The sequence below is a fragment of the Mycolicibacter sinensis genome (assembly GCF_001667375.1).
Taxonomy (GTDB): domain Bacteria; phylum Actinomycetota; class Actinomycetes; order Mycobacteriales; family Mycobacteriaceae; genus Mycobacterium; species Mycobacterium sinense_A.
This window is the reverse complement of the sequence record NZ_LZIN01000075.1, coordinates 1-57,507: the sequence shown is the minus strand read 5'-3', so window position 1 is coordinate 57,507 and position 57,507 is coordinate 1. Positions and strand designations below refer to the sequence as shown.

The 57,507-nt window shown below is 68.5% G+C and carries 55 protein-coding genes, 1 tRNA gene and 3 pseudogenes (1 of these 59 only partly in view); 29 read left to right on the top strand and 30 right to left on the bottom strand.

From position 1 onward, the window contains the following. The 3 genes from topA to A5771_RS15210 all read right to left on the bottom strand — a co-directional run. Positions 1-1,291, bottom strand: the start of a protein-coding gene (topA, locus tag A5771_RS15220) for a type I DNA topoisomerase (protein WP_234783063.1). The gene continues 1,463 nt to the left of window position 1, outside the view; the window shows 1,291 of its 2,754 coding nt (coding positions 1-1,291); its start codon is at positions 1,289-1,291; its stop codon lies beyond the left edge, outside the window. A 165-nt stretch (positions 1,292-1,456) separates the two neighbouring features. Next, entirely contained in the window at positions 1,457-2,068 is a 612-nt protein-coding gene (locus tag A5771_RS15215) for a hypothetical protein (RefSeq protein ID WP_064856033.1), read from the bottom strand. Between the two features lie 135 nt (positions 2,069-2,203). Beyond that, positions 2,204-2,407, bottom strand: coding sequence for a cold-shock protein (locus tag A5771_RS15210; protein ID WP_005138711.1), 204 nt, complete (start codon positions 2,405-2,407; stop codon positions 2,204-2,206). A gap of 323 nt (positions 2,408-2,730) precedes the next feature. Between A5771_RS15210 and A5771_RS15205 the strand changes: the two genes are divergently transcribed. Beyond that, complete coding sequence (locus A5771_RS15205; protein ID WP_064856032.1) at positions 2,731-5,088, top strand: DEAD/DEAH box helicase; 2,358 nt, start codon at positions 2,731-2,733, stop codon at positions 5,086-5,088. Positions 5,089-5,422: 334 nt separating this feature from the next. Further along, positions 5,423-6,457: a PAS domain-containing protein gene (locus A5771_RS15200; RefSeq protein ID WP_064856031.1), complete on the top strand. Its 1,035-nt coding sequence runs from the start codon at positions 5,423-5,425 to the stop codon at positions 6,455-6,457. Between the two features lie 14 nt (positions 6,458-6,471). Here A5771_RS15200 and A5771_RS22735 read toward each other — a convergent pair whose 3' ends face one another. The 6 genes from A5771_RS22735 to A5771_RS22725 form a co-directional block, all read right to left on the bottom strand. After that, the gene (locus A5771_RS22735) at positions 6,472-6,789 is read right to left on the bottom strand and encodes an Rv3654c family TadE-like protein (protein ID WP_109401154.1); all 318 of its coding nucleotides are present in this window, start codon (positions 6,787-6,789) and stop codon (positions 6,472-6,474) included. Between the two features lie 16 nt (positions 6,790-6,805). Next, complete coding sequence (locus tag A5771_RS22730; RefSeq protein WP_064856030.1) at positions 6,806-7,108, bottom strand: TadE family type IV pilus minor pilin; 303 nt, start codon at positions 7,106-7,108, stop codon at positions 6,806-6,808. A gap of 51 nt (positions 7,109-7,159) precedes the next feature. After that, entirely contained in the window at positions 7,160-7,366 is a 207-nt protein-coding gene (locus A5771_RS15185) for a DUF4244 domain-containing protein (protein WP_109401167.1), read from the bottom strand. Positions 7,367-7,444: 78 nt separating this feature from the next. Further along, positions 7,445-8,020 carry a type II secretion system F family protein gene (locus A5771_RS15180; protein ID WP_064856029.1) on the bottom strand — a complete coding sequence of 192 codons (576 nt, stop codon included), beginning with the start codon at positions 8,018-8,020 and terminating at the stop codon, positions 7,445-7,447. Next, a complete protein-coding gene (locus A5771_RS15175; RefSeq protein ID WP_064856028.1) occupies positions 8,017-8,802 on the bottom strand; it encodes a type II secretion system F family protein in 786 nt (261 codons plus the stop codon). Before A5771_RS15175 ends, A5771_RS15180 begins: the two co-directional genes overlap by 4 nt. After that, a complete protein-coding gene (locus A5771_RS22725) occupies positions 8,799-8,975 on the bottom strand; it encodes a hypothetical protein (RefSeq protein ID WP_207545457.1) in 177 nt (58 codons plus the stop codon). The genes A5771_RS15175 and A5771_RS22725 overlap by 4 nt, the downstream gene beginning before the upstream one ends. 96 nt (positions 8,976-9,071) lie before the next feature. Between A5771_RS22725 and A5771_RS15170 the strand changes: the two genes are divergently transcribed. The 5 genes from A5771_RS15170 to A5771_RS15150 all read left to right on the top strand — a co-directional run bounded on the left by A5771_RS15170 (position 9,072) and on the right by A5771_RS15150 (position 15,016). Then, the gene (locus A5771_RS15170; protein ID WP_131808918.1) at positions 9,072-9,848 is read left to right on the top strand and encodes a hypothetical protein; all 777 of its coding nucleotides are present in this window, start codon (positions 9,072-9,074) and stop codon (positions 9,846-9,848) included. Between the two features lie 64 nt (positions 9,849-9,912). Then, on the top strand, positions 9,913-11,166 hold the full coding sequence (locus A5771_RS15165) for an ImmA/IrrE family metallo-endopeptidase (protein ID WP_052741218.1): 1,254 nt from the start codon (positions 9,913-9,915) through the stop codon (positions 11,164-11,166). Between the two features lie 22 nt (positions 11,167-11,188). Next, positions 11,189-12,394, top strand: coding sequence for a tyrosine-type recombinase/integrase (locus A5771_RS15160; protein WP_109401152.1), 1,206 nt, complete (start codon positions 11,189-11,191; stop codon positions 12,392-12,394). Further along, positions 12,378-14,606, top strand: coding sequence for a tyrosine-type recombinase/integrase (locus A5771_RS15155; protein ID WP_046284844.1), 2,229 nt, complete (start codon positions 12,378-12,380; stop codon positions 14,604-14,606). The genes A5771_RS15160 and A5771_RS15155 overlap by 17 nt, the downstream gene beginning before the upstream one ends. Further along, positions 14,603-15,016, top strand: coding sequence for a hypothetical protein (locus A5771_RS15150; RefSeq protein ID WP_046284845.1), 414 nt, complete (start codon positions 14,603-14,605; stop codon positions 15,014-15,016). The genes A5771_RS15155 and A5771_RS15150 overlap by 4 nt, the downstream gene beginning before the upstream one ends. Positions 15,017-15,128: 112 nt before the next feature. Here A5771_RS15150 and A5771_RS15145 read toward each other — a convergent pair whose 3' ends face one another. From A5771_RS15145 to A5771_RS15135, 3 genes are all read right to left on the bottom strand, one after another. After that, a complete protein-coding gene (locus A5771_RS15145; RefSeq protein ID WP_082108291.1) occupies positions 15,129-18,245 on the bottom strand; it encodes an RND family transporter in 3,117 nt (1,038 codons plus the stop codon). A 69-nt stretch (positions 18,246-18,314) separates the two neighbouring features. Further along, a complete protein-coding gene (locus tag A5771_RS15140) occupies positions 18,315-18,749 on the bottom strand; it encodes a DUF6188 family protein (RefSeq protein WP_046284846.1) in 435 nt (144 codons plus the stop codon). Between the two features lie 90 nt (positions 18,750-18,839). Continuing rightward, positions 18,840-19,298: a PaaI family thioesterase gene (locus A5771_RS15135; RefSeq protein ID WP_046284847.1), complete on the bottom strand. Its 459-nt coding sequence runs from the start codon at positions 19,296-19,298 to the stop codon at positions 18,840-18,842. Positions 19,299-19,504: 206 nt separating this feature from the next. Here A5771_RS15135 and A5771_RS15130 point away from each other — a divergent pair, with 206 nt between their 5' ends. After that, on the top strand, positions 19,505-20,194 hold the full coding sequence (locus A5771_RS15130) for a TetR/AcrR family transcriptional regulator (RefSeq protein ID WP_046284848.1): 690 nt from the start codon (positions 19,505-19,507) through the stop codon (positions 20,192-20,194). Positions 20,195-20,375: 181 nt separating this feature from the next. Here A5771_RS15130 and A5771_RS15125 read toward each other — a convergent pair. Both A5771_RS15125 and ssd read right to left on the bottom strand, forming a co-directional pair. Beyond that, positions 20,376-21,362 (bottom strand): annotated as a pseudogene (locus A5771_RS15125) (TadA family conjugal transfer-associated ATPase); the annotation flags it as partial. Further along, entirely contained in the window at positions 21,359-22,432 is a 1,074-nt protein-coding gene (gene ssd / locus A5771_RS15120) for a septum site-determining protein Ssd (RefSeq protein WP_275084984.1), read from the bottom strand. The pseudogene A5771_RS15125 and the gene ssd, both read right to left, overlap by 4 nt. A 457-nt stretch (positions 22,433-22,889) precedes the next feature. Between ssd and A5771_RS15115 the strand changes: the two genes are divergently transcribed. Further along, positions 22,890-23,708 (top strand): HAD-IB family hydrolase, encoded by an 819-nt coding sequence (locus tag A5771_RS15115; RefSeq protein ID WP_064856216.1) that lies wholly within the window; start codon positions 22,890-22,892, stop codon positions 23,706-23,708. Positions 23,709-24,178: 470 nt separating this feature from the next. Here the strand turns inward: A5771_RS15115 and A5771_RS15110 are convergent, their stop codons facing one another. Continuing rightward, positions 24,179-24,925, bottom strand: a complete 747-nt coding sequence (locus A5771_RS15110) for a hypothetical protein (RefSeq protein WP_064856026.1) — start codon at positions 24,923-24,925, stop codon at positions 24,179-24,181. A 21-nt stretch (positions 24,926-24,946) separates the two neighbouring features. On the opposite strand from A5771_RS15110, the gene acs reads away from it, so the two are divergent. Next, positions 24,947-26,929 (top strand): acetate--CoA ligase, encoded by a 1,983-nt coding sequence (acs, locus tag A5771_RS15105; protein ID WP_064856025.1) that lies wholly within the window; start codon positions 24,947-24,949, stop codon positions 26,927-26,929. 2 nt (positions 26,930-26,931) lie between these two features. Here acs and A5771_RS15100 read toward each other — a convergent pair whose 3' ends face one another. Further along, positions 26,932-27,648 (bottom strand): hypothetical protein, encoded by a 717-nt coding sequence (locus tag A5771_RS15100; protein WP_064856024.1) that lies wholly within the window; start codon positions 27,646-27,648, stop codon positions 26,932-26,934. 265 nt (positions 27,649-27,913) lie between these two features. Here A5771_RS15100 and A5771_RS15095 point away from each other — a divergent pair, with 265 nt between their 5' ends. Continuing rightward, positions 27,914-28,480, top strand: a complete 567-nt coding sequence (locus tag A5771_RS15095; RefSeq protein WP_064856023.1) for a phage holin family protein — start codon at positions 27,914-27,916, stop codon at positions 28,478-28,480. Then, positions 28,480-29,430 (top strand): alpha/beta fold hydrolase, encoded by a 951-nt coding sequence (locus tag A5771_RS15090; protein ID WP_064856022.1) that lies wholly within the window; start codon positions 28,480-28,482, stop codon positions 29,428-29,430. The genes A5771_RS15095 and A5771_RS15090 overlap by 1 nt, the downstream gene beginning before the upstream one ends. Before the next feature lies 1 nt (position 29,431). On the opposite strand, the gene marP is transcribed toward A5771_RS15090, so the two are convergent. The 4 genes from marP to nth all read right to left on the bottom strand — a co-directional run bounded on the left by marP (position 29,432) and on the right by nth (position 32,812). Next, positions 29,432-30,625, bottom strand: coding sequence for an acid resistance serine protease MarP (gene marP / locus A5771_RS15085; protein ID WP_064856021.1), 1,194 nt, complete (start codon positions 30,623-30,625; stop codon positions 29,432-29,434). Continuing rightward, entirely contained in the window at positions 30,622-31,344 is a 723-nt protein-coding gene (locus A5771_RS15080; RefSeq protein WP_064856020.1) for an NUDIX hydrolase, read from the bottom strand. The genes marP and A5771_RS15080 overlap by 4 nt, the downstream gene beginning before the upstream one ends. Positions 31,345-31,422: 78 nt before the next feature. Beyond that, entirely contained in the window at positions 31,423-32,052 is a 630-nt protein-coding gene (locus A5771_RS15075; RefSeq protein ID WP_165606146.1) for a TlpA disulfide reductase family protein, read from the bottom strand. A gap of 13 nt (positions 32,053-32,065) precedes the next feature. Further along, the gene (gene nth, locus A5771_RS15070) at positions 32,066-32,812 is read right to left on the bottom strand and encodes an endonuclease III (RefSeq protein ID WP_082947270.1); all 747 of its coding nucleotides are present in this window, start codon (positions 32,810-32,812) and stop codon (positions 32,066-32,068) included. Between the two features lie 66 nt (positions 32,813-32,878). On the opposite strand from nth, the gene A5771_RS23415 reads away from it, so the two are divergent. Together A5771_RS23415 and crp are read left to right on the top strand one after the other, a co-directional pair. Then, positions 32,879-33,019 carry a hypothetical protein gene (locus A5771_RS23415; protein WP_165606145.1) on the top strand — a complete coding sequence of 47 codons (141 nt, stop codon included), beginning with the start codon at positions 32,879-32,881 and terminating at the stop codon, positions 33,017-33,019. A 105-nt stretch (positions 33,020-33,124) separates the two neighbouring features. Further along, the gene (gene crp / locus A5771_RS15065; RefSeq protein WP_013830875.1) at positions 33,125-33,799 is read left to right on the top strand and encodes a cAMP-activated global transcriptional regulator CRP; all 675 of its coding nucleotides are present in this window, start codon (positions 33,125-33,127) and stop codon (positions 33,797-33,799) included. Between the two features lie 80 nt (positions 33,800-33,879). On the opposite strand, the gene A5771_RS15060 is transcribed toward crp, so the two are convergent. From A5771_RS15060 to A5771_RS22720, 3 genes are read right to left on the bottom strand one after another with little or no spacing between them, the layout of a single operon-like run. Next, complete coding sequence (locus A5771_RS15060) at positions 33,880-34,656, bottom strand: MBL fold metallo-hydrolase (protein WP_064856017.1); 777 nt, start codon at positions 34,654-34,656, stop codon at positions 33,880-33,882. A gap of 2 nt (positions 34,657-34,658) precedes the next feature. Further along, entirely contained in the window at positions 34,659-35,114 is a 456-nt protein-coding gene (locus A5771_RS15055; protein ID WP_064856016.1) for a RidA family protein, read from the bottom strand. Then, positions 35,111-35,272, bottom strand: a complete 162-nt coding sequence (locus tag A5771_RS22720) for a hypothetical protein (protein WP_019737648.1) — start codon at positions 35,270-35,272, stop codon at positions 35,111-35,113. Before A5771_RS22720 ends, A5771_RS15055 begins: the two co-directional genes overlap by 4 nt. 50 nt (positions 35,273-35,322) lie before the next feature. On the opposite strand from A5771_RS22720, the gene A5771_RS15050 reads away from it, so the two are divergent. Both A5771_RS15050 and A5771_RS15045 read left to right on the top strand, forming a co-directional pair. Beyond that, positions 35,323-36,366 (top strand): ArsA family ATPase, encoded by a 1,044-nt coding sequence (locus A5771_RS15050; protein ID WP_082947269.1) that lies wholly within the window; start codon positions 35,323-35,325, stop codon positions 36,364-36,366. Beyond that, positions 36,363-37,517, top strand: coding sequence for an ArsA family ATPase (locus A5771_RS15045; RefSeq protein ID WP_064856014.1), 1,155 nt, complete (start codon positions 36,363-36,365; stop codon positions 37,515-37,517). Before A5771_RS15050 ends, A5771_RS15045 begins: the two co-directional genes overlap by 4 nt. 10 nt (positions 37,518-37,527) lie before the next feature. Here A5771_RS15045 and A5771_RS15040 read toward each other — a convergent pair whose 3' ends face one another. Continuing rightward, positions 37,528-37,899, bottom strand: a complete 372-nt coding sequence (locus A5771_RS15040; protein ID WP_064856013.1) for a WhiB family transcriptional regulator — start codon at positions 37,897-37,899, stop codon at positions 37,528-37,530. A 332-nt stretch (positions 37,900-38,231) separates the two neighbouring features. Here A5771_RS15040 and ponA2 point away from each other — a divergent pair, with 332 nt between their 5' ends. The 5 genes from ponA2 (at position 38,232) to A5771_RS15015 (ending at position 43,578) form a co-directional block, all read left to right on the top strand. Beyond that, positions 38,232-40,646, top strand: a complete 2,415-nt coding sequence (gene ponA2 / locus A5771_RS15035) for a transglycosylase/D,D-transpeptidase PonA2 (RefSeq protein WP_064856012.1) — start codon at positions 38,232-38,234, stop codon at positions 40,644-40,646. A 38-nt stretch (positions 40,647-40,684) separates the two neighbouring features. Beyond that, positions 40,685-41,650 (top strand): metallophosphoesterase, encoded by a 966-nt coding sequence (locus tag A5771_RS15030; RefSeq protein ID WP_064856011.1) that lies wholly within the window; start codon positions 40,685-40,687, stop codon positions 41,648-41,650. Beyond that, positions 41,647-42,753 (top strand): PLP-dependent cysteine synthase family protein, encoded by a 1,107-nt coding sequence (locus A5771_RS15025; protein ID WP_064856010.1) that lies wholly within the window; start codon positions 41,647-41,649, stop codon positions 42,751-42,753. Before A5771_RS15030 ends, A5771_RS15025 begins: the two co-directional genes overlap by 4 nt. Before the next feature lie 314 nt (positions 42,754-43,067). Then, a tRNA-Pro gene (locus A5771_RS15020) sits at positions 43,068-43,141 on the top strand. A gap of 179 nt (positions 43,142-43,320) precedes the next feature. Continuing rightward, complete coding sequence (locus A5771_RS15015) at positions 43,321-43,578, top strand: DUF3297 family protein (RefSeq protein WP_064856009.1); 258 nt, start codon at positions 43,321-43,323, stop codon at positions 43,576-43,578. 91 nt (positions 43,579-43,669) lie between these two features. On the opposite strand, the pseudogene A5771_RS24660 reads toward A5771_RS15015, so the two are convergent. The 3 genes and pseudogenes from A5771_RS24660 to A5771_RS15005 form a co-directional block, all read right to left on the bottom strand. Next, positions 43,670-43,819, bottom strand: a pseudogene (locus tag A5771_RS24660) (DUF3039 domain-containing protein); the annotation flags it as partial. Between the two features lie 188 nt (positions 43,820-44,007). Beyond that, positions 44,008-45,810 (bottom strand): glycoside hydrolase family 15 protein, encoded by a 1,803-nt coding sequence (locus A5771_RS15010; protein ID WP_064856008.1) that lies wholly within the window; start codon positions 45,808-45,810, stop codon positions 44,008-44,010. A 6-nt stretch (positions 45,811-45,816) separates the two neighbouring features. After that, entirely contained in the window at positions 45,817-46,281 is a 465-nt protein-coding gene (locus A5771_RS15005; protein ID WP_064856007.1) for a GatB/YqeY domain-containing protein, read from the bottom strand. A gap of 25 nt (positions 46,282-46,306) precedes the next feature. Between A5771_RS15005 and A5771_RS15000 the strand changes: the two genes are divergently transcribed. From A5771_RS15000 to A5771_RS14980, 5 genes are read left to right on the top strand one after another with little or no spacing between them, the layout of a single operon-like run. After that, a complete protein-coding gene (locus A5771_RS15000) occupies positions 46,307-47,512 on the top strand; it encodes a hypothetical protein (RefSeq protein WP_064856006.1) in 1,206 nt (401 codons plus the stop codon). A 10-nt stretch (positions 47,513-47,522) separates the two neighbouring features. Further along, positions 47,523-48,131, top strand: coding sequence for a DUF4129 domain-containing protein (locus A5771_RS14995; protein ID WP_064856005.1), 609 nt, complete (start codon positions 47,523-47,525; stop codon positions 48,129-48,131). Further along, entirely contained in the window at positions 48,128-49,237 is a 1,110-nt protein-coding gene (locus A5771_RS14990; RefSeq protein WP_064856004.1) for a DUF4350 domain-containing protein, read from the top strand. The genes A5771_RS14995 and A5771_RS14990 overlap by 4 nt, the downstream gene beginning before the upstream one ends. After that, complete coding sequence (locus tag A5771_RS14985; protein WP_109401150.1) at positions 49,231-50,211, top strand: AAA family ATPase; 981 nt, start codon at positions 49,231-49,233, stop codon at positions 50,209-50,211. Before A5771_RS14990 ends, A5771_RS14985 begins: the two co-directional genes overlap by 7 nt. Further along, a complete protein-coding gene (locus A5771_RS14980) occupies positions 50,208-51,524 on the top strand; it encodes a DUF58 domain-containing protein (protein ID WP_064856002.1) in 1,317 nt (438 codons plus the stop codon). Before A5771_RS14985 ends, A5771_RS14980 begins: the two co-directional genes overlap by 4 nt. Positions 51,525-51,601: 77 nt before the next feature. Here the strand turns inward: A5771_RS14980 and A5771_RS14975 are convergent, their stop codons facing one another. Beyond that, positions 51,602-52,594 carry a stage II sporulation protein M gene (locus tag A5771_RS14975; protein WP_064856001.1) on the bottom strand — a complete coding sequence of 331 codons (993 nt, stop codon included), beginning with the start codon at positions 52,592-52,594 and terminating at the stop codon, positions 51,602-51,604. A 32-nt stretch (positions 52,595-52,626) separates the two neighbouring features. On the opposite strand from A5771_RS14975, the gene A5771_RS14970 reads away from it, so the two are divergent. Further along, on the top strand, positions 52,627-53,457 hold the full coding sequence (locus A5771_RS14970; RefSeq protein WP_064856000.1) for an RDD family protein: 831 nt from the start codon (positions 52,627-52,629) through the stop codon (positions 53,455-53,457). Positions 53,458-53,483: 26 nt separating this feature from the next. Here A5771_RS14970 and A5771_RS14965 read toward each other — a convergent pair whose 3' ends face one another. Then, positions 53,484-53,906: a PIN domain-containing protein gene (locus A5771_RS14965; RefSeq protein ID WP_064855999.1), complete on the bottom strand. Its 423-nt coding sequence runs from the start codon at positions 53,904-53,906 to the stop codon at positions 53,484-53,486. A gap of 118 nt (positions 53,907-54,024) precedes the next feature. Here A5771_RS14965 and A5771_RS14960 point away from each other — a divergent pair, with 118 nt between their 5' ends. After that, complete coding sequence (locus tag A5771_RS14960; RefSeq protein WP_064855998.1) at positions 54,025-54,816, top strand: PadR family transcriptional regulator; 792 nt, start codon at positions 54,025-54,027, stop codon at positions 54,814-54,816. A 66-nt stretch (positions 54,817-54,882) separates the two neighbouring features. Here the strand turns inward: A5771_RS14960 and glpK are convergent, their stop codons facing one another. Further along, complete coding sequence (gene glpK, locus A5771_RS14955; RefSeq protein WP_064855997.1) at positions 54,883-56,400, bottom strand: glycerol kinase GlpK; 1,518 nt, start codon at positions 56,398-56,400, stop codon at positions 54,883-54,885. A 302-nt stretch (positions 56,401-56,702) separates the two neighbouring features. On the opposite strand from glpK, the pseudogene A5771_RS14950 reads away from it, so the two are divergent. After that, a pseudogene (locus A5771_RS14950) lies at positions 56,703-57,507 on the top strand (DUF7159 family protein); the annotation flags it as partial.

The following is a 57,507-nucleotide window of genomic DNA, read 5'->3' as shown; positions in this document are numbered from 1 at the left end:
AGTCGGACTGCCCGCCGATTCGCAGGCTCAACGTGGTGCCGCGGGCGTCGGCCATCTGGGAGGCGACCGTGCGCTGCCAGATCAGCTCGTAGAGCCGGAACTCGTCGCTCCCCAGCTCGTTGCGAACCGCGTCGGGGGTCGCGAAGGTCTCCCCCGCCGGCCGGATCGCCTCGTGGGCCTCCTGGGCGTTCTTGACCTTGCGGGTGTACTGGCGCGGCGACGGCGAGACGTACTCCTCGCCGTAGAGCTGGCGGGCCTGGGTGCGGGCGGCATCGATCGCGCTGGCCGACAGCGTCGTCGAGTCGGTCCGCATGTAGGTGATGTAGCCGTTCTCGTAGAGCCGCTGGGCGATGCTCATCGTCCGCTCGGCGGAGAACCGCAGCTTGCGGCCGGCTTCCTGCTGCAGTGTCGAGGTCATGAACGGCGCGTAGGGGCGACGGGTGTAGGGCTTGTCCTCCACCGAGGTCACCGTCAGCGATGCACCCCGCAACCCGGCGGCCAGTGCGGTGGCCGCGGCCTCGTCGAGCACGGTGACTTCGGCAGGCTTCTTCAGCGCCCCCAGCGAGTCGAAGTCACGGCCGCTGGCCACCCGCAGCTCGTCGACGGCGACCAGCCGGGCGCTGAAGGTGGGCGGAGACGCCGTCGGGTCGGAGACACTGGCATCGAGTTGGGCGACCACGTCCCAGTAGGCGGCGCTGCGGAACGCCATCCGCTCGCGTTCGCGCTGCACGATGATGCGGGTGGCCACCGATTGGACCCGGCCCGCCGACAGCTTCGGGGCGACCTTCTTCCACAGCACCGGGCTGACTTCATAGCCATAGAGCCGGTCCAGGACGCGCCGGGTTTCCTGGGCGTCGACCAGGTCGATGTCGAGGTCACGGGGGTTCTCGGCGGCGTTGCGGATCGCCGGCTCGGTGATCTCGTGGAACACCATCCGCTTGACCGGGATGCGCGGTTTGAGCGTCTCCAGCAGGTGCCAGGCGATCGCCTCGCCCTCCCGGTCACCATCGGTGGCCAGGTAGAGCTCGTCGACGTCTTTGAGTAGGCCCTTGAGTTCGGTGACGGTGCTCTTCTTGTCCGGACTGACGATGTAGAGCGGTTCGAAGTCGGCGTCGACATTGACGCCCAGGCGCGCCCACGACTCGGTCTTGTACTTCGCCGGCACGTCCGCGGCGTTGCGCGGCAGGTCGCGGATGTGCCCGCGAGACGACTCGACGACGTAGTTACTGCCCAGGTAACCGGCAATTTTGCGTGCCTTGGTGGGCGACTCGACAATGACGAGTCGCCGCACGGGTGAGTCCTTATCGCCGTTGCGGGCACTCACCGTCTTAGAGTCAGCCAACTGCGCTTACGCTCCACTTCTGTCCGCACCACACGTCGCGCCGCCCGGTGGACAACTGACAATCTCGCACTCACGGCCATGCCGACGCAAACCGGCGTACAGCGCTGAATTGTTTCAAAGGCGGCCGAGATGGCCCGGGATCGGCGCCTCGACACGCGGCCACTGAGCCAACGCCTGGGGATCAGCCGGTGATTCCCCGACGTTTTCCACCAGCCGTGCAAGCCGGCGCCGACCGGTGATCCGCAGCGCGGGCCTGCTGCCGCGGGTGCCGATCAAGGTGGGGGCGATCCCGGCGCGCATCATGGCCGAAGCCAGCGGCGCGAAGGTGTCCGGTGCGTGCGGATCCAGGCCGAGCAGGTAGCGGTCGGCTTCTGCGGCGCCCGCCGCCAGCGTCCAGGCCCGCAGTTCGCGCGGGCCCGGCAGCCACTGCGGCGGCACGTTCTTCACCGCTCCGCGGGTCCAGGCATCGGCCAGGACGCGCAACCGCGGATCCACCGCGGTCCGCACCAGCGGGGTGTCCTCCTCGGTGCGGGTGATCTCGGGCGTCAGACCGGCCTCGCTGATCAGCTCGGCCAACGCCACTGCCCGCCACTGGGCGTCAACCACGACCGAAACCCGCGCCCCGCCGCCCGTCACGACGATCTGCCCCGGGCCAGCAAGCAACCCGGTGAGGTCGGCGACGCTGGGCGGCACCGACTCTGCCGAGAAGAAGGAAAGCTGGCTCACGTCAAGAACCGTAAGCCGATCCACCGTCCGGCGGCGTCCGGGTCGGCCGAACCGGTCCGACCCGCCCGAAACGAAACCCCCCGGTTCTGCTCCGTTGGGAGGAGCTGCCCGGGGGGTGTCGCCGAATCCAGTTGCTTAGACGGCGCGGACGCCCGTGGCCTGCGGGCCCTTGGGGCTCTGCCCGACCTCGAACTCCACGCGCTGGTTTTCCTCGAGGGTGCGAAAGCCGGACCCTTGGATCTCCGTGTAGTGGACAAACACGTCCGCTGACCCGTCTTCAGGCGCGATAAAGCCGAAGCCCTTCTCCGCGTTGAACCACTTCACAGTTCCCTGTGGCATTTGTCGATCTTTCCTTACTCTTCTTGCCCGGTGCATTGCACCGTTGTTCGGGGCACCGCCCTTCGCTGCCCCGGGCCTGTTCCGGCCGCCGTACCCTGGCGGTCGATCGGTGCTGCCACCGACCACTACCCTGCGGGTACTGCGGCCGCAACCACAGATCCTGCGAAGGCTTGACACGAACACAGAAGCTACGACCGCCCATCAGTCAACCATGTTCATCGCGTCAGGGACAGACTGCGGTGCCGAAATCGCCGGTCGAAGGTTTGAGGCAGCGGGCGCAATACGGCGGCGGACTTCTATGCAGGCGAGTAAGGACAGGGTCAATGACGGTGAATTTCGGCGGTGAATTGCTGGCCGCTGCCCTCGCCGGCATTGAACCGGGCGAACATCCGCTGCGCCACGTCGCCGACCTGCCGGCATCGGCGGGCCAGCTGGGCGCCTGGCCGCAGTGGGCCCAACCCGAGGTCATCGGCGCGTTCACCGCCCGCGGGATCGACGCGCCGTGGTCACATCAGCTGGCCGCCGCCGAGCTCGCCCACGCCGGGCGCCACGTGGTCATCAGCACCGGCACGGCGTCGGGAAAGTCGCTGGCCTATCAACTTCCGGTACTGCACGCGCTGGCGACCGAACCGCGCGCCCGGGCGCTGTATCTGTCGCCGACGAAGGCGTTGGGCCATGACCAGCTGCGCGCGGCGCACACGCTGACCGCAACGGTGCCGCGGCTGGCTACCGCGGCGACCGCGGTCGCGCCGACCGCCTATGACGGCGACAGCCCCGCCGAGCTGCGCCGCTTCGCCCGGGAACGGTCGCGCTGGGTGTTCTCCAACCCGGACATGATCCATCTGTCGATGCTGCGCAACCATGCCCGCTGGGCGGTGTTTCTGCGCGGGTTGCGCTTCGTGATCGTGGACGAATGCCACTACTACCGGGGCATCTTCGGGTCACACGTGGCGATGGTGCTGCGGCGGCTGCTGCGGTTGTGCGCGCGCTACTCGGGATCTGGGGCGCCGGCGCTGCAGGGCCCGACGGTGATCTTCGCCAGCGCTACCACCGCGGCACCGGGGGCCAGTGCGTCGGCGCTGATCGGGCAGCCGGTCGCCGAGGTCACCGTCGACGGCTCTCCGCGGGGCGCGCGGACGGTGGCCCTGTGGGAGCCTGCCCTGCGCACCGACATCACCGGAGAGAACGGCGCACCGGTGCGCCGAGCCGCCGGGACCGAGGCGGCCCGGGTGATGGCCGACCTGATCGCCGAGGGGGCGCGCACCCTGACCTTCGTGCGGTCCCGCCGCGGCGCCGAGCTCACCGCGCTGGCGGCCCGCACCCGCCTGGAATCGGTCGCCCCGGCGCTGGTCGACAAGGTCGCCTCCTACCGGGCGGGTTATCTGGCCGAGGATCGCCGCGCCCTGGAACGCGCGCTGGCCGACGGCGAGCTGTACGGGCTGGCCACCACCAATGCCCTGGAGCTAGGGGTGGACATCGCCGGGCTGGACGCGGTGGTGATCGCCGGCTTCCCCGGCACCGTGACGTCGTTCTGGCAGCAGGCCGGGCGCTCGGGCCGGCGCGGTCAGACGGCGCTGATCGTGCTGATCGCACGCGACGACCCGCTGGACAGCTACCTGGTGCATCATCCGGCAGCTCTGCTGGACAAACCGATCGAGCAGGTGGTGATCGACCCGGCCAACCCCTACGTGCTGGGGCCGCAGTTGTTGTGCGCGGCGGTAGAGCTGCCGGTGACGGCCGCCGAGGTGGCGCAGCTGGGCGCCGAGCAGGTCGCCGAGGACTTGGTCGACGACGGGCTGCTGCGCCGACGGGCTGAGAAGTACTTCCCGGCGCCCGGGCTCGACCCGCATGCGGCGGTGGACATCCGGGGATCGGCCGGCGGGCAGGTGGTGATTTTGGAAGCCGACACCGGCCGGCTGTTGGGCAGCGTCGACGCCGGCCGCGCGCCGGCCACCGTGCACACCGGCGCGGTGTATCTGCACCAGGGCGAGAGTTACCTGGTCGACTCGCTGGACACCGAGCGCCAGATCGCGTTTGTACACGCCGAGGATCCCGGCTATGCGACGTTCGCGCGGGAGATCACCGACATCGACGTAACCAGTGCCGGCGAGCGGGCCTGGTTCGGGCCGGTGAGCCTGGGCCTGCTGCCGGTCACGGTGACCCGCCAGATCATCGGCTACCTGCGTCGCCTGCCGACCGGCGAGGTGCTCGACTTCATCGAGCTGGACCTGCCCCCGGCGACGCTGCCGACCACCGCGGTGGTCTACACCGTGACCCCCGAAGCGTTGACCGAGTGCGGAATCGCCGAACCGCGGATCCCCGGGGCGCTGCACGCCGCCGAGCACGCGGCGATCGGGCTGCTGCCGCTGGTGGCCAGCTGCGACCGCGGTGACATCGGTGGGCTGTCCACCGCGGTGGGGCCCGGCGCGCTCGGCGGGCTGCCCAGCGTGTTCGTCTACGACGGGCACCCCGGCGGCGCCGGCTTCGCCGAGCGTGGTTTCCGCGCGGCGGCGAGCTGGTTGGCGGCCACGGCGGCGACGATCGAGTCCTGCGAATGCCCGCACGGCTGCCCGTCGTGCGTGCAATCACCCAAGTGCGGAAACGGCAACGAACCCTTGGACAAGGACGGCGCGGTGCGGGTGTTGCGATTGGTGCTCGGTGAGCTGGGCCGCGGCTGCTAGGCGATCGCGAGCGCGGCGGGTCGCCGCATCGGTAACGCCCCGACTGCGGGAGTCGGCCGACCCCCCGAACGGCCGACTCCCCCGAGCCGGTACTCCGCGGACTCGCTGTGGCACAGTGCGCCACACACCAGCCGTCGAAGCAGCAAGACGAACGGTCGAAAAAAGCGGACCATTCCTCAAACCCGGTACAGAGCCGGACGCGGCCGTAAGTTACCGGCTGTACCGGACCAGCGCAACTCGAAACCGCATAGGGTACCCGTAGTCCGTCGGCAAGACGGGAAAACGGCCGCTGTTGGTGCTGGTAGGGCACCGCCGGCCGTAAAATCCGTAGATTATGGCCCACGACTGGTTGCTGGTGGAGACGCTCGGCGAGGAGCCGGCAGTCGTCGCGCAGGGGCGCCAGGTCAAGAATCTGGTGCCGATCGCCCAATTCCTGCGTCGTAGCCCGCATCTGGCGGCGATCCAGACCGCGATTGCCGAATCGGTGCGAACCGGGCAAAGCCTGGCCAGCATCACCCCCCGGCGCGACCGGGTGATCCGCACCGAACCGGTGGTGATGTCCGACGGCCGAGTCCACGGCGTGCACGTCTGGAGCGGTCCGGCCGACCTCGAGCCACCCGAGCGCCCCACCCCGGGCCCGCTGAAATGGGACCTGACCCTGGGGGTCGCCACCGACACCAAGCAATCGCTGGCCAACAGCGGCAAGGACCCCGAAGTGGAGGCCACCCACGGCCGGGCCTTCGCCGAAGAGCTGCCCACCCGGGACTTCAGCCCGAACGAGAACAAGGTGCTGGCGCTGGCGATTCGGGCCGAACCCGGACACACCGTCTGCAGCAGTTGGGATATCACCGATTTCCGCGGCGACACCATCCGGGTGGGCTTTGTGGCGCGCACCGCTTGGGAGACCGACCCCACCGGCGGGCGCGAACACCTGGTCTCGCGTGGCATGAACTGGCGTGGCCAGCTCGACGGCACCGTCCAGCGCCCCGACTTCCTGGCGCAGCAGATCCTGCACGGACTGGCCCAACCCGGTGTGCACCGGGCCATGGTGGACCTGACCGACTGGCGGTTGCTGAAGTGGCTGGACGACCCGTGCCCGTTCTACGACTGGCGCGGCACCGTGGACGCTCCCCGTGCTCACCCCGACGACGTAGCCCTGATGGACCGCATGACAAGCGATTTCACCCAGGGGCCCGCCTCCGGAGTGCTGCGGCTGCGCCAGGCCGGCGGGGGCTGGGCGCCGGTGCATGTGACCGTGAACCGGGTGGAACTCGAAGAGGGCACCTACGCCGGGCTGATCTCGTTGCGGCTGCCTACCGAGCGGGAGCTGGCCGACGCCGGTTTGGATCAGGCCGCCGGCGCATCTTAAATCGGCGCGGCGCATTAGCTCGAGTCGACCGGCCCGGCTCGGGCGGTGGCGCGGGCCGGACCTATCCGCCAGCCGGGTAGGGCCACCGCGACGGTAACCACCAGGTCGAGTCCGTCTACCGCGCAGCCGCTTTCGACGGCGCCCATGCGCGCGGCCAGTCGCTGGGCTTGCGTGCAGGCCGTCGCCGGCCCGGCGGGAATGACGGCCGCACCGGCGACGGCGGCCAGGTCGGCGGCCGCCTGCGCCCGGTGCCGGGCGATGACCACTGCGCCGAGCAGGACGCCGCCGCCGGTGAGGCTCAGCACCACGGCGACCATCGCCGCGGCGGCCACGGTGGCCGCGCCGGCCTCACCGGGACGGCTCGGCGGCCGACACCGCCTCGGCGCCGACGGCAATCCCGGGCAGCAGCGCCGGCCGAACGGTGACCGTCGCGACCACGAACTCGCCGTCGGAGCGCAGCTGAATCGCCGCGCCGGCGGGTGCGATCCGCCGGACCACCGCCGTTGCCGCCGGGGTGTCACCGCGCGCCGCCAGCCGGGCGGCCTCCCGGGCGGCGTCCAGGCAGCGGATCTGGGCGGACACCGCGCTGATCCCCGCCAGGCACAACACCAGCACCGAGACCAGGGCGGCCAGCGCGAACGCCGCCTCCACCGTACTGGCGCCCGCATCGTCGGCACATCGACCACGACCGGCCACCGCCCGTCAGACCTTGGTGTTCAGCGCGCGCCCGATCACCCGGGTCAGCGCTAAGACGATCGAATCGCCGGTGACGACGGTATAGAGGATCGCGCCGAAGGCGGCAGCGGCAATGGTGCCGATCGCGTACTCCACCGTCGACATCCCGGACTCCTCCGTCGCCAGCAACAGCATTCTGAGCTGGATGATTCGAAACATGTCGCGCACCTGCAATACCCGTGTGTTCACGGCACCTCCTTCATTCCGCACCCGGTCTGGGTTGTCGCGGCTCTTCCGCGAAGCATCTGCTGCTCACAACAGGCCCGACCCCAGCACGTCGCCGGCCAGCCCGGCCACCACCGGCACGATGCCCAGGCAGACGAAAGCCGGCAGGAAGCACATCCCGAGCGGCCCGGCGATCAGCACCCCGGCCCGCTCCGCGGCGGCTGTCGCCGCGTGCGCCGCCTCGTCGCGGCAGTGCGCGGCGAGTTCGCCCAGCCCGGTCGCCAACGCCGCGCCGGAGGAGCCCGACCGCCGGGCCAATCGGAGCACCGCGATCGTCGACGGGTCGAGCGCATCGCCCGGCGGCGGCGACCACGCGATCGCCGGATCGGCGCCCAGCGCCAACAGATCCGCACCGCGGCGCAACGCCTCCGCCAGCGGCGACGGCGCCGAGCGGGCGGTGGCGGCCGCCGCGCCCGAAACCGGCATCCCGGCGCTCAGGCAGAGCGCGAACACCTCCAGGCCGGCGGCCAACGCCAGCGCGTCGGTGCCCGGCACCGCCCGGTGGCGCACCCGGCGTTCGGGCCGGGACATCCCGGCCCGGGCGCGCACCGTCAACGGGGCGGCCAGCATGGCCACCGCGAGCAACACCGCGGCGGTAGTCACGGGGCGGCACCCACCGTGATCCGGTCCGACCACAACAACCCGGTGCAGACCAGGCCCACCCCGACCACCGACAGCACCCCGCCAGGGCGGCCGAGCAGAAAGCCGATCGGGCGGGCGCCGATCAGCTGCCCCAGCAGCACCCCGAGCACGGGCAGGTAGCCCAGGATGGTCGCCGAGGCTCGCGCGCCGGCCATCCCGGCATAGGCCCGTGCCGAAAATCGTTGCCGGGCAGTGATATCGCTCTGCGCGGCTTGCATCAAGGTAGCTACCGCCAGTCCGTGTTCGCCGCCGAGTTCCCAGTAGGCCGCAAGCCGTTCCCAGTGCGAGGGCAGCGCCGAGGCCCGCGCCGCCTCCCGCAGGCCGGTCGCGACATCGGCACCCAGCCGGGCCCGGGCGACCACGCCGCGCAGGGCGGCGGCCACCGGGCGGTGGCCGGTTTCGGCGGCCGCAACGTCGAACGCCCGCACCGGATGTGCGCCGATACGCAATTCACTGACCAGAACATCCAGCGCGCTCTCCAGGGCGCGAGCCTCCGCGACGGCACGCCGGCTGCGGCGACGACGGCGCTGACGCAGCGCCACCGTGGCGATCAACACCGCTCCGGCCAGGCAGGTGCTCGTCGGCAGCATGATTGCGGCCAGCACGGCGGCGCCGCCGCCCAGCGGTCCGAGCACTCCCCATCGGCTGACCCGGCGACCGGCACGGCCGAGCGGTTGCAGCCGTCGGAGCGGGGAGGCGCCGAGCAGTGCCGCCGCGGCCAGGGCGAGCGCCGCGACGATCATGCCGGCATCCGGTCACGCAGCAGGGCACGGAATTCGGGGATGTTCTCACTCACTCCCCGCTCGACCTGCCATACCGGTGCGGCGACCACCAGGCCGGAAGCGGTGCGGCGCAGCAACGAGATATCGGTGAGCCGCCGTCGGCCGCTGCGATCGCGCCCGACGTGCAACAGCACTTGGGAGGTTTATCAGAGGTTTAACACGTTCTATTGGTCAATCAGCGTGTTTACCTGCACATTAATCATCGTATACATGTATCCTCTTAGGTATGGTTGGCCAAACATTTTCCAAGTTTGCACGGCGTGGCGCGCCGGCCGATGTGGGATACCGGGGTAAAAATTCACCCCATGGACCTACACGACAATCCACAACTGCTGGTGGAGAAGTTCGTCGAGCAGCATGCTCTCGTGTTGGGCGAAACGCATGGCGATCTGTGTGCGAGGTTGGCGGAGGTTCCGGACCGGTACGTCGATCAGGGGAACGATCCCCGAGGAATCACCGTGTCATGCACGCTGCTGGAGACGTTGCTGTTCTCGAGGTGGCGTCGCCAGACCGAGGACTCGACTTTGAAGGCGATCAAGGGCAACGGGTTTGGGATTGTTCTGGTCGACGGGAAGGGGTCTCGTATCGGGGTGCGCAAACATCCACGCAACTGGGACGGCAGCCTGCTCGAATCGGTGGAGTATGTGCCCGGCGAGCATCAGCTGAGTATCGAGGAGGAATTGGGGTACCCAATCGGCGGCGGGGATGGCATTCCGGAGCCTCCCGGGTATCGGCAATACGTACTGTGGTGGCCAGGCAATCTGGGCTTGGGTGGTGCGGTCTTGGCTGCGGGCATACTCACCGACAAGGTTCAGGTACTCTACGCCAGCACTCCGCTGCCGCCACCGATCATGGAGCAGCGTGCGAAAACGGCACCCACCATGGATCCGTTCACGCAGGCTACCGAGGTTGCAATGCCCGGAAAGCGGCGCCGGGACGAGGACTTCGCGGATGCCGACGGCGTCACCGAGGAGACACTGAACGAAGCGCCGCCGGAATCGTCGTAGCCCTCGTGCACACTGCTGGGTGCATGCGGGGCTCCCACTCGGGTGATGTTGAATCGAGCGCACGATGATCGAGGTTTTTGGTGCACGGGTCCGGCAGGCCCGGCTATTGCGGCGCATGACGGCAACTTCTGTGGTGGGCCTGGTTGGCTGGAGCAATGCCCGCCAGACGAAGATCGAGAAGTCTTCGACGATCATGTTGTCCGTTGATGAGGTTGCGGGGCTGTCGGAGTTGTTCCGCTTTCCTGCACGGTTTTTCAGCTCGGAACCGCAGTCTCGCGTATCGGCGGGTGAGTTGCTTTTCCGGGCGCCAAAGTCGATGACTGTTGGCGAGCAGGACTTCTTGGCGACGTTCGCTTCGCTCGCCGGCGATTTTCTCGGCGACCTGGATGAGCGGTCGAAATTGCCTCATGTGAAGGTCCCGTCGATCTGCGGCAAGGATCATCACCGGCCGAGCGCGGTCCAGGCCGCAGGGTGGCTGCGCGAGGCGATGGGGCTAGAACCTCATGAGCCACTGGATGATTTGATGTATGAAACTGAGCGATTGGGTGCACCGGTGATCGTCCGGCGGCGCACTCCGGGTGAGTGGGAGAGCGAGTTCGCGGCCACACCGGGGAGAGCGCGTGACGAGAAGCACTTGGGTTATTCGAGTTGGGTGGGACGACACCGGGATCGCCCGCTCGTAGTGTTGCGCGAATCCGAGTCGTGGGAACGGACCCGATTCACCGTTGCCCATGAGTTGGGGCATTTGGTGTTGCACAGCCGTGGGCACTGCTCGGTGAACTCGGGCGAGGAGTTGGAGGCCAACCGGTTCGCCACCGAGTTGTTGGCGCCCGTCGCCGCGCTGGCGCCGGAGTTGCCACAGGTGATGTCACTGTTGAACCTCAAACCGCTCAAGGACAAGTGGGGCTTGTCGTTGGGTTCGCTGATCATGCACATGCGTGACTCGGGATTGATCGACGCTGATCGCGCAAAAATGCTTACCACACAACTGTATTCACGGATCAATCCTGAGACTGGGCATACCTGGGGTATGACGGAACCCGGATGGAACGAACGTGACCCCGAGCGGCCCAGGCTGCTGCGCAAGTGGGTGGAACGCTGCTACGGGGATGCCTCGGTGCCGATGCTGGCCGCACGCGAGTCAATGATATTTCCATCGGATCTGCTCGAATGGTTCCTGGCTACGCAACGGCCTTCACCTGCATCTGACAGGCGCCCGATGGCTGCCGTCGGGATGCGCGGTGCTAGCGGATCAGCCCCGGAAGAGCGGCATCAAGTGGTCCGCCTCGACGATTTCCGTCGCGGTAAAACTCCATGAACGGCGCGAGAGGCTGCTGAACGTGGCGCGGGTGCAGCGGCTGTGTTTCCCGGACCGGCCTGATACCTACACGGTGGTCGGCGCCGATCGGCTACCCGTTGCACCTGCCCGAGAGTACTTGCGGTTCCTCGCAGATCAGGGCGCGTCTCCAAATACGGTGCGTGCCTACGCATACGGGCTATCGGCGTGGTGGACGGTGCTCGAACACACCGGCGCGGCCTGGGATGATTTTCCCACTAGCCTGTTTGGCGAGTTCCTGTGTTATCTGCGGACTGGGGATCTGCCGGGCATGGTCCGTATCGGTGAGCCCGGGCCTGGGATGGCCGAGTCGTCGTTGCAGCCGCGGGGGGCTGCGGTGTTGTCGATGTACCGGTACTTCGCCGACGCCCACGATTTGACCCGCCCGTACCGCCGCTTGTTTTCCTCCCACGCCCGATCCTCGCGGCGCCGCTATGCCCCCACCCTGGCTGGTGTCGGACCGCGACGTGATCAGGAGGTGCCTGTGCACCGCCGGCGTGCACCCAATCGCAGCGAGACGCCGGTGTTGTTGCCCGATCAAGTCAACGCCATCCTGGATGGCTGCAGTGTGCAGTCGCCGTCGGGTGAGTGGACCGGCAGCGAGGCGGGTTTGCGTGACCGGTTATTCTTCGCCGTCCTGGCCGAGACCGGAATGCGAATAGGTGAAGCATTATCTTTGCGCCACAATGATTTCCATATCACCGGGGGTGAGACTCCGTCGATTCTGGTGGCCGGCCGCGACGATCACCCCCATGGGGTACGAGCCAAGTCCGGTGCACGCCGGATCTACATCGGCGATGATCTGGTAGCCCTCTACAGCGAGTACGTGTGGCAGCTGATCGGGTGGGCCGCCGACGTCGCGGTTGCCGATCTGGCGTCGCACTTCGTGTTCGTCAATCTGGCACGCGGCCAGCGCTATGCACCGTTGCGCCCGGAAACCGTCTACGACAAGGTGGACACCCTCACGGCCGCCCATGCTGATGTGTTGCCGCAGGACTGGACTCCTCACTGGCTGCGCCACACCCACGCTACAGCTCTGCTGTTGTCTGGGGTGCCTGAACACGTGGTGATGCGCCGTCTCGGCCACGCCGATGTGCAGACCACGCTGTCGATCTACGGGTGGGTGACCGCCGACGCCGAGATGCGCACGGTCGCGCAGTGGAAGAGCTTCGTCGCCGGCTGGAAGGTGAGCCATGACTCAACCCCGTAACAGTCACGTCGATTCTGCAGGATCCGCGGCGGCCACCGTGTGGGATCGGCAATGGCAGCAGGTCCCTGAATCGTGGCGAACTTTGCACTACCGCATCGACGCTGCACCGTTCGACGCCGTGTTCGTGCGCAACCAGCGCTACCTGAACAATCCCGACGGCCACGACTTCACCCCCGCCGATGTCCCAGAACGCTTTCGCCAAGAAATGGCGTGGTGGGTGTGGTTGTGCGGCCACGAAGGAATCCGCAAGATCGAGCCGTTCCTGCTGAAGTGGACGGCCGTCGCCTTGACCGACGCCGCCGCCGAGCACCAGCAGCGGTATCACCGGCCTCCAGTGAGCATTGCAGACCTCGCGGCCGAGGATGTCGTACGTCACGCCGTGGTGCGCTTTGAGCGCCGCAACGCCCGCCTGCCCTCCGCGGGGGCTCGGCGCCAGGTCGTGGCCTTGATCGAGCACCTGCATCTTTACGTATCGGTGCGCTGCACCGATGCCCCGTGGTGGGCCCATGACATCTGGGATCTACGGGCTGATCCCCGCATACCACAGCGCGAACATGAACCCAGCCATGACCAAGTCGTCAAACTTGCCGCGATCCACCCGCCCTGGCTGCGTGAGGGCGTGCGGTTCTGGCTGCGCACCTCCATAACCGCGGAATTGCTGCGCTGGTCATCGGTAGCCGATCGTGCTCGCAACATGGCCAGGCACCTCGGCCCGTTCTTGGCCGCCCGCAACATCAGCACCCCACTGTTGGCCGATGACCGCGCCGCCCTGCGGTTGTTGTTCACCGAGTTCTCCAACTACCTGAAATCCCCATCCGCACAGTTCAAACCAGACCGGCCGTTGTCAGCATCCGCGGTGGACTCGACCCAGTCGCAGGCCCAGGTGTTCTACGCCTTCATGGTTGATCACGCCGAGGAAGCCGCTGCGGCGACCGGCGACCCCCGGTGGGCTCAGATCACCGACACCTACACGCGTCTGTGGGGCGCGGCGTTTCGAACGCGCCGCGCCAACCGGCAGCGGGAGCTGACGTGGTTCTCCACGTCGGAATTGCAGCAGATGCTGTGCTACCTCGATGTGCTGGCGGCCGATCGCGGTATGCCGGTGGCCATCACTCACCCTGATGCAACGATCTCGGTTGTCGCCGGCCTCGGAGACCCGCAAGCCGCGCGCGTCTGGCTGCTGCAGGCGCTGACCGGACGCCGAGCCTCGGAGATACTGATGCTCGACTTCGACCCTCTGACCGCTATTCCCGGCCCGGAACGCCCCACAGATTCCGATGACCCCAACGCATTCGTCGCCAAGTTGCGCTACCAGCAGACCAAGGTCGACGGGGTACTGCCGTCGATCCTGGTTGAGAAGGCGGTGGTCAACGTGATCACCGAACAGCAACAGTGGGTTCGCCGCCGCTACCCTGGGCTGAGCCCGAAGTACCTGTTCCTCGGACTGCGCCACCAGCATCAGGGCCACCGGGCCCGCACCTACCAGTCCTACGGTGTGGCACTGAACAAACTCGACAAGGTTCACGGCCTGGCCGACTCGGCCGGGCGTCCGCTGCGGTTCAGCCAGACCCATCGGCTGCGCCATACCCGGGCCACCGAGTTGCTAAACGACGGCGTTCCCATTCACGTGGTACAGCGATACCTTGGGCACGCATCCCCTGAGATGACCCTGCGCTACGCTGCGACGCTTGCTGCAACAGCTGAGTCAGAATTCCTGCGGCACAAGAAGGTCGGCGCACACGGCACCGATATCGCAATCAGTCCATCCGATATTTATGACATGACTCAACTGGCGGCCCGCACGGATCGGGTACTTCCCAACGGCGTGTGCCTGCTTCCTCCGCTGAAGAGCTGTGACAAAGGAAATGCTTGTCTGTCATGCGGGCATTTCGCCACCGACGCCACTCATCTCGACGAATTGATCGCGCAGCGCGCCAAGACCGTCAACTTGATCGAGGTCCGCCGCGAACAGTACCGGCGACGTAGCGGGCGGGAACTCACCGACGACAACGTGTGGATTCACGAACGGCGCCGGGAGATCGCCTCTCTGGACGCGATCATCGAGCGTCTGCACACCGACACCGAGGGCCTCGCGAACGGAGCCAGTGTGGGCGGTGCTGGTGCCTCAAACCGGTTGCCGCTGTTGAAGGTCAAGACCCGCGGCAGCCACGAATCTGTTCTACGCAAAGCCGACCCCAACGCACCCGGATGAGGCAACGCCCCCCTCCCCCTTCGGATAACGCCCGCCGCGCCCTGGCCGACTACCGTAAGAACATCTCCCAGACCAAGCGCCGGGATATCGAACGCGCCATCAAACACCTGCGCAAGACCAACGCCATCATCAACATATCCACCGTCGCTGCCCGCGCCGGCGTAGAACGCAAGACCGTCTACAAGCACCGCGACCTCGTCGCGATCATCGACGCCTACCGACGCCAGCCGCCTTCGCTCGACGCCGCGACGGGCCGCGAGAGCACCGTCGTAGCCGCCCTACGTGCCCAACTGGTCGCCAAGGACGGTGAGATCCGCGCACTGAGAACCAAGCTTGCCGAACAAGAATCGACAATCGCACTGCTCTACGGACAACTCGACGCCGGAAACGGTGCAGGGGGCGGCGGCTAATGGGTGCCATCGCAACAACGGCTTGGGGCACCGCCTGCACTTCACTCGCGATTCCAGCCATTGTGGCGCCGAAACCACGCACCCGTAGCCGTAATCCCCCAATCTGCGGCGGTTACAGGGTGCCTGTGTCGTAATACGGATCGCTCAGGCGGGCCTGACGGTGTGGAGGTGGGATAGAGCGCGGCGTGTTGGGCCACCAGCTGGCTTCGCGCAGGAGTGTGGCGATGGCGGGGACGGTGAGGGTGCGAACGAGGAATGTGTCGAGTAGGAGTCCGCAGCCGATGATGAGGCCGACTTGGATCATGATCGCGATGGAGCCGAACATCAGTCCGAACATGCTGGCGGCGAAGATGATTCCGGCCGAGGTGATGACCGAGCCGGTGCGGGCGACGGTGCGCAGTACCCCTACGCGAATGTTGTGTTTGGATTCCTCCCGCAGCCGTGAGACGAGCAGCATGTTGTAGTCGGCGCCGACGGCTACCAGGATGATGAAAGCCAGCAACGGGACGGGCCAGGCGATTTCGTAGCCGAGTCCCCATTGGAAGACCAGCACTCCGATGCCCAGTGAGGCCAGGTAGTTCAGCACGACCGTCCCCAGCAGGTATAGCGGGGCGAGCAGGGCGCGCAAGAGCAGGATGAGGATGAGTCCGACGATGACCAGGGTGCTGATGGCCAGTTGGGTGAAGTCAGCCGACAGGAGCCGTTGGATGTCGGAGTTGACGGCGGGGAACCCGGCAACGGCGATAGTGGCGTTGGCCAGGGTGGTGTTGGGGCGGGCGGTGTCGGCGGTCTCGACGATCTGGCGGGCGAGGGTGATCGCCTGCGCGCTGTAGGGGTCGTAGCTGGATTCGACGACAAAGCGGGCGGTTTTGCCATCGGGTGAGAGGAATTGTTTGGCAACGTCGGTGAATTGACGGTTATCGAAGGCACTGGCGGGCAGGTAGAAACCGCTCGCTGCGTCAGAGCCGGCGCTGGCGCGGGCCGAGTTCTGCAGTTGGGCGGCGACCTGGCCCATCCGAGCCAACATTTCGATGTTGCTGTCGGCCAGGGCGTGCACACCGGCGGCCAGCGCTTGCGCCCCGGAAGCGAGTTGGCCGACGCCCTCTTGGAGCCGGCCGATGTTGCCGGCCGGGTCCGCGGGATCACCCTGAGTTCCGAAGGCCTTGTCAAGTGCTGCGGCAGCGGCTTGTATGTCGGCAAGGGTGCCAGCAATGGTGGCGTCGGTGTCAGGGTTGTAGCGATCGCCGAGGGTGGCGACTTCGGTGAAGAATCCGTTATCGCGCAAACTCACCAGGATCCGGACCTGGTTACGGATTTGCGCGCATTGCGGCGTGGTGGCACACCACTCGGAAGTGTTCAGGCCATCGACGAGGGGGGCCAGCACGGCGAGGGCGGTTTCGGCTTGATCCGCCCGCGACCGCAGCCCGGGGCCGGATTGGATGGCTTGGTCGACGGTGGGTGCGGAGGCCGAAAGTTCTTGCAGCAACGGTCGAGATGACCACAGCAGGGTGTCACCGGATTGGGCTCGGGCCAGTACGCCCGACAGCGGGGTCAAGATCGCGTGCAGGGCGGCATCGAGCTGGGCCAGGCCGCCAGCGAGTTGATCGGCGCCGTCGGTGAGTTGAGTGAGGTCGCCTTTTCGTGCGTCGCCATCGGCGACGGCGTCGGCCATCTTGTCGCCGATCTGCCTGTTCTGCCAAGACAGTTGGGCTTGTTCGAGACGGGTGCCGGTGGGGCGGGTTATCCCGATGACTTTGGTGACCCCGGATACTTGGGCGACCCGGGAGGCCATCTCGTCGAGGTCGGCCAGACCTTTGCTGGTGCGCATGTCGTCGGGGTTCTCCACGACGAGAAATTCGGTGATGACGACGTCTTTGGGGAAGTGGCGATCCAGCAGTTGGTAACCCTGGTTGCTGGCGGTGGTGGCAGGCTGGCCTTTGCGGTCGTCGTAGCTGATCTTCATCGTGGTGGCGATGGCCGAGAGGGCCAGCAGGATCACCAGGCTCACGGCCAACAGTGGCACCGGCCGGCGGACCACCGCGACAGCGACACTGTTCCAGTAGCGGCGGGTTCGATCGGATTTCGGCTCGCCGATTCCACGGCGGGCGGCCAGCGCCAGCACCGGCGGCAACAGGGTCACGGTGGCCAGGAATCCGACCAGCACGGCGACCGCGCAGGCCGGGCCGAGCCCGGCGAAAACACTGAGGCGAGCGAAAACCATGGCAAAAAAGGCCAGCGCAACGGTGGCCGCCGAGGCCAGGATCACGCGCCCGATGCTGGCGGTGGCATGAATGACGGCCTGATCGGCGGGGACATGTGCGCGGCGCTGTTCGTGGTAGCGGCTGATCAAAAACACCGTGTAGTCGGTGCCCGCCCCGAGCAGGATCACGGTCATGAACGCCACGGTGAACTGCGAGACGGGCATGCCGCTCTCGCCGAGGACAGACAGCACACCACGGCCGACGGCCAGGCTGACCCCGATCACCAGCAGGGGCAGCAAGGCGGTGAACACCGACCGGTAGACAATCAGCAGGATCAGTGCGATCAGCGCGGCGGTGGCGATCGAGATCAGCAGCAGGTCGTGTTCGGCGGCAGCGATCTGGTCGTTGAAGGTGGCCGCCGGGCCCGTCACGTGCACGGTCGTCGGTGAACCGGCGAATAAACCGGCGGCGATGTCGCGCACGGCTTGGACGGATTCGGCGGCCTTGGGGTCACCCAGGGTGCCGGCCACACCCACCGGCAGATACCAGGCTTTGCCGTCATTGCTGGTCGCATGCGCCGCGGTGACCGGGTCGGCGAGCAGATCTTGAACCAGCAAGACGTGGTCGGTATCGGCGCGCAGCTGCACCACCAACTGCTCATAGCGGTTGCGCACCGGCGCGGTTAAGCCGTCGGGGTCTTCCATCGCCACGACCAGCATCGTTTTGGAGCCCTGTTCACCGAAGGCCGCGCTCATGCGGTCCACGGTTTGAAACGACGCGGCGTCGCGGGGGATCAGGTTCACCGATTGCTGCCGTACCACCGTTTCCAGCTGCGGGAACACCAGTGCAAGCAGCACGGCGACGGCGATCCAGCCGCCGATGACCAGTGCTTTATGACGCACCGTGAACCCGGCCAGTGTTGCTAACCGGCTGCTGTACTCACTGGATTGGCCCGGATCGGCCACCCCGTTGCGGGCCCGCACAGGCAGGGTTGCCGTGCCCGCACCGCCCGGGTTGTCCGCACTCACCGCGCCTGCGCCCACGAAAGACGCTGCCGCCGGTCACAATGACTCGGCTGCCGGCGATGACGAAGATCCTTAGTTGGGGGTCGTTGCACCGGCATTGTCGTCCTCGTCGTAGGGGATGTCATGGCGGACCACCTTGACCCTGCCGTGCGGCAGGCACGCCATGTAACCGTGGTGTTTGCCGTAGAGCTCCCAGGCGGTGGCGCGCTCGTTGGCGCTGACCTCGATGCGCAGGCCGTTGGAGAAGCTCAGGAGTAGCCGACCGGAATCGTCGTGGCATGCCTTCGTGCACACCGCACCCGCCAGATCCAGTAGCGGACGTTGGTGGGCGGCGACCTCGCGCGGGTCGATGAGCACTTCCTCGGCCGGAAACTCACCGCTAGCCGGCAGGGCAAGCCACAGCAGGCAACTGATGACTACCTCGTTGGCGTCATCAAAGCTCAACACCAGATCACCCTGCAACGACATCCGCTGCACGGTGCAACCTTCGATCCACGTGGTGTACATCGCGCACCTCCGTCGACGCCCAACCGGTCTGCACTGAAATGGTACGGCAAGTAGCGCTGCGCTACTAGTAATAGCGTTACGGGTTGCGGGTCAGGATTCCGGATCGCTCGGCGCCCCGTTGTCCCCGAGCCGCCGAAGAAGATGTTCGAACGCTGCTACGTCGCCATAGGCGGCGAAGTGATCGGCGGTGACCACGACGAACACCGCATTTGCGGTGAATCGGGTGGCCCCCTCGGGGTCGGTGCCGGTTGCGCCGATGTGCAGCACGCGGCCTTCCCGGGAGGCAATGTGCGCGGTGATGCGGTGGGATCGATGCAGCACGACCGGCTGGAGGTATTCGACGGTCAGGCTGCGTGTCACAGCGGGCGCGCCGGCAATCCACAGCGCGAACCCCAGCACGTCGTCGCAGGCGGCGGCGACCGCCCCGCCGTGCGCCAGACCGGGCGCGCCGACGTGGCGTTCGTCGAAAGTCACGTCCGCGTACACCGTGTCGCCGCTGCGGTAAACCACCAGCTGCAGACCGTGCGGATTCTGCGGTCCGCAACCCATACACGTCCGAGTATGTGCGGGCAGCAGCTCAGGCCGTGCCGCACCCGAGCGGCCGGACGCGACATCGTGATGCGGTGAGTGATCGGCCACCAACGACACCTTCGGTACACATAGTTTCGCTGCGCTACCGTTGGTACGGTACCCGTTACGGGCGGTGACGCGGGTAATTGGTCGGGAATCTGGAATGAGGCGAGGGGTGAGTGGGTGTGAGCAGCGAGCAGGTACCGCCGGTGCCCGATGACGACGATATTGACCCCCGCCGGACCCGGTCGCGCAACCGCTTGCTCGACGCCGCGACCGCGCTGCTCAGCAGCGGTGGCATCGAAGCCGTCACCATCGAGGCGGTCACCAAAGCTTCCAAGGTGGCCCGCACCACCCTCTACCGCCATTTCGGCAGCTCATCGCAGTTGCTCGCGGCCACCTTCGAGCGACTCTTACCTCAAGTAACCCCACCCGGGCCGGCCAGTGGGACATTGCGCGAACGACTCATCGAACTGCTCACCCGACAGTCTGCGCTGTTCGCCGACGCCCCAGCACACATCACCATGCTGGCCTGGCTCGCCCTGGGCCCGACCACAATCGATCACGCCAGCACCGAACATGCCCCGCAGGCGCTGCGAGCGCGGGTCATCAACCAATACCGGCAGCCCTTCGACGCCATCCTGCAAGACATTGAGGCCGCTGCTGAATTCGACGGCCTGGACCCGGATCTCGCACTGTGCCAACTCATCGGACCACTCGCGTTCGCACGAATGACCGGCCTGCGATCCATCACCGCACACGACTGCGCCCGCATCGTCGACGACTTCCTGGCCACTCACCGGACCCAGGAAGCCCAATCCGCAGTTCCACAGCCCGACGGTCAAAGGGGCACAGACGACAACCGCCCGGGGTGAGCCCTCTCCCGGGGCGCAATCAGTGCAACCGGGCAGGCGACAGGAGAAACGGGCCGGGATGGCAGCCGCGCAATCCCTAGGCGGGCACACCGTGCGATTCAATCGTTCCCGATTAGGCTGATCGGCACGGGACGCACCTAATCGGTAACAGTCATACACACATGCTCGCGACACCAGATAAGACGGCCGCGGCCAATTGGCTGTGCAGCCCGGCGCGGTCCAGCCCGCCGAGCGCGGCGAGTGCTTCTAGGCGGGCCGGGACCTCAGCCGGGCTGTTGGCGTGCACGGTGCCCGCACCGCCGTCGTGCCCGGTGTTCAGCGCGGCCAGCAGATCGATCACCTCGGCGCCCCTGACCTCGCCGACCACCAGCCGGTCCGGCCGCATCCGGAGCGCCTGCCGGACAAGGTCGCGCAGTCCCACCTCGCCGGCGCCTTCGACGTTGGCCGCACGCGCCACCAGCCTGACCAGATGCGGGTGGCGGGGCTGCAATTCGGGGGCGTCCTCGACGCAGACCAGGCGCTCCCGGGACTGCACCGCTCCCAGCATGGCCGCCAGCAGGGTGGTCTTGCCGGCGCCGGTGCCACCGGAGACCAGAAACGCCAGCCGGGCATCGATGATGTCGGCCAGCAGTGCTGTCGCCGGTGGCGTGATGGCGCCGGCGGCGGCCAACGCGGCGAGGTCCTGGGTGGCCGGCCGTAGAACCCGCAGCGACAGGCACGTCCCGCCGGCGGCGACCGGCGGGAGTATCGCGTGCAGGCGCACGGTGAACTCGCCGGTGCCGATACCGCTGAGGTGACCGTCGACCCACGGTTGGGCGTCGTCGAGCCGGCGTCCCGCGGCCACCGCGAGCCGTTGAGCCAGCCGACGCACCGCTGCCTCATCGGCGAACCGGATCTCGGTGCGCCGCAACCCGTCTCCGTCGTCGACCCACACCGCATCGGGCGCGGTGACCAGCACATCGGTGGTGCCCGCCGCGCACAGCAGCGGTTCCAGAATCCCGGCGCCGCTCAGTTCGGTCTGCAGCACCCGCAGGTTGGACAACAGCTCGGTGTCGCCGAGCACCCCGCCGGATTCGGCCCGGATCGCCGCGGCCACCGTCTGCGGACGCAGTTCGCCAGACTCAGCAGCCAGCCGTTCCCGGACCCGGTCGATCAACGAATCCCTCATACCGCCGCGGGCTTTCGCGCGGGTAGTACGTCGAGAACCCGGTCGGCGGCCATCGCCAGCGCGGATCGGCGGTGCAGGCGCAAGCCCGCGTGTTCGAGTCGCTCGGCCAGCCGCGGCTCGGCCCGCAGGCTCGCCAGCAGCGGTAGCCCGATGATCTCGGCGACCTCGGCGGCGCGAAGTCCGCCCGGAGCCGGCCCGCGCACCACCACGCCCACGTTGGGGTTGGCTGCATGCAGGCGTGGCGCGATCGCGGCGCCGGCCGCACAAGAGCGCACATCACAGGGGCTGACCACAACCACGAGATCGGCTGCGGACAGCGCGGTCTCGACCGGGTCGGTCAAGGCGCGGGGCAGATCGCAGACCACGGTGATCCCGCCGCGGCGGCCCGCATCCAGCACGGCGTCAACGGTTCCGGCCGCAACCTCGCGGCCCTCGAGGCCGCGTCGGGCGCCGGACAGCACGCTCACACCGCGCTGGCGGGGTAGCGCTTCGCGCAGCGCCGGCCAGGTCAGTCGCCCGCTCTGAGCGGTCAGGTCGTACCAGCGCAGCCCGGCGGCGTTCTCGGTGCCGACCAGTAGGTCGATACCGCCGCCCCAGCCGTCCAGGTCGACCAGCAGCGCGTCACCGGCACGCTGCGCCAGCGCGGTCGCCAACAGCGATGCGCCGGCTCCCCCGCGGGCGCCGATCACCGCGATGGCCTCGCCGCGGCGCCCGCCGTCGCGCACCGCGTCGGCCGCCTCGGCGAGTTCGGCCACCAGTTCGTTGCCATCGGCGGGCAGTGTCAGGACGCGCTGCGCCCCGGCGGCGACGGCGGCCTGCCAGCTGGCCGCGGTGGGCTCGGCGATGGTGAGCACGATGACGTGCGCGCGGCGTGGTAGCCGGGCTGCCGGACAGCAGGCCGCCGCGGCTTCGTCGAGCACCACCGCTGCGGCCGCCGTCCAGGCCTTGCGGCTCGGTATCGCGCCGCCGAGGTGGATGACCCGCGCGCCCACCGCCGCGCCCACCCGATCCAGTTCGTCACGCAATCCGGATTCGGCGACAAGGGCCAACAGGCCGGCGGCGGTGCTCACGGCTTCACCGTGGCGGCGCGACCCCCGCGGCGCCAGCCGCTAGGCGACAAATGTGGATGAAGGCTCCGACTGTGTAGAACTGCCGGACAGCAGAAGCTGCAATACCAAGTCGGATCGGATCATAATTCGGGTTTCGGACGACGCCCGGGAGGGATTTCAGCCCGTTCCAGCGAAGAATGACCGGTTAAAAAAGACGACCCCCGCCAGGGGGGGAGGAGGCGGAGGTCGTCGCGTATCAGCCCCGGGGGGTCGGGCCGATACACCCTCAGCATAAGCCGAGTGATGCCACTATACACACGACAGGCCGGTCCGGCGCAAGTGTTGCCGCCAAATGTCCGAACTTCGGCTCCACGGCCGCTGAAGTGCTCTTTCCGGCATAGCAGCGGGCCGGCCGGGCCCTCGGCCGTATGCTGTACCGGTGACCGCTTCCGACCCGGGCACCCGCCAGCCGCAGTCGCTGCGATCGCCGGGGCAGGCGGGCAGTCGAACCCGCACCGCGGCCTTCCTGGACCTCGACCACACCGTGATCGCCAAGTCCAGCGCACTGGCTTTCAGCAAACCTTTTATGGACCAGGGACTGATCAACCGCCGCACCGTACTCAAGTCGAGCTATGCCCAGTTCCTGATGCTGTTGTCCGGCGCCGACCACGATCAGATGGAGCGGATGCGCAGCCATCTGACCAACATGTGCACCGGCTGGAACGTCGAACAGGTCAAGGCGATCGTCAACGAGACGATGCACGACATCGTCACACCGCTGGTGTTCGCCGAGGCGGCGGAGCTGATCGCCGACCACAAACTCTGCGGCCGCGACGTGGTGGTGGTCTCGGCCTCCGGCGAGGAGATCGTCGCGCCGATCGCCCGGGCACTGGGTGCCACGCACGCCATGGCGACCCGCATGGTCGTCGCCGACGGCAAGTACACCGGCGAGATCGCGTTCTACTGCTACGGGGAAGGCAAGGTGCAGGCCATCCGGGAGCTGGCCGCCCGGGAGGGTTACCCACTGGAGCACTGCTACGCCTATTCGGATTCGATCACCGACCTGCCGATGCTGCAGGCGGTCGGCCATCCCTCGGCGGTGAATCCGGACCGGGCATTGCGCAAGGAGGCGATCGCCAACGGGTGGCCGGTGCTCGCCTTCTCCCAGCCGGTGTCGCTGCGCGACCGCATTCCGGCGCCCTCCGGTGCGGCGGTGGCCACCACCGCGGCGGTCGGTATCAGCGCTGTCGCTGCCGGGGCGCTGACCTACTCGCTGCTGCGCCGGCTGGCGTTCTGACCTGATTGCCCGCCTCCCTCATCGCTGGCGCTCTGCATCGCCGCCGGGCGGCCCTTCCCAGCAAACACCGGCGATCACAATCCGGTGACGTCATCCCGGCCGACCGCGATTGGGCCTTGCTGTGTCGTGGATCACGTAGTACAAAGGAAGCACGGAAGCCCGGCGAGGCCAGGGTCGACCCGGAAGAGAAGGGTCGATCTCCCGAGCCGCACTTCCCAGTACGGATAGCGGTACCCACGCGGAGCCACAGCCGCGAAGATGGCAGAAGTGTTGCGGGCCTGCGTAATTGCGGAACGTAAACGGTGTCGACAGCCCTTTGGGTGGGGCAGCAGCCGAAGAACACCGCATGAGCGCCGAGGCCACCCACGCAGCCCACATTGGACGCTTGGTAACCGTGTACCGTACTAGCGGGCGGCAAGCCGAATCTTTCGGTGCGCCGCCCGCTTCGTTCTGGCCAGTCGGCCGCCGGATCAGCGCTTGGCGCCCGCTTCAGCTATCCCGAGAGCATCCAATGCGCCGGCGTGCATCGCGGCGCAGCAGCCCTGTAGCCAGGCGGTCACCCCCTCGGTGGAACCGCCCGCGAATCCTTGCGCCGCGCGACGGTACTCGCCGGCCTTGCGCATCCAGGTCACCTCCGGAACCCCCAACCCGCGGCGGTCCAGCCCGCTGGCGATCGTCACCAGCCGGGACGCCCCCCGGGCGACCACGCCGTCGGCGCTGCCGAACGGCGCGAGCGTGAGCAGTTCGCCGTGCACCACCGCGGCGAACACCGGCGCCGGCACCGTCGTGCCGCCGGTGGCGAGGTCGGCCAGCATCTCCAGCCGGCGGCCCACCTCCGCACCGCCGCGCGGGCGGCCGAGGTTGTTTTCGTCGACCAGATCGGCGGCGGCCAGCACGTGCAGCCGGGCCAGTGCTTGCAGCGGGGCCCGCCGCCACACCTCGACCAGCGAGCCCTCCCCGCCCTCCAGGGCCTGGGCGACGCGCAGCGCGCCAGCGAACACCGGATCGCCGGCCGCCCGCGCGTCCACCGTGGTGGGGCCCCCATCGAGCACCGACGACGCCCGGGCCGCCCGCAGCGATGCCTCGGCGGCACTGACCGGCCAGCCCCGCACGTTGGTCTTGTGGCGATGAGCCCGCGCCAGTTCATCGCGGACCTTTTCGCTGGCCTCGGCGACACCGGGCAATTCGAGCAGCGGGGCCAATGGGTCGGTGGTCACGGGCTGTGACACTACCGGCGGATGGTTAGGCTGCTGACCGTGAGCCAGAACGCTGATAGCGCCGCCGCCGATTCGCTGCCGTCGTACCCGCCCTCCCCCGAGTTCGCTTCCCGCGCCAATACCGGCGCCGAGGCCTACCGCGCAGCCGAGCAGGACCGGCTCGCGTTCTGGGCCGAGCAGGCCAACCGTCTGCACTGGGACACGCCGTTCACCGAGGTGCTGGACTACTCGCGGCCGCCGTTCGCCCGCTGGTTCGCCGACGGCAAGCTCAACGTCGCCTACAACTGCGTGGACCGCCACGTGCAGGCGGGCCACGGCGACCGAGTGGCGATCCACTGGGAGGGCGAGCCGGTCGACGACGCCCGCACCATCACCTATGCCGAGCTGCTCGCCGAGGTGAGCCGGGCCGCCAATGCGCTGAGCGGTCTCGGTTTGGTCGCCGGTGATCGGGTGGCGATCTATCTGCCGATGATCCCCGAGGCGATCATCGCCATGCTCGCGTGCGCCCGGTTGGGGGTGCTGCACACCGTGGTGTTCGCCGGGTTCTCCGCACACGCGCTGCGATCCCGCATCGACGACGCGCAGGCGAAGGTGGTGATCACCTCCGACGGGCAGTACCGGCGCGGCCAGGCCGCGGCGCTCAAGCCGGCGGTCGACGAGGCGGTCACCGGTGCCGAGTCGGTACAGCATGTGCTGGTGGTGCGACGCACCGGTGGCGAGGTGGCGTGGGCGCCGGGCCGCGACCTGTGGTGGCACGACGTGGTCGACGCGGCGTCGCCGCAGCACACCCCGGAGGCGTTTGAGGCCGAGCAGCCGCTGTTTCTGCTGTACACCTCGGGCACCACGGGCAAGCCGAAAGGCATCGTGCACACCAGCGGCGGGTATCTGACCCAGGCCGCCTACACGCACTACTGCGTGTTCGATCTGCGGGCCGACACCGACGTGTTCTGGTGTACCGCGGACATCGGCTGGGTCACCGGCCACACCTACGCCGTTTACGGACCGCTGGCCAACGGCGCCACCGAGGTGATTTACGAGGGCACCCCGGAGTATCCGGACCAGCACCGGCACTTCCAGATCATCGAAAAATACGGTGTGACAATCTATTACACCGCTCCCACGCTGATCCGCACCTTCAAGAAGTGGGGCCGCGAGGTGCCGGACGCCCACGACCTGTCCAGTCTGCGGTTGTTGGGTTCGGTTGGTGAGCCGATCAACCCGGAGGCCTGGCGCTGGTACCGGCGGGTGATCGGGGCCGACGCGGTGCCGGTGGTCGACACCTGGTGGCAGACCGAGACCGGTGCGACGATGATCTGCCCGCTGCCCGGGGTGGCCGCGGCCAAGCCGGGTGCCGCGATGCGACCGCTGCCCGGGATCTCCGCGCGCATCGTCGACGACCACGGCGATCTCATCGCACCCAACGACCCCTCCGCCGAACCGGTCACCGGGTATCTGGTGATCGATGCGCCGTGGCCGGCGATGGCGCGCGGAATCTGGGGCGACGAGCAGCGCTTCATCGACACCTACTGGTCGCGGTTCGCCGAGCAGGGCTGGTATTTCGCCGGTGACGGTGCCCGCTACGACGCCGACGGCGACATCTGGGTGCTGGGCCGGATCGACGACGTGATGAACGTGTCGGGGCACCGCATCTCCACCGCCGAGGTGGAGTCCGCCTTGGTCGGCCATGACGCGGTCGCCGAGGCGGCCGTGGTCGGGGCCCTCGACGAGCAGACCGGCCAGCGGATCTGCGCGTTCGTGGTGCTGGCGGCGTCGCACCGCGAGGTCGGCGGCACGATCATCGACGAACTGCGCCAGCGCGTCACCGTGGAGATCTCGCCGATCGCCAAGCCCCGCAACGTCCACGTCGTGCCCGAACTGCCCAAGACCCGCAGCGGCAAGATCATGCGGCGGCTGTTGCGCGATGTCGCCGACGGCCGCGAACTCGGCGACACCTCAACCCTGGTGGACCCCAGCGTGTTCGACGCGATCCGGGCCGCCGACTGAGCTTACGGAACGGGGACGAAACCCGTACCCGGCCGGTCGTTGGCGCTGATGTCACCGAGCACGGCGTTGATCGACACCACCACCGCGGGGGTGTGCAACGGAATGTACTTGACCACACAGGTGGGCAGCACCTCGCTGAACGCGCCGTGAATCATGCCGACCAGCATGTTGTTCACCACGACGGGTCCGCCGGAATCGCCTGGGCGACCGCACACCTGCATCACGATGGTTCCCGGGTCCTGGCCCGGCCCCCAGGTGACACCGCAGGAATTGCCGGTGGTGCGGCCCTGTTTGCAGGCGATCTGGCCGAAGGAGGGGTCCGGTCCGATGCCGCCGATGATGAAGCCGCCGAAGTTGGACACCGGCGTCACCTTGTCGGGGTCGAACTCGATCACCGCGTAGTCCAGGTCGTCGTTGCCGGCCACCATGTGGCCGATCGTGCCGTTGGCCTCTACCCCCTCGGCGGCGACCTGCGCGCCCGGACCGCCGCAGTGCGCCGAGGTGAAGCCGATCAGTGCACCGGTCTTGTCGTGGCCGATCGTTGTCAGCGTGCACATCGTGTCGCCATCGACGACGATGCCGGCTCCACCGCCCATCAGCACCTTGGCGTCGGCGCTGACCTCCGGGACCGGGGCGGCAAGCGTGGCCAGGGCGGCGCACGCCGTCCACGTCAACAGCGGCGCCATAGCGCGCACCAACCAGCGATGTGCGATCTGCACAGCGGCTCTCCCGTCCGATCAGCTCCACCCCCGAGGGGGATAAAACAGCCTAGCTGGGCGACGACGCCCGACGCGCCAGCGGCGGGCCGAGGAGGCCGGCAATTTCACCCAGCTGGGCGACGACGCCCGACGCGCCAGCGGCGGGCCGAGGAGGCCGGCGGTTTCACACCGCCCGATCCGGCCGCAGCTTTAGCGGGCTCGCTCCTCGGCGCCGCCGCCGCATGGCAACATTAAGCCGCGACGACAGCGAACGGGAGGACAGTCAGTGAGCAAGGCCGATCGCAGAAGCGCAAAACGGGCCTCGAACAGACTAGCGAAGGCGGACCGTAACGGGGTGCCCAATACCCTGGCGACCATCCCCCTAGCCGATCCGCACGCACTGCCCGCCGACCCGTCGCTGGGTGATCTGGTCAAGGACGCGACGGCGCAGATGTCGACGCTGGTCCGCGCGGAGGTCGAACTGGCCCGCGCCGAGATCACCCGTGATGTCAAGAAGGGCCTGACCGGCAGCGTGTTCTTCATCGCGGCCCTGGTCGTGCTGTTCTACTCCACCTTCTTTTTCTTCTTCTTCCTCGCCGAGGTGATCGACATCTGGCTGCAGGACTGGGCCGCCTACCTGATCGTCTTCGGGATCATGCTGACGTTCGCCGTGGCCTTGGCGTTGTTGGGCTTTCTGCGGGTCCGGCGCATCCGGGGACCGCGCCAAACCATCGAATCGGTGCGGGAGACGCGCGAGGCGCTGCGCCCCGACCCCGCGCGCCTGCATGGGTCGGGGCCGCACGCGGTGGCTGCGCAGGACGGCAAACCGACCACCGATCCCTCGGGCTGGTAGTGCCGCCACCGGATCCGTCGGTCACTCGCATCGACGGGCCGTGGCGACATTGGGATATCCACGCCAACGGCATCCGCTTCCATGTCGTCGAGGCCACACCGGACGACGCATCGGCCGACGCGCCGCCGATGACGCGGCCGTTGGTGATGCTGCTGCACGGGTTCGGCTCGTTCTGGTGGACCTGGCGTCATCAATTGCGCGGGCTGACCGGGGTGCGGGTCGTCGCGGTCGACCTGCGCGGCTACGGGGGCAGCGACAAGCCGCCCCGCGGCTACGACGGCTGGACTCTGGCCGGCGACACCGCCGGGCTGATCCGGGCCCTGGGGCACTCCTCGGCGATCCTGGTCGGCCACGCCGACGGCGGCCTGGTGTGCTGGGCGACCGCGCTGCTGCATCCCCGGCTGGTGCGCGCCATCGCGGTGGTCAGTTCGCCGCATCCGGCGGCCCTGCGGAACTCAGCGCTGACCCGTGCCGATCAGGGTCGGGCGCTGCTGCCGTGGTTGCTGCGCTACCAGATACCGTTCTGGCCGGAGCGCACCCTGACCCGCCGTGACGGCGCCGAAATCGAACACCTCGTGCGCAGCAGAGCCGGCGCGAATTGGCCTGCCAGCGAGGATTTCTCCGAGGCCATCGGCCATCTGCGCACCGCGATCCAGATTCCGTCGGCGGCGCATTCCGCCCTGGAGTACCAACGCTGGGCGGTGCGCAGTCAACTGCGCTCCGAGGGCCGGCGGTTCATGAAGGCACTAGACCTGCGGACGCTGGACATCCCGCTGCTGCATCTACGCGGCGCCGACGACCCCTACGTGCTCGCCGATCCAGTCGAGCGGACCCGGCGGTATGCACCGCACGGCCAGTACGTGTCATTGCCCGGCGTAGGGCATTTCGCTCACGAGGAAGCCCCCGATGCGGTCAACGCACACCTGATGCGGTTCCTGCAGCAGGTCTGATCTATTCTCCGCCGACGCAGGTTTGGGTCGACACCGGTGCGGTGTCGCCGATCCGGGCGAGTTGGTTGGCCACCTCTTCGGCAGTCATCACGAAGCCGGTGTCGGCGTCGTCAACCGCCGCGCCGAACACCACACCGAGTACCCGGCCGTCCATGTCGATCATCGGGCCGCCGGAATTGCCTTGCTGCACAGTGCCTCTGATCGTATAGACCCGCCGGGTGACGGTCGCGGTGCGGTAGATGTCGGGCCCTTCGAGGTTGATGATGTCGCGCACCCGGGCCGGGGTCGCCTCGAAGACCCCGCCCCCGGGGTAGCCCAGCACCAGTGCGTCGGTGTCGGGTTCGGCCGGCGAAGAGGCGAACGCCAACGGGGGCAACGGCAGATCCGGCACAGCCAGAATCGAGATGTCTTCCTTGGGGTCGAAGGAGATCACCGTGGCCTCGTAGGACTTGGTGCCACTTTCGACGGTGACGCTGTCCGAGCCGGCGACCACGTGCGCATTCGTCATCACCCGGTTGGGCGAGATCACAAAACCGGTGCCCTCCAACACTTTCTGGCAGTTGGGTGCCACACCGCGGATCCGCAGCACGCTCGGCGAGGTGGCCTCGACGACCGGGCTGGCGGCCAGTTGCGGGTCCGGCGCATCCACGGAGGCGATCGGCGTGCGGCTGAAAGGTTCCAGCACGGCCGGCAGCCCGGAGTCGTCGAGCACCGCCGACAACCGTCGCGGCACGTTCTTGAGCCAACCCGGCGCGATTTCGTCGACTTGACGCAGCACTCGTGAGTCGTTGACCGCGGCAGCCAGACTCGGTTGATCGGAGGCGGTCAGCGGGGTGGCCAGCAACCAGGCCGCGATCAGCACCACCACCAACTGCAGCGCCACGCCGATGATCGAGTCCACGCCCCGGACCCCGGGGCTGCGGATCGCTCCGCGCACCGCCCGGCCCAGCACCACCCCGGCGACCTCGCCGATCACGACCATGGCCAGGATCAAAAACAGTGCGGCGAACAGTTTCAACCGGGCACCGGCGACGTGCTCGATCAGGTGCGGGGCCAGCAGCACCCCGGCCATCGCGCCGAGCGCCACGCCGACGAAGGACAGCAGGGAGCCGAGCGCGCCGGAGCGCCAGCCGGACACTGCGGCGACGAAGGCGATCGCCAGCACGGCGATGTCCAGCCACTGCGACGACGTCATATCCCAGTCATCCCCGTTCCACCAGGTTCTCCTCCGACCATGGCCATGGCCTCGTCCAGTCCGCGCACCTCGGTGTGGTCCCAGGGCTGCGCCCAGCCGGCCACGTCCAACATCGCCGAGATCACCTGCGCGGTGAAGCCCCAGACCAGCATCTCGTTGAGCCGGAACGCCGGCATGGCCCATCGCCGGCTGCGCGCATCACGGTAAACCATCAACCGGTTCTCGGGGTTGATGAATGCCCGGACCGGAACCCGTGCCACCACAGCGGTCTCGGCAGGATCGACCACGCTCACCGGCCCGGGATCTTCGGAGTAGGCCAACACCGGCACCACCTGGAATCCCGAGGGGGCGATGAAGACCTTCTCCAGCACCACCAGCGGGTGCACCCGGGCCGGGTCGATTCCGGTCTCCTCGTTGGCCTCGCGCAGCGCGGTGGCCACCGGGCCGGAGTCGCCGGGATCGACTGCCCCGCCCGGGAATGCGGCCTGCCCGGCGTGATGGCGAAGTGTCGAGGCGCGCACCGTGACCAGCAGGTCAGCCGAATCAATGCCGCTCTCCGAGGGCGGTCCGGAGAACAGCACCAGCACCGCTGCATCGCGGCCGTGCCCGGTCACGCGGGCCTTGGCGCTGGCCGCGGTGAGCATCGCGCGGACGTCGGCGGGCAGCCGGTGCAGATAGGCCTTCGGCATCTTCTCGACGTTGTCGACCAGCGGGTGCATCCAGGACGGGAACGAAGGCCGGGAATCGCCAGCGCTCACACCGCGTCTCCCTCTGTGCCGGATCCTGGCCGCCCCACGTCAGCGCCCACTGCCCTCCACGGCGGCGGCGATCTCCTCAGCGGTGGCAAAGGACTGCGGCAGGATGCGGGCAACGCTACCGTCCGCGGCCAGCACCACGGTCGCGGGCATCACGTTGGGCACCCGCAGCGCAGCCGCCACCTGACGGCGGCCGTCCTGCAGGGTGGGCAGCCGCACGCCCAGCTCGGTGAGCAGCGCCAACCCGGCAGTCTGGTTGTCGTCCTGGTGCACCGTCACCACCGTCACGTCCGGCCCGGCGCGGCGCTGGTATTCGGCGAGCGCGGGCAACTCCTCCCGGCACGGCCGGCACCAGTACGCCCACAGGTTCAGCACCACCCGCCGGCCGGCGACCATCGCCGCCACATCGACGGGCGCACCGTCGGCCGCGCATTCGACGGTGACGTCGCGCAGGGCGGCCGGACCGGCGCCGTCCGGGCCGACCCGACACGGCGGCAGCCCGGCTCGTTCGCGCAGGTTGTCGAGGTCGTGACCGGCCGCGGGCACCGGCGAGCTGCGGCCCGGCTGGACCGGCTCGCGGCGCAGTTCGGTCACCAGCCCGGCGAGCAGCGCGGCCGTCACCGCCAGCACCGCCACTACCGTCACAATCCACCCGGTTCTCATCGGCCTCATCCGCGCAGGGCCGCTACAGCCCGGCCAGGGCCAGCAGGTGCTCGGTCTCGGGGCCTTTGACCAGCGCGGCGGCCTCCATCGGATCGGTGGGCCCGAGCCCGAATGAGGGGCAGTCCTTGGCCAGCACGCAGACGCCGCAGGCCGGTTTGCGAGAGTGACAGACCCGCCGGCCGTGGAAGATCACCCGGTGGGACAGCAACGTCCATTCCTTGCGTTCGATCAGCTCACCGACGGCGTGCTCGACTTTGACCGGGTCCTCCTCGCGGGTCCAGTCCCACCGCCGCACCAGACGCCCGAAGTGGGTGTCGACGGTGATGCCCGGTACCCCGAACGCGTTGCCCAGGATGACGTTGGCGGTCTTGCGCCCCACGCCGGGAAGATGCACCAACTCGTCCATGGTGGCGGGCAGCTCACCGTCGTAGCTCTCGACGAGCGCCTGCCCCAGCTTGATCAGTGACGTGGCCTTGTTGCGGTAGAAACCGGTAGGCCGGATGAACTCTTCCAGCTCGGCGCGGTCGGCCTGGGCGTAGTCCAGCGCGGTCGGGTACCGGGCGAACAGCGCCGGGGTCGTGAGGTTGACCCGCACATCGGTGCATTGGGCCGACAACACCGTGGCAACAGCCAGTTCCAGCGGCGTGGTGAAGTCCAATTCGCAGTGGGCATCCGGAAACGCCTGTGCCAGGGTGCGATTCATCCGCCGAGCGCGTCGCACCAGCCCGGTTCGGGTCTCGGAGCGCGACGCTCGGGAGTCTTTGTCCACCGTCACCTCCGACAGGGTACTAATTTGTGACCGCAATGAGACCTTGCCCAGGTTTACTGTCACTTTGTGTCCTGGCTGCTGATCACCGCCATACCCGCGTTGCTGATGCTGGCAGCGGTGGGACTGGAGCGCATTGAGACCGGATTGAGCCAGGTGGAGACCACAAATCCGCAGTTTCCCCGGACTCGACGCGCCAATCGTGTGTAGCGTTGGCACGTCGCGTGCCGCCTAGCCGTAGACTCAGATGGCTAGCCGGCTAACGGCTGGCGCTTGCGCGATTCACATTTTCATCAAGAGCACTTAAGGGGCAACGTGGACGAGATCCTGGCGAGGGCCGGAATCTTCCAGGGAGTTGAGCCCAGCGCCGTCGCCGCGCTGACCAAGCAGCTTCAGCCCGTGGACTTTCCGCGCGGACATACCGTATTCGCCGAAGGAGAGCCCGGCGATCGGCTGTACATCATCGTCTCCGGGAAAGTGAAGATCGGCCGCCGGTCGCCGGATGGCCGGGAGAACCTCCTGACCATCATGGGCCCGTCGGACATGTTCGGTGAGTTGTCGATCTTCGACCCGGGCCCGCGGACCTCCAGCGCGACCACCATCACCGAGGTGCGGGCAGTCTCGATGGACCGCGACGCGCTGCGGTCGTGGATCTCCGATCGGCCCGAGATCGCCGAGCAGCTGCTGCGGGTGTTGGCCCGCCGGCTGCGCCGCACCAACAACAACCTGGCCGACCTGATCTTCACCGACGTGCCCGGCCGGGTCGCCAAGCAGCTGCTGCAGCTGGCGCAGCGGTTCGGCACCCAGGAAGGTGGGGCCCTGCGGGTCACCCACGACCTGACCCAGGAAGAGATCGCCCAGCTGGTCGGGGCGTCGCGGGAGACGGTGAACAAGGCGCTGGCCGACTTCGCCCACCGCGGGTGGATCCGGTTGGAGGGCAAGAGCGTGCTGATCTCCGACTCCGAGCGCCTGGCCCGCCGCGCGCGGTAAGGCTTACTCACACGAAACCGACGTTTTGCAGAGTTCTACTCGCTTTACGCTGCAAAACGTCGGTCTCGATGCGGAGGTGCTCAGCCCCGTAGGTAGTCCAGCTGGGCCTGCACCGACCACTCGGCGGCGCCCCACAACTCCTCGTCGACGTCGGTGTAGACGTGTTCGACGATCTGGCGTGCGGTGGCGTCGTCTCCGAGCGTGGCCAGCGCCGAGCGCACCTGGTCGAGGCGTTGCTCGCGATGCGCCAGGTATCCCGCCACCACGGCGTCGATATTCGCCAGCTCCGGTCCGTGCCCGGGTAGCACCGTCCGCCCGCCCAGTCCGCGCAGCCGCTGCAGCGAGTCCAGGTAGTGCGCCAGATCGCCGTCCTCGGTGTCGATTACGGTGGTGCCGCGGCCCAGCACGGTGTCGGCGGTCAAAACGGCGTCGTCCAGCACGAACGACAGCGAGTCGGCGGTGTGGCCCGGGGTGGCGAACACCGTGATGCGCAGCCCCGCGGCGTCGATCACCTGACCGTCGGACAGGCCGCCGCCGAGCCGGCGCTGAAACCCGCTGCCGGCCGAGTACACCGGCACCCCGACCGCGTCGGACAGCTTGTCGATGCCATCGGTGTGGTCGAAGTGCCGGTGGCTGATCAGCACCAGCGCGATCTTGCCGACGTCGGCAAGCCGGCTGATGTGTTCGTCGTCGTCGGGGCCGGGGTCGACGATCACCACCTCGTCGCTGCGCGGACCGCGCAGCACCCAGGTGTTGGTGCCCTCCAGCGTCATCAAGCCGGGGTTGTCGGCCAGCAGCACCGACGCGGTCTCGGTGACCGGCCGCAGCTGCCCGTAGGCGGGATGGCTCAGCGACACGCTTAGCCGACTTCTAAGATCAACTCGACTTCCACCGGCGCATCCAGCGGCAGCTGCGATACCCCGACGGCCGAGCGGGCATGCGCGCCGGCGTCGCCGAAGACCTCGCCGAGCAGCTCGGAGGCGCCGTTGATCACGCCGGGCTGGCCGTTGAAGTTCGGGCCGGAGGCGACGAACCCGACCACCTTGACGACCCGGGTCACCGAATCGAGGCCGACCAGGGCGTCCACCGCGGCCAGTGCGTTCAGGGCGCAGATCCGGGCCAGCGCATACCCGTCCTCCGGGCTGACCTCGGCGCCCACCTTGCCGGTGCGGGCCAGTTTGCCGTTCAGCATCGGCAGCTGACCGGAGGTGTAGACCAGGTCGCCGGTCCGCACCGCCGGCACGTACGCGGCCAACGGCGCGGCCGTCTCAGGCAGCTCGATCCCGAGTTCGGTCAACCGGGCCCGCCAGCTCATTTCGGTCGCTTCAAGAAGGCGATGAGCTGCTCACCGGACGGGCCGGGAAGCACGGTGACCAACTCCCAGCCGTCCTCGCCCCACTGATCGAGGATCTGCTTGGTGGCGTGCGTGATCAACGGGACGTTGGCGTACTCCCACACGGTGCGTTCGCTCATGAGAGCGAGCTTATCGCTAGCACCCACAAGCGCTTGGTTAGCATGCAGTGGTGACAGCCACACCGGGGAAGGACGGCGCTCGCGCGCCGGCGGGCACGGGACCTATCGGCTGGCCTTCGCGATTGACCAAGGCCCGGCTGCATTTCGTGACAGGCAAAGGCGGCACCGGCAAAACGACGGTGGCGGCCGCGCTGGCGTTGTGCATGGCGGCCGGCGGACGCCGGGTGCTGCTGGTGGAAGTCGAAGAGCGCCAAGGCATTGCGCAGCTCTTCGACGTGCCGCCGCTGCCCATTACCCCGCTCAAGGTGGCCACCGCCGAAGACGGCGGGGAGGTCGATGCGCTGGCGATGGACATCGAAGCCGCGTTCCTGGAATACCTCGACCTGTTCTACAACTTGGGTATCGCCGGACGGGCGATGCGCCGCGTCGGGGCCGTCGAATTCGCCACCACCATCGCGCCGGGCCTGCGCGACGTCATCCTCACCGGCAAAATCAAGTACCACGTGATCCAGACCGACAAGAACAAGAAGCCGGTCTACGACGCGATCGTGGTCGACGCGCCGCCCACCGGCCGGATCGCCCGGTTCCTCGACGTCACCAAGGCGGTTTCGCAGCTGGCCAAGGGCGGCCCGGTGCATTCGCAGGCCGAAGGTGTGGTGAAGCTGCTGCACTCGGATCAGACCGCCATCCACCTGGTGACGCTGTTGGAGTCCCTGCCGATGCAGGAGACCCTGGAGGCCATCGACGAGCTGCGGGACCTGGACCTGCCGATCGGCAGCGTGATCGTCAACCGCGACATCCCCGCACATCTGCAGCCCGACGATCTGGCCAAGGCGGCCGAGGGTGTTGTCGACGCCGACGCGGTCCGCGCCGGCCTGACTGCGGCCGGGATCACCCTGGACGACGACGATTTCGCCGGCCTGCTGACCGAGACCATCCAGCACGCCACCCGCATCAGCGCCCGCACCGAAACGGCCGAACAGCTGGAACAGCTGAAGGTCCCGCGGCTGCATCTGCCGACGATCACCGACGGGGTCGACCTCGGCAGCCTCTACGAGCTCTCCGAGATCCTCGCCCAACAGGGGGTTCGATGACACCCGACCCGGCCGGCAAGCCGCTGGCACTGGACATGGCCGCAATCCTGGCCGACACCGCCAACCGCGTGGTGGTGTGTTGCGGCGCCGGCGGCGTCGGCAAGACGACCACCGCCGCCGCGATGGCGCTGCGGGCCGCCGAATACGGCCGCCGCGTGGTGGTGCTGACCATCGACCCGGCCCGGCGGCTGGCGCAGGCCATGGGCATCGACGCCCTGGGCAACACCCCGCAGCGGGTACCGCTGGGTCCCGAGGTGTCCGGCGAACTGCACGCGATGATGCTCGACATGCGCCGCACGTTCGACGAGATGGTGACGCAGTACTCCGGCCCGGAGCGGGCGGAGGCCATCTTGAACAACCAGTTCTATCAAACGGTGGCCACCTCGCTGTCCGGCACGCAGGAATACATGGCCATGGAGAAACTCGGCCAGCTGCTCGCCGAGGACCGCTGGGATCTGGTGGTGGTCGACACCCCGCCGTCGCGTAACGCCCTGGACTTCCTGGACGCACCGAAGCGCCTGGGCAGTTTCATGGACAGCCGGTTGTGGAAGCTGCTGCTGGGCCCCGGACGCGGCTTCGGCAAGTTGGTCGCCGGAGCGCTGGGCTTGGCGATGAAGGCGCTGTCGACCGTGCTGGGCTCTCAAATGCTTTCCGACGCGGCCGGTTTCGTCCAATCCTTGGACGCCACGTTCGGCGGTTTCCGGGAGAAGGCGGATCGCACCTACGAGCTGCTCAAGCGCCGTGGCACCCAGTTCGTGGTGGTGTCGGCCGCGGAGCCCGATGCGTTGCGCGAGGCGTCGTTCTTCGTCGACCGGCTCTCCCAGGAGCACATGCCGCTGGCCGGGCTGATCCTCAACCGGACCCATCCGATGCTGTGCCAACTTCCCATTGAGCGCGCCATCGACGCCATCGAGACGTTGCAGGAAGAACCGGCCACCGCGGCGCTGTCGGACGGGGCGAAGGCGCTGACCACCGCGGCGCTGCAGATTCACGCCGAACGGGGTGCCACCGCCAAGCGTGAGGTGCGGCTGCTGTCGCGCTTCACCCGGGCGAACCCGCGGGTTCCCATCGTCGGGGTTCCGTCACTGCCGTTCGATGTCTCCGACCTGGAGGCGCTGAGCGCGATCGCCGACCAGCTGACGGCGAAGTAGCCGCGGCGGTTCAGCCCGCGTCGCGCTGTTTGCGCTGGGCGGCGAAGTACTCCCGCCAGGAGGTGACCTCGGGGTGCTGCTTGAGCAGCGCCCGGCGTTGCCGCTCGGTCATGCCGCCCCACACGCCGAACTCGACCCGGTTGTCCAGGGCGTCGGCGAGGCATTCGAGTACCACCGGGCAGTGCCGGCAGATCACCGCTGCTTTGCGCTGCGCGGCACCGCGCACGAAGAGTTCATCGGGGTCGGCGCCCCGGCAGAGCGCCTTGGAGACCCAGGCGATCCTGCCCTCGTCCTGCACGCCGCGTAGGACGGTTCGGGGAGGTTGGGAAGGTGCAGCCACTGCTGTGCTGGTCTTTTGAACCGCTGGCCGTGTAATAGACACTGACGATCCTCCGTCCCGGCCGCCCCGGCAGCCACCTATTCAACATCAACGTCGACCACAAATGCGATCTACGCCACATCGTGTCATCAGTGTTACCTGAATCGCACTCGATGTCCAAGTTAGGTGGTCAGGTGGCATCTGCGCAACTGGTAGACGCCCCCCTTTTTGGGACAACCGTGCCGTCCGATCATGATCTGCGCGGCCAGTAGCCGCTGCGGGCGCGGTCGACCCGGCCTTTTCTGACGTCGGCGGCAATTCAGCGGATCCGGCCGTTCGGGGTCTGCCGGGGACTTCGGTGGGCGCCACCGGCTACCGGCGTTAGGGTGTTAGCCATGTCGGAGCGTCCCCCGACCGGCCCCATCGTGCTCAAACTGGCCGGGTGTTGTTTGCTGGCCGCCGTGCTGTTGGCGGCCTTGCTGTTCCCGGTCGCGGGCGGTATCGGCTTGATCTCCAATCGGGCCTCCGACGTGGTAGCCAACGGATCGACCCAACTGGTCAGCGGTGAGGTGCCGGCGGTGTCGACGATGGTCGACGCCAAGGGCAACACCATTGCGTGGTTGTACTCGCAGCGCCGCTTCGAGGTTCCCAGCGACAAGATCGCCGACACGATGAAGCTGGCGATCGTCTCGATCGAGGACAAGCGGTTCGCCGAGCACAGCGGCGTCGACTGGAAAGGCACGCTGACCGGGCTGGCCGGCTACGCCTCCGGAGACATCGACACCCGCGGCGGGTCCACCCTCGAGCAGCAGTACATCAAGAACTACCAGCTGCTGGTGCTGGCCCAGACCGATGCCGAGAAGCGCGCCGCGGTCGAGACCACCCCGGCGCGCAAACTGCGCGAGATCCGGATGGCGCTCACCCTGGACCGCACCTTCAGCAAGCCGCAGATTTTGACCCGCTACCTGAACCTGGTGTCGTTCGGCAACAACTCGTTCGGCATCCAGGATGCGGCCCAGACCTACTTCGGCGTCGACGCCTCGGACCTCAACTGGCAGCAGTCGGCGCTGCTGGCCGGGATGGTGCAGTCGACCAGCGCGTTGAACCCCTACACCAATCCCGAGGGGGCGCTGGCACGGCGGAACCTGGTGCTGGACACCATGGTCGAGAACCTGCCGGAGAGGGCCGATGAACTGCGGGCGGCCAAGGAGGAGCCGCTGGGCATCCTGCCGCAACCCAACGAGTTGCCGCGGGGCTGCATCGCAGCCGGCGACCGGGCCTTTTTCTGCGACTACGTGCAGGAGTACCTGGCCCGGGCCGGCATCAGTAAGGAGCAGGTGGCCCGCGGCGGCTACGTCATTCGCACCACGCTGGACCCCGACGTGCAGGGCCCGGTCAAGCAGGCGATCGACAGTTTCGCCAACCCGAACGTGCAGGGCATCGCCAGCGTGATGAGCGTGATCAAGCCCGGCAGCGACGCCCACCCGGTGTTGGCGATGGCCAGCAACCGCACCTACGGCCTCAATGGTGAGATCGGCGAAACCATGCGGCCGCAACCGTTCTCGCTCGTCGGGGACGGTGCCGGATCGATCTTCAAGACCTTCACGGTGGCCGCCGCGCTGGAGATGGGCATGGGCATCAACGCCGAACTCGAGGTGCCGGGCCGGTTCCAGACCAAGGGCATGGGCAGCGGGGGCGCCAAAGGCTGCCCCAAGGAGACCTGGTGCGTGGTCAACGTCGCCCCCTACCGCTCGCCGATGAACGTCTCCACCGCGCTGGCCACTTCGCCCAACACCGCGTTCGCCAAGCTCATCTCCCAGGTCGGGGTGGGCCGCACCGTCGACATGGCGATCAAGCTGGGGCTGCGTTCCTACGCCGATCCCGGCACCGCCCGCGACTACGACCCGGACAGCAACGAGAGCCTGGCCGACTTCGTCAAACGACAGAACCTGGGTTCGTTCACCCTGGGCCCGATCGAGGTCAACGCATTGGAGCTGTCCAACGTCGCGGCCACCCTGGCCTCCGGTGGCGTGTGGTGCCCGCCGAATCCGATCGACAAGGTCTTCGACCGCGACGGCAACGAGGTGGCCGTCGCCACCGAGACCTGTGACCGGGTGGTTCCCGAGGGGCTGGCGAACACCCTGGCCAACGCGTTGAGTAAGGACATCCAGGGCGGCGGCACGGCGGCGCCCGCGGCCGGCTCGGTGGGCTGGGATCTGCCGATGTCGGGCAAGACCGGCACCACCGAGGCGCACCGATCCTCGGGCTTTTTGGGCTTCACCAACCGCTACGCGGCGGCCAACTACATCTTCGACGACTCCAGCTCGCCGTCGGACCTGTGCTCGTTCCCGCTGCGGCACTGCGGTGACGGCGATCTGTACGGCGGCAACGAGCCGGCCCGGACCTGGTTCGCCGCGATGAAGCCGATCGCCACCGACTTCGGCGACGTCGTCATGCCGCCAACCGACCCGCGTTACGTCGACGGCGGCCCCAACTCCCGGGTGCCCAGCGTCGTCGGCCTGGACGTCGATGCCGCGCGGACTCGGCTCAAAGAGGGCGGATTCCAGGTCGCCGACCAGCCGAACTGGGTCAACAGCAGCGCCCGCTCCGGAGCGGTGGTCGGCACCTCGCCGAACGGACAGACCATCCCCGGATCGATCATCACCATCGAGGTGAGCAACGGCATCCCGCCGCCACCGCCGCCCCCGCCGGAGGGCATGCCGGCGCCGGTGGGCTCGACGGTGGTGGAGATTCCGGGGCTGCCGCCGATCACCATTCCGCTGCTGCCGCCTCCCGCGCCGCCGCCGTAGGCGCGGGAGGGCCGCCGCGGCGCAGTAGGCTGGCGTTCATGGCTGCATCACCCGCCCTGACCCGGTCCCTGGTCGCCGCATCGGCTGCGCTCGGGCCGGCGGCCCTGGCTATCGGCTACGGCGCGATCATCGAACGCAACGCCTTTGTGGTGCGCGAGGCGACGCTGCCGGTGCTGACGCCGGGCTCGTCACCGCTGCGGGTGCTGCACATCAGCGACATCCACATGCGACCCGGCCAGCGCCGCAAACAGGCGTGGCTGCGTGAGCTGGTGCGTCTGGAACCGGACCTGGTGGTCAACACCGGCGACAACCTGGCCCACCCGAAGGCGGTGCCGGCCGTGGTGCAGGCCCTGGGCGATCTGCTGTCGTTGCCCGGGGTGTTCGTCTTCGGCAGCAACGACTACTTCGGGCCGCGGCCGAAGAACCCGGCGAAATACCTGACCAAGCCGACGCATCGCGTCTACGGCACGCCGCTGCCGTGGCAGGACCTGCGGGCGGCGTTCACCGAACGCGGCTGGCTGGACCTGACCCACAACCGTCGCGAATTCGACGTGGCCGGTCAGCGGATCGCCGCGGCCGGGGTTGATGACCCGCACATCAAACGCGACCGCTACGACACCATCGCCGGCCCGGCCGACCCGACCGCCAACCTGCGGCTCGGGCTGACGCACTCGCCGGAGCCCCGGGTGCTGGACCGCTTCGCCGCCGACGGCTACCAGCTGGTGATGGCCGGCCACACCCACGGCGGGCAGCTGTGCGTGCCGCTCTACGGGGCGCTGGTGACCAACTGCGGCCTGGACCGCTCCCGCGTCAAGGGGCCCTCGCAATGGGGCGCCCAGATGCGGCTGCACGTCTCGGCGGGGATCGGCACCTCGCCGTTCGCGCCGGTGCGGTTCGCCTGCCGCCCGGAGGCCACCCTGCTGACTCTGGTCCCCGCGCCGACCGGCGGCGACGACGCACGCCTGACCCGCGGATCCACGCAGCCGTCCATATCGGCCAGTTGACCACCCGGATCGCCGACCGCGGCCATCCCCGCCGCTGGGCCGACAACGCGATCCGGCTGATCGAGGCCGACGCGCGGCGCAGCGCCGACACCCACCTGCTGCGCTACCCGCTGCCGTCGGCGTGGGCCGCCGACGCCGATGTCGCGCTGTACCTCAAAGACGAGACCACCCACATCACCGGCAGCCTCAAGCACCGGCTGGCCCGCTCGCTGTTCCTCTACGGACTGTGCAACGGCCGAATCGCCGAGGGGACCACGGTGGTGGAGGCGTCGTCGGGGTCCACGGCGGTATCCGAGGCCTATTTCGCCGCCCTGCTGGGCCTGCCGTTCGTCGCGGTGATGCCGAGCTCGACCAGCGCGTCCAAAGTGGCGTTGATCGAGGCACAGGGCGGGCGGTGCCATTTTGTGGAGCATTCCGCCGACGTCTACGCCGAAGCCGAGCGGATCGCTCGCGAGATCGGCGGGCACTACCTGGATCAGTTCACCAACGCCGAGCGGGCCACCGACTGGCGCGGCAACAACAACATCGCCGAGTCGATCTTCTCCCAGCTGCGCGAGGAAGCCCATCCGATCCCGGAGTGGATCGTGGTCGGGGCGGGCACCGGTGGCACCAGCGCGACGATCGGGCGCTACATCCGGTATCGCCGGCACGCCACCCGGCTGTGCGTGGTCGACCCGGAGCATTCGGCGTTCTACCCGGCCTACGAGCAGTGCCGGTATGACCTGGTGATCGAAGAGTCGTCGCGCGTCGAGGGCATCGGGCGACCGCGGGTGGAGCCGTCGTTCCTACCCGATGTGGTGGATCGGATGGTGGCGGTGCCCGATGCGGCGTCGGTAGCCGCGGCACGACACGTCAGCGCGGTACTGGGCCGGCGGGTGGGCGCCTCGACGGGGACCAACGTGTGGGGCGCGTTCGGGTTGCTGGCCGAGATGGTCGCCGACGGGCGCAGCGGGTCGGTGGTGACTCTGCTGGCTGACAGCGGTGACCGCTACGCCGACACCTACTTCTGCGACGACTGGGTGGCACAGCAGGGGCTGGACCCGACGGGTCCTGCTGCGGTGCTGGCCGAGTTCGAGCGGTCCTGCCGCTTCGCGTTCGCCTGAGCGTCGGGGTTGGTGGCCACCAGCCACAGCGCAGCCAGTGCGAAGAAACCGGTATACAGCGCTCCGCCCAACACCGTCATGATCTGGCTCCCTTGCTAGACGTTATTAGCCAGTCTGCCTAGTTTTGGCTGCATTTGCAGCTTCCCGCGCCGGTTTGTGGGCCGTTTCATGCTGGTGGGGGTGGGGTGACCGGGGGCACTCGTCGGGCTGGGCTCGGCGGCGTCCGCCCAGGTGATCGTTGCCCGCAGATCTCCTAATGGGCAGCGCGTTTGGGTCGCTGCGGGGGCGGTGCGATACGCTGTCGTGGCTTCACACGGGGTGTGGCGCAGCTTGGTAGCGTGCTTCGTTCGGGACGAAGAGGTCGTGGGTTCGAATCCCGCCACCCCGACTCAGGTTGTTGCAGCTAGACGGCTCTGACCGGTCGATCCGGTCGGGGCCGTTTCGCGTCGTGGTCCGGGCGTCGAGCGCGGCCCGCCAACACCTACGCGGAACCCGCTACTACACGGTCGCGTAGGTTCTTAGAGGATCAAATCCAAGAACTCAACGCAGCATTGAACGAAAGCCATCATGTCCGAGGATCAGAACACAGACGTTCCACCAAATCACCTCTCCATCGATCCGCGCAGCCCCTTCTATAGCGAAGAGGTGCTCCGCCGCGACGTGGGTATTCGCTTCAATGGCGTCGAGAAAATTAATGTGCACGAATACAACGTGGCCGAGGGTTGGGTGCGTGTGGAAGTCCCTACCGCCAAGGATCGCCGCGGCAATCCGATGGTCGTCAAGCTCAGCGGCACGGTTGAACCATATTTCCGCGGAGCGGAATAGCGGACGCCCTCGGACTAATGGCGCGGCCTAGCCCTCTTGGCCGGAGGGCGACCCGATCCCTATCTCACCAACATTCCGCAGTCCCCGGCGCTCACCGAGGCAAAGCGGCGTAGCGCTGTTGGCAATTCGGGCACACAGGCAGGTCGGTGTGGTCGCGGCATGGTACGAAGTAGGCACCGCAGAGGGCACGTACGGCCGAGCCCTCGATGGTGCTGCCGGCAATGTGCTTGCGGTGGGTGTAGTGGCAGTGTCGACCCGGTAGTGACGAGACCGGCCTACCCTGGCTTTGTGATGGAAGTACTGCCGTGGGCGATTCCGATCGTCGCGATCCTGGTCATCGTGACGATCCTGATCGCGCTCTCGGCGCATTTCAACCACGACTGAGCAGGCGTGGCTCCAGCGACATCGATGCGGGAACTCCCCGGACCGCTAGTGGTTTCGCGTCCGCGTCGCTTCCCCGCTGAGCCCTCGGGCGGTGTTGACCAGCCCCACCATCGAGAACGCCTGCGGAGTATTGCCGATCTGCCGGCGCGCGGCGGTGTCGTATTCCTCGCTGAGCAGCCCGACGTCGTTGCGCAGGCCCAGCAGCCGCTCGAACAGCGCCCGGGCCTCGTCGCGGCGGCCGATGCCGTGCAGCGCATCGGCCAGCCAGAACGTGCACACCAAGAACGCGCCTTCGGTGCCGGGCAGCCCGTCGACGTCGCCGTCGGAATCGGAGTCGTCGGTCTCATAGCGCCTCAAGAAGCCGTCGCTGGACAGCTCGCGCTGCACCGCGTCGACGGTTCCCACCACCCGCGGGTCGTCCCACGGCAGGAATCCCACCCGGGGAATCAGCAGCAGCGCCGAATCCAGGCCGGCCGAGCCGTAGTACTGGGTGAACGTGCCCCGCTCGGCATCGAAGCCGTGCTCGCAGACGTCGGCGTGGATGGTCTCGGCCAGCGCCCGCCACGCATCGACCGGGCCTTCGCGGCCGTGGGCCTGCACCGCGTGCACCGCTCGGTCCACGCCCGCCCACGCCATCACCTTCGAATGCACGAAATGCCGTTGCGGTCCCCGCACTTCCCACAGGCTGGCGTCGGGCCGGTCCCAGTTGCCCTCGAGGAAGTCCAGCAGGGCGCGTTGGATGTCCCAGGCGGTGTCCTCGCATTCCAGGCCGGAATCCAGCGCCAGGTTCAGCCCGTCGAGCACCTCCCCCCACACGTCGAGCTGGAACTGGCCCGCGGCGCCGTTGCCGACCCGCACCGGCGCCGAACCCTCGTAACCCGACAGCCAATCCAGCGTCTGCTCCGGCAGCCGGCGGGTGCCGTCCAGGCCGTACATGATCTGCAATTTGGCCGGGTCGCCGGCCACCGCGCGCACCAGCCATTCCCGCCAGGCCTTGGCTTCGGCGACGTAGCCGGTGCCCAGCAGCGCCTGCAGGGCGAAGGTGGCATCCCGCAGCCAACAGTAGCGGTAATCCCAATTCCGCACTCCGCCGAGGCATTCCGGCAGTGACGTAGTGGCGGCGGCGACGATTCCCCCGGTGGGGGCGTAGGTCAGCGCCTTGAGGGTGATCACCGCACGGCGCACCGCATCGGACCACTGGCCGCGATAGGAGCACTGGTCGATCCAGTTCTGCCAGAACGAGATGGTTTTCCCCAGCGCGCGCGTGGCCTCCGAACGCGCGGCGTCGGGCAGCAGGTGCGACGCCACGTGGGTCAGCACAAACGGTACCTTCTCCCCGGCGGAGACCTCGAATTCCGCTACCGTCGTGAGGTTTTCACCCCGCATGGTGACCGGACTGGTCAGGCAGACCGTGTCCGGTCCGGCGACCGCGATCAGCCCGCCGTCGCTGCGGCGCACCCAGGGCACCACACTGCCGTAGTCGAAACGGATCGCCAGATCCATCCGCATCTGCACCCGCCCGGACACGCCTTCGACGATCCGGACCACGTCGGCGACTTTGCCCCGCGGCGGCATGAAGTCGGTGATGCGCACCGTGCCGCCGTCGGTGTCCCATTCACTGTCGACGATCAGGGTGTCCCCGCGGTAGCCGCGCCGGGTGGCCGGGCCGCCGGCCGCCGGAGCGAGGCGCCAATAACCGGCGGACTCGTCGTGCAGCAACGCGGCAAAACAGGCCGGTGAATCGAACCGCGGCAGGCACAGCCAGTCGATACTGCCGTCACGGCCCAGCAGCGCCGCGGTGTGCAAGTCACCCAGCAGCGCGTAGTCCTCGATCGGCGCCGACCCCATCGGCGACTAGAGGCGGTCCTTGACCGCGGCCGACAGTCGGGAACCGTCGGCCTTGCCCGCCGCGATCTCGGTGGCGGCCTTCATCACCAGACCCATGTGCTTCATGTGCGGGCGCTCCCCGATCTGCTCGGCCACCTGTGCCAGCGCGGTGTCGACGACGTCGGCCAGTTCGGCCTCGGTGAGCGGTTCGGGCAGATACTCGGCGATGATCCGCGCCTCGGCGTGTTCTTCGGCCGCGAGCTCGCCGCGGCTGTTCTGGGTGTAGATCTCCGCCGACTCCGCCCGCTTGCGGGCCTCGCGATTTAGCACCTTGAGCACGTCGTCGTCGGTCAGCTCACGGGCCTGCTTGCCCGAGACTTCTTCGGACTGGATCGCGGCCAGCAGCATTCGTAGGGTCGCGGTGCGCAGCTTGTCCTGCGCCTTCATCGCTTCGGTCAGGTCCGCCCGCAACTGCGATTTGAGTTCCGCCATGCTGCATAACGCTACGCTCAGCCCCATGGTGAATCCGCCGCCCGGCTACCCCGGCCCAGGTTTTCCTCCACCCGGTTACGGGCCGCCGCCGCCGGGTTGGGGTCCGCCGCCGGGTTATGGACCACCACCGCCGGGCTACGGCCCGCCACCGGGTTACGGCCCGCCGCCTCCCGGGTATGGGCCGCCACCACCGGGCTACGGCCCGCCGCCGGGTTACGGTCTTCCGCCGGGTTACGGCCCGGGTTATCCGCAGCCTGAGCTCAAACCCGGTGTGATCCCGCTGCGCCCGCTCAGCCTGACCGATATCTACAACGGCGCCGTCGGCTATGTCCGGGCCAACCCCGCCGTCGTGCTCGGGCTGACCGCGATCGTCGTGGTGGCCACCCAGATCATCAGCGGAGTCGCGCTGGTCGGTCTGCTACGGGCGGTCGGGCCGGCGCATGCCGGACCGTCGGCCAGCGAGATCTCCGGGGGCGACGTCGCGGCCTGGATGATCGCGTTCGCCGGCGCCGGCATCGCGACCGCCCTGGGCACCATCGTGCTGACCGGCATGCTGACCGCCGTCGTCGGGCGCTCGGTGTTCGGTTCACCGATCACCGTCGGGGAAGCCTGGGCGATCGTCCGCACCCGTTTTGCGGCGTTGATCGGCCTGACCGCCCTGATCGGGTTGGCGGCGGCGGTGTTGTTCGGTTTCGTCGCGTTCGTCGTCGCGATCGCCGGTGGAGCCGGCGGCAGCGGGGCCGCCGTGTTGGTCGGCCTGCCGCTGGTGCTCGCGTTGATCGCGGCGTGCGGCTACGGCTATGCGGTATTGGTGTTCGCACCGACGGTGATCGTGCTGGAGCGCCAACCGGTGTTCGAGGCGATGCGCCGCTCGTTCGCCCTGGTGCGCAACAGTTTCTGGCGGGTGCTGGGCATCATGATCCTGACCGCGCTGATCGCCTCGCTGATCAGCAGCGCGGTGGCGTTCCCGTTCAACATCGCCGGGATGGCGGTCAGCCACGGCGCCGACGCGCTGACCGGCTCAGCGCAGCTGGGCCTGTTGTCCCGGATCGGTTCGACCATCGGCCAGATCATCGTGCTGCCCTTCACCGCCGGCGTGGCGGTGCTGCTCTACACCGATCGCCGGATCCGCTCCGAGGCGTTCGACCTGGTGCTGCGGACCGGCGCGACAAGCGGGCCGTACGCCGGCGGGTCGACCGACCACCTGTGGCTGACCCGGCCGCCGGGGTGAGGACTGCCGGGTGCCCACCGTCGACATCGACCGCGAAGCCGCTCGCGAGGCCGCCGAACGTGAACTGAGCAAACCGATCTACCCGCGGCCCTCGCCCAAGCAGCAGTTGATCGACTTCATCGAGGCGCTGATTCGGCGGTTGGTTCTCAAAGGCGCGGAGCTACCCGGCGGATGGTTCACCATCAGCGTGCTGCTGATCGTGCTGGCCGCGGCGGTGGTGTCCGCCATCGTGGTCGGCCGGCGCATGCTGCGCGACGGTGACACCAACCGGCCGTTATTCGGCGCCGCGGTGCTCAGCGCCGCAGAACACCGCGCGGCCGCGCAGCGCTGCGCCGCATCCGGCGAATGGGCCGACGCGATCCGGCACCGACTGCGGGCAGTGGCCCGCGGACTCGAGGAAACCGGGGTGATCGACCCGGCGCAGGGCCGCACCGCCACCGAACTGGCCCGCGACGCCGGCACGGCGCTGCCGGAGCTGGCGGAGGCGCTGCTGCGCGCCGCCGAGACGTTCAACGACGTCAGCTATGGCGAGCTGCCGGCCACCCCGGAGGGCTATCGGATCGTCGCCGAACTGGACGAGCGGGTGGAATCCATGACGCAGCGGCGGGGGCACCGATGAAGCTCACTCGCCGGACGTGGCTGTGGAGCACGGTGGCTTTGGTCGTGATCGTGGCGGTTTCAGCGATCGGCGGCTATCTGACCGGTGCGCGCCCGGGTGGCCGGATGGATCCGAATGCCACCGGCCCGCAGGGCGCGCACGCCGTGGTGGCACTGTTGCGTGATCGCGGCGTCGAGGTGGTGATCGCCGGCACCCTCGACGACGTCACCCGCGCGGCGCGACCGGATGCGCTGGTGCTGGTGGCCGAAACCCAGCGCATCGTCGGCGACGAGCTGCTGAGCCGGCTGGCCGGATTGCCCGGCGACCGGCTGCTAGTGGCACCCGACGCACGGGCACGTAAAGCCCTGGCCCCCGAGATCCGATCCGGCCCGGCTCGTACCTTCACCCGCCAGCCCGGCTGCAGCCTGCGCGAGGCCCAGCGAGCCGGGAGGGTAGACCTGGGCACCACCGCGACTTACCTTGCCTCACACGGCAAGCCGGTGCGCAGCTGCTATGACGGTGCACTGGTGCGCTTCTCCGTCGACGATCGGACCGTCACGGTGGTCGGCAGCTCGTCCTTCATGACCAACACCGATCTGGCCCGCGAAGGAAACGCCGCCCTGGCGATGAACCTGGCCGGCGCCGGGAACCGGCTGGTCTGGTATGCACCCCAGCACATCGAAGGCGGACGTTCCGGCAGTGCAACACTTCTGGAGCTCATTCCCAACCAGGTGACCTGGCTGTTCTGGCAGCTGTGTGTGGCGTTGGCGCTGGCTGCGTTGTGGAAGGGGCGCCGGCTGGGCCCGCTGGTCACCGAGCGAATGCCGGTCGTCGTGCGCGCCTCGGAGACCGTGGAGGGCCTCGGCCGGCTCTACCGCTCACGACGGGCCCGCGACCGGGCCGCCGCCGCGCTGCGCACCGCGACCGTGCGGCGACTCGCCCCGCGGCTGGGGTTGGGGCCTGCCCCGGATCCACCGGCCCTGGTCGCGGCGGCGGCCCAGCGCATCGGAGCGCATCCGGACTGGTTGGGGCACTTGCTGTTCGGTCCGCCGCCGGACTCAGATGACGCACTGGTCGGTCTTGCTCAGGCACTCGACGATATCGAAAGGCAGGTCACCGGATCGTGACACCTACTTCCCCGCCCAATCCGGCCGCAGCGGCGGCACGCGAGGCGCTGCTGGCGTTGCGCACCGAGGTCGCCAAGGTGGTGGTCGGCCAGGACGCTGTGGTCAGCGGCCTGGTGATCGCGCTGCTGTGTCGTGGCCACGTGTTGCTCGAAGGCGTTCCGGGCGTGGCGAAGACGCTGCTGGTCCGCACGCTGAGCGCAGCGCTGCGACTGGACTTCAAACGGGTCCAGTTCACCCCGGACCTGATGCCCGGCGATATCACCGGCTCGCTGGTCTATGACACTCACACCGCACAGTTCGCCTTTCGCCCTGGCCCCATCTTCACCAACCTGCTGCTGGCCGACGAGATCAACCGCACCCCGCCGAAAACCCAAGCGGCACTGCTGGAGGCGATGGAGGAGGGGCAGGTCAGTGTGGACGGGGCGGCCAAACCGCTGCCGGAAATGTTCATTGTGGCGGCGACCGCCAACCCGATCGAGTATGAGGGCACCTACCGATTGCCCGAGGCGCAACTCGACCGTTTCCTGCTCAAGTTGACCGTCCCGCTGCCCGGGCGGGAGGCCGAGATCGACATCTTGTCCCGGCACGCTCGGGGTTTCGACCCGCACGACCTGTCCGCGGTCGCTCCGGTGGCCGGCGCCGCGGATCTGGCGGCCGGCCGCGCCGCGGTGCGCCAGGTGCTGGTCGCCGACCAGGTGCTGGGATACATCGTCGACGTGGTCGCCGCGACCCGGCACTCGCCGGCGTTGCAGCTGGGCGTCTCGCCGCGCGGGGCGACCGCACTGCTGGCCACATCGCGGTCGTGGGCATGGCTGTCCGGGCGCAACTACGTCACGCCCGACGACGTCAAGGCGATGGCCCGTGCCACGCTGCGGCACCGGGTGATGTTGCGCCCGGAGGCCGAACTCGAAGGCGCCAGCGCCGACGGCGTGCTCGACGGCATCCTGGCCTCGGTTCCGGTGCCGCGCTGGTGATCCTGACCGGTCGCACCGCGCTGGTCGCACTGGCGTGCGCCCTGCCCGTCGCGCTGGCTCCCTGGCCGGCGACGGCGTTCGCCGTGCTGCTGGCTGTGCTCGCCGTGGCGGTGGTGTTCGACATCGCGGTGGCCGCCGATCCGGCCGCGTTGCGCATCACCCGGACGATGGAGAGCGCCGTGCGACTCGGCCAGTCGGTGCCGACCACCCTGATCCTGCACGGCGACCGCCGGTTGCGCGGGCAGTTGCGCGACGCCTGGCCGCCCAGTGCCTGCGCCTCGCCACGCGCCCACCCGCTCGACCTGCCCGCCGGCCAGGAGCATCGGGTGCGCACCGAGCTGCGGCCGATTCGTCGCGGCGACCAGCACGCCGACCGGGTCACGGTGCGTTCGGTCGGGCCGCTGGGATTGGCCGGGCGGCAACGCTCCCGGGTGGTGGCCGGGCAAGTGCGGGTGCTGCCGCCGTTTTTGTCTCGCCGGCATCTGCCGGCGCGGCTGGCCCGGCTGCGCGAGATCGACGGGAACCTGCCGGCACTGGTGCGAGGCCAGGGCAGCGAGTTCGACTCGCTTCGCGAGTACGTCGCCGGCGACGACGTGCGCTCGATCGACTGGCGGGCCACCGCCCGGCGCTCCGATGTGGTGGTGCGAACCTGGCGGCCCGAACGGGACCGGCGCGTCGTCATCGTGCTCGACACCGGGCGGACCGCGGCGGGCCGGATCGGTGTCGACCCGACCGCGCGCGACCCGGCCGGCTGGCCCCGGCTGGATTGGTCGATGGATGCCGCATTGTTGTTGGCGGCGTTGGCATTACGCGCCGGTGACCATGTCGATCTGCTCGCCCACGACGCGGTGATCCGGGCCGGGGTGTTCGGCGCCTCGCGCACCCGGTTGTTCGCCCAGCTGGTCGACGCGATGGCACCGCTGCAACCGGCGTTGGTCGAATCCGACGCCACGGCAATGCTGGCCACCTTGTCCCGGCGGGCGCGCCGGGGCAACCTGGTGGTGCTGCTCACCGATCTGAACGCCTCAGCGCTGGAGGAAGGGCTGCTGCCGGTGCTGCCGAAACTGACCGCCGAACACCTGGTGATCCTGGCCGCGGTCGCCGATCCCCGGGTGGAACGGCTGGCTCGCGTGCGCACCGACGCCGCCGCGGTCTACGACGCCGGCGCCGCGGAACGCTCGCGCAACCAGCGGCAGGCGGTGGCGGCCAAGTTGCGCCGCAGCGGTGTGCAGGTCATCGACGCCCCGCCCGACGAACTGGCGCCGGCGCTGGCCGATGCCTACCTGGCGATGAAGGCCGCCGGACGGCTGTGACCCTTGTCGGGAGCAGACGTGAAAGCCCCTAAATTGCGTTCGTAAAGGGGGCTTTCACGACTGCTCGGCGAGGAAAATCAGCCCGTGGGCACCACGTCGGGCGCGTCGGCGATGTCGCCGGTCTCATCGGCGGCAACCGCCCTCCGGCCGAAGTACACCACGTAGGCCAGAAACGCCGCCTCGGCGACCACCCCGATGCCGATCCGCAGCCACGTCGGCAAGCCCGACGGCGTCACGATCGCCTCCAGCAGTCCGGAGACGGCCAGCACCACCACCAGGCCGACGGCGACCGCGACGACGGCGCGGCCCTGCTCGGCGAGCACCTGCCCGCGCGGCCGGTCCCCCGGGGCGATCACCATCCAGCCCAGCCGCATACCGACCGCGCCGGCCAGAAACACCGCGGTCAGCTCCAGCAGGCCGTGCGGGGCGAGCAGGCCGAGCATGAACCCGCCCCGGCCAGCGTGAAACATCAGCCCGAGTCCCACCCCGAGGTTGGCGGCGTTGGCGAACAACAGTGCCGGGATCGGCAGGCCCAGCAGCACCGCGAAGGCGATGGCGCGCGCGGCCACCCAGGCGTTGTTCACCCAGACCTGCAGGGCGAAGGATCCGGCCGGGTGATCGCTGTAGTACGCGGCGAATTCATGGTTGACCAGCCGGTCGAGTTCCGCGGGAGTGCCGATCACCGCCTGCACGTCGGGATTGCCGGCCACCCAGCAGGCGATGACCACCGCGACGGCCAGGAAGGCGGCGGCGGTGCCCAGCCACCACCGCCAGGCCCGGTAGGCCACCACCGGAAACGACACCGTCCAGAACCGCACGAACTCCGAGGCCAGCGGGGCATGCGCGCCGGTGACGGCGGCACGTGCGCGGGCCACCAGACCCGAGAGCCGCCCGATGAGCGCGGAATCCGTCGACGACGAGCGCACCACCGACAGGTGGGTGGACACCCGCTGGTAGAGCTCGACGAGTTCGTCGACTTCGGCACCGCTGAGCCGGCGACGGTTCTTGACCAGCGACTCCAGCCGCTCCCAGCTGGGGCGATGGGTCAGCACGAAGGCGTCGACATCCACGGCGTCGAGCCTAACCGCGTAGCGTCTGCTCTATGCCGTACCGCAGCCCCGAGCTGGTGACCGGCGATGCCGTCGTCCTCGACATCGCGATCGCGCAGCTGCCGGTGCGAGCGGTCAGCGCGCTGATCGACATCGCCGTCGTCATGGTGGCTTACCTGTGTTCGATCGTGCTCTGGGCGATGACGCTGGGCCAGTTCGACGACGCCTTGACCGCCGCGATCATGATCATCTTCGCGGTGCTGCTGCTGGTCGGCTATCCGGTCACCTTCGAGACCGTCACCCGCGGCCGGTCGCTGGGCAAGATGGCGATGGGGCTGCGGGTGGTCTCCGATGACGGCGGCCCGGAACGCTTCCGCCAGGCGCTGTTTCGGGCGCTGGCCGGCGTGGTGGAGATCTGGGCGCTGACCGGCAGCCCGGCGGTGATCTGCAGCCTGCTGTCGGCTCGCGGGAAACGCCTGGGCGACATCTTCGCCGGCACGGTGGTGATCAGCGAACGCGGACCGGCCTCGGAGCCGCCGCCGCTGATGCCGCCCGGGCTGGCCTGGTGGGCGTCCGCCCTGCAGCTTTCCGGGCTGCGACCCGAATCCGCCGAACTGGCAAGGCAATTCCTCGGCCGCGCGGCTCAGCTCGACCCGCACACCCGGCAGATGATGGCCTACCGGATCTCCGGTGAAGTGCTCGCGCACATCTCACCGCCGCCGCCCCCGGACGCCCCGCCGGAACTGGTGCTGGCGGCGGTGCTCGCCGAGCGCCATCAACGCGAACTGGCGCGATTGCAGGCCGGCCCGCCACTCCCCTATTTCTCGCCAGGCCCCGGTCCGTGGCCGCCGCCGGGCACCGGTGAGTTCGCACCGCCGAGGTAACCGCTGCGGCTATCACGCGGTCGCAACTAGGACCGCACGTGTTCGACCACAACGCCCATCGCCTCATAGGTGGAACGCGCCCGCGCATCCCTGGTAGTCACGGATACCCCGCGCTCTCGAGCCGCCAAGGCCACCCGCGCGTCATAAGTCGCTCCGCCACTGACGCCGTCGGCGGCACATTCCCGGTGGAGCACTCGGGCGGCGCGGGCCGAAAGCGCAAGCGGTTGGGGAAAGTTCTCGTCGATGAGGCGCACCGCATCCGGCGCGGCTACCCGCGCGTCACCGGGCAGTCGGGTCAGCACCGCGTACGTCTCCGCCAGGCTTTGCCCGGTCAGACACAGGGTCCGCCCGGATGCCCACGCCGCCACCTGCTCGTGGTGCTCGTGGCTGGCGCTCAACAGTGGCACCGCGACGCTGGCGTCGACCGCCACCGCACTCGCAGTCGTCAACGCCGTCCCGAGTCAGTCAAATCCCACTTACGTTTTCGTTGCACTCCGATAGGTCTCGATATATCGTCAACGTATCGGGAGCGGGGAGCGCTCCTGTCCGAGAGGAATGAGGTGGCGAATGAACATCCCCTTCGGTCCGTCCGACGGGCCCTGCACGGAAAACGCTGAGGCACCCGGTGGTTTCGGGTTCGGGCCAGCGACACCGCACCTGCGCCGGGCCGCGCACGCCGCGCGCCGGCAGGCTCGGCGGGAGTTCCGCAGGCAACTGCGCGACCATGCCGTCGACCACTGCGGGCCCTTCGGCTTCAGTCCCGGTCACGAGCCCGGTGGCCCCGGATGCGGGCCCGGATTCGGCCCTGATTTCCGGCACGGCTTCGGTCCGGGCTTCGGCCCGGGTTTTGGCCCCGGCGGCCCCGGGTTCGGGTTCGGCTTCGGTCCGGGCGGGCATCGTGGGCACCGGCGCGGCAACCGCAGCCGGCGCGGTGACGTGCGCATCGCCATCCTGGCCCTGCTGGCCGAGCGTCCGATGCACGGCTACGAGATCATCCAGCAGATCGCCGAACGCAGCCAGCAACTCTGGCGCCCCAGCCCCGGATCGGTCTACCCGACCCTGCAGATGCTGGTCGACGAGGGCTTGATCGCCGGCAGCGAAACCGACGGCAAGAAACGCCTTTTCGAGCTGACCGAGGACGGCCGCACGGTCGCCGCGGAGATCGAGACCGCGCCGTGGGAGGAGATCGCTGACGGTGCCGACCCGGGCCAGATCAATCTGCGCACCGCGATCGGCCAGTTGTTCGGCGCGGTCGCACAGGCCGGTCAGGCCGCCACGCCCGAACAGCAGCAGCGCATCGTCGACATAGTCAACGGCGCCCGCAAGGAGATCTACGGCATCCTCGGCGAAACGGACTGAGCTTGACTGTCCGGCAACGGCTCGGCACCAACGCGCCGGGCACCACCCGCCTGCGCGCGGTCATTCTCAGGGCAGCTCGACCCAGTCCAGGGTGCGCTGCACCGCCTTTCGCCATCCGGCGTAGCCTTCGGCGCGCTGGTCGTCGGACCAGTTCGGCGTCCAGCGTTTGTGCTCCTGCCAGTTGGCCCGCAGGTCCTCGGGGTTCCTCCAGAACCCGACGCCCAGCCCGGCGGCGTACGCCGCGCCCAGCGCGGTGGTTTCTGCGACTACCGGCTTGACCACGTCGACGCCGAGCACATCGGCCTGGATCTGCATGCATAGATCGTTGGCGGTGATACCGCCGTCGACCTTCAAAACCCCAAGGTGCACACCGGAATCGGCTTCCATCGCCTCGGCCACGTCGCGGCTTTGGTAGCAGATCGCCTCCAGCGTCGCCCGAGCCAGGTGTGCATTGGTGTTGAATCGCGACAATCCGACGATCGCGCCGCGCGCATCCGAACGCCAGTACGGCGCGAACAGCCCGGAGAACGCCGGCACGAAGTACATCCCGCCGTTGTCGGCGACCTGACGGGCCAGCGACTCCACCTGCGTGGCGCCGCTGATGATGCCCAGCTGGTCACGCAACCACTGCACCGCCGAGCCGGTGACCGCGATCGAGCCCTCCAGGGCATAGACCGGCTTGGCGTCGCCGAACTGATAGCAGACCGTGGTGAGAAGGCCGTTGTCGGAGCGCACGATCTGCTCACCGGTGTTGAGCAGCAGGAAGTTTCCGGTGCCGTAGGTGTTCTTGGCCTCCCCCGCCGACAGGCACACCTGGCCGACCATGGCGCTCTGCTGATCGCCCAGGATGCCGGCGATCGGCACCTCGCCGCGCAGCGGCCCGGTGCTCGCGGTGACCGGATGCCGGCGTCGGGTCGACGACGGGGTGATGCGCGGCAGCATCACCCGCGGGATCGAGAACAGCGCCAGCAGTTCGTCGTCCCAGTCCAGCGTCTCCAGGTTCATCAGCATGGTGCGACTGGCGTTGGTGACGTCGGTCAGATGCACGCCGCCACGCGGGCCACCGGTCAGGTTCCACAGCACCCAGGAGTCGCAGGTGCCGAACAGGGCGTCGCCGCGTTCGGCATCGGCGCGCACACCGTCGACGTTGTCCAGAATCCACTGCAGTTTGCCGCCGGAGAAGTAGGTGGCCGGCGGCAGACCCGTCTTGCGCCGGATCACCTCGCCGTGCCCGTCGCGTTCCAGGGCCGCGGCGATGTAGTCGGTCCGGGTGTCCTGCCAGACGATCGCGTTGTAATACGGCTGGCCGGTTTCCTTGTTCCACACCACCGTCGTCTCGCGCTGGTTGGCGATGCCCATCGCGGCCAGGTCGGCGGCTTCGAGCTTGGTGGTGTTCAGCGCCGACACCAGCACCGCCGCGGTGTGGTTCCACAGTTCGAACGGGTCGTGTTCGACCCACCCCGCCCGCGGCAGGATCTGTTCGTGTTCAAGTTGGTGACGGCCCACTGCAGCGCCGTCATGATCGAAAATGATGCAGCGGGTGCTGGTGGTGCCCTGGTCGATCGACGCGACGAAATCGCCCAAGTCTGACTCCTTTCCCCAGTACGCGCCCTGCCGGTCGCTTCAGCGTCCATCATGGCTCAAACCGGCCGGATCGGGCGGCGCTACGCGGGCGCGGGGACGGCTCGGCGAGCGACGCCGGTCCACAAAATTAGACAGTCTTCACGAAGCCATCAGACAGTATTTATTCGCGCAATCGCATATTTCCATGTGTCACCGGTAGATGTCGTAATGGTGAACAAACGGTGTCGATCGAGTGGGCGAAGCCGTTGGTAAACCCTCGTCGCCTGGCCCGGGCACGTGGAGCTCGATCAATCGGAGAAGCAATGGACGTCGTTCTCGGTGTGACCCTTGCATCAACCCCGCCGGCCACCATCCACACCGTGCTGGTGGGCGGTGAGAACGGGGACGGCGTCATCCTGGAGACGCACAACTTCGACGTGCCGACCGATACCGTCACCGATTTCGCCGCGGTGGACGCGGCGATCGCCGCGATCCTGCGGGCGCGCGAAGCCGCCGGCTACGCCGGGTACCACCTGGTGTCGACCGGGTTGACGGTGACCGACCCGCTGGATGCCGCCGCGGTGAGTTCCCGGTTGGCCGCTAACGGCCTCGACGACGTCGCCGTGATCTCCCCCGCGCTGGCGGCCGCGAGCCTGGCGCAGAACCTGGGCCAGACGGTCGGCTGCGATCGGATGGGCCTGTTGTCGATCGAGTCGACGGAGGCGACCCTCGCCGTCATCGACTGCGCCGACGGTTCCATCACCCGCTTGTTCCGCCAGCCCCTGAACGCAGGCGATCCCACCGCCGCGGTGGACACGGTCGCCGGCCGGCTGAACGCTCCGGAGACCTGCCCGGACGGCCTGCTTCTGGTCTGCCCCGAGGTCGACTCCAGCGCGATCCGTCCTCGGCTGGAGGCGACGTGCGGCTATGAGGTGTGTGAGCCCGCGGAGCCACACGCGGCGCTGGCCCGCGGTGCTGCGCTGGCCTCCACCCGGGTGGTAGGCGCTGTTCAAGCGTCGACCGCGGCGCTGGCCTACACGCAGGAAGCCGACTCCGGTGTGATCGCTGCCGGGTACTACGACATCCCGAGTTTCGGGGTCGACGATCTGGCCTACAGTGCGGTGCCCG

Excerpts from the sequence above, each read along its gene's own strand:
- A5771_RS14960 (WP_064855998.1), top strand. The coding sequence starts at position 54,025 with ATGAACATCCCCTTCGGTCCGTCCGACGGGCCCTGCACGGAAAACGCT.
- A5771_RS15150 (WP_046284845.1), top strand. The coding sequence starts at position 14,603 with ATGAGGCAACGCCCCCCTCCCCCTTCGGATAACGCCCGCCGCGCCCTG.
- A5771_RS22720 (WP_019737648.1), bottom strand. The coding sequence starts at position 35,272 with ATGAGCGAACGCACCGTGTGGGAGTACGCCAACGTCCCGTTGATCACG.
- A5771_RS15075 (WP_165606146.1), bottom strand. The coding sequence starts at position 32,052 with ATGAGGCCGATGAGAACCGGGTGGATTGTGACGGTAGTGGCGGTGCTG.
- A5771_RS15005 (WP_064856007.1), bottom strand. The coding sequence starts at position 46,281 with ATGGCGGAACTCAAATCGCAGTTGCGGGCGGACCTGACCGAAGCGATG.
- A5771_RS15140 (WP_046284846.1), bottom strand. The coding sequence starts at position 18,749 with ATGTACACCACGTGGATCGAAGGTTGCACCGTGCAGCGGATGTCGTTG.
- A5771_RS15135 (WP_046284847.1), bottom strand. The coding sequence starts at position 19,298 with ATGGGTTGCGGACCGCAGAATCCGCACGGTCTGCAGCTGGTGGTTTAC.
- A5771_RS15080 (WP_064856020.1), bottom strand. The coding sequence starts at position 31,344 with ATGCACCCGCTGGTCGACAACGTCGAGAAGATGCCGAAGGCCTATCTG.
- A5771_RS15015 (WP_064856009.1), top strand. The coding sequence starts at position 43,321 with ATGTCCGAGGATCAGAACACAGACGTTCCACCAAATCACCTCTCCATC.
- A5771_RS15010 (WP_064856008.1), bottom strand. The coding sequence starts at position 45,810 with ATGGGGTCGGCGCCGATCGAGGACTACGCGCTGCTGGGTGACTTGCAC.
- A5771_RS15030 (WP_064856011.1), top strand. The coding sequence starts at position 40,685 with ATGGCTGCATCACCCGCCCTGACCCGGTCCCTGGTCGCCGCATCGGCT.
- A5771_RS15045 (WP_064856014.1), top strand. The coding sequence starts at position 36,363 with ATGACACCCGACCCGGCCGGCAAGCCGCTGGCACTGGACATGGCCGCA.
- A5771_RS14990 (WP_064856004.1), top strand. The coding sequence starts at position 48,128 with ATGAAGCTCACTCGCCGGACGTGGCTGTGGAGCACGGTGGCTTTGGTC.
- marP (WP_064856021.1), bottom strand. The coding sequence starts at position 30,625 with ATGACGTCGTCGCAGTGGCTGGACATCGCCGTGCTGGCGATCGCCTTC.
- A5771_RS15205 (WP_064856032.1), top strand. The coding sequence starts at position 2,731 with ATGACGGTGAATTTCGGCGGTGAATTGCTGGCCGCTGCCCTCGCCGGC.
- A5771_RS15200 (WP_064856031.1), top strand. The coding sequence starts at position 5,423 with ATGGCCCACGACTGGTTGCTGGTGGAGACGCTCGGCGAGGAGCCGGCA.
- A5771_RS15210 (WP_005138711.1), bottom strand. The coding sequence starts at position 2,407 with ATGCCACAGGGAACTGTGAAGTGGTTCAACGCGGAGAAGGGCTTCGGC.
- acs (WP_064856025.1), top strand. The coding sequence starts at position 24,947 with ATGGTTAGGCTGCTGACCGTGAGCCAGAACGCTGATAGCGCCGCCGCC.
- ponA2 (WP_064856012.1), top strand. The coding sequence starts at position 38,232 with ATGTCGGAGCGTCCCCCGACCGGCCCCATCGTGCTCAAACTGGCCGGG.
- A5771_RS15055 (WP_064856016.1), bottom strand. The coding sequence starts at position 35,114 with ATGAGCTGGCGGGCCCGGTTGACCGAACTCGGGATCGAGCTGCCTGAG.
- A5771_RS15155 (WP_046284844.1), top strand. The coding sequence starts at position 12,378 with ATGACTCAACCCCGTAACAGTCACGTCGATTCTGCAGGATCCGCGGCG.
- A5771_RS15165 (WP_052741218.1), top strand. The coding sequence starts at position 9,913 with ATGATCGAGGTTTTTGGTGCACGGGTCCGGCAGGCCCGGCTATTGCGG.
- A5771_RS14970 (WP_064856000.1), top strand. The coding sequence starts at position 52,627 with ATGCCGTACCGCAGCCCCGAGCTGGTGACCGGCGATGCCGTCGTCCTC.
- A5771_RS15175 (WP_064856028.1), bottom strand. The coding sequence starts at position 8,802 with ATGATCGTCGCGGCGCTCGCCCTGGCCGCGGCGGCACTGCTCGGCGCC.
- A5771_RS15000 (WP_064856006.1), top strand. The coding sequence starts at position 46,307 with ATGGTGAATCCGCCGCCCGGCTACCCCGGCCCAGGTTTTCCTCCACCC.